Raw genomic sequence first — 49828 nt, 5'->3', positions numbered from 1 at the left:
CATTTTCTGATCAAGCTGATTGGAGTCGTTCTTTTCCTTCCGTTTCTCTATCCGTTCGAATCGCTCATGATTCTCTCTTCCCCGTACACTGGAAGGCGGATCGCCAATGCCCATACTTTTTTTAATGTCGCCGTGGCGATCTTTTTTTTCCCGTTTGCCAGCACCCTCTCGGAGTGGATTACGCGTCTGCTACCTGAAAAACCGGAGGTGGAAACTTTCCCCAGGACGAAATACCTTGATCTGGAGCTGTTGCAAACCCCTTCGGTCGCTCTCGGTCAAGCCACGAAGGAGGCTCTGAGAATGGGGGAATTCGTCCGGGATATGTATCATAATACGCTGTTTGTTTTTAGGGAGGACAACCTCGAGCTGGCAGAAATTATTGAAAAGAAAGATGACTGGGTCGATACGCTCGACAGGGAAATCAAACTTTACATTACCCGACTCAGCCAAAAACATCTTTCGAGGGAAGAGTCCATCCGTGAAGTAGCCCTCCTTTCAATGATTAATGATCTCGAAAATATCGGGGATATTATCGATAAAAATCTCCTTGAACTGGCCAGAAAAAAAATCATGAAAGGGCTTCAATTTTCTCCGGAAGGGTTGTCCGAAATTATTGAACTCCATCAAATGATTGCCGGAAATTATGATCAAATGATCCATGCTATTGAACATCAGGATCTCGATTCAGCCCAAAAAGTTCTAAAGGAAAAAACGGTGATTAACCAAAAAGAGCGGGCGCTTTATCAGGCCCATATACAGCGACTCCATGCTGGCTACAAAGAATCCATTGAAACCAGCGCGATCCATCTGGACGTCCTGACCAATTTAAAGAGAATTAATTCCCATATTACGGGAATAATCTATCCGTTACTCGAACTAAAAAATCATCCGGGTTCATGAATCCCAATGAATTAAGAAAAATATTGTCCGGCGTACAATCCCGAAGACTCTCTCTTGCCGAAGCTTTAAAACGCCTCAAACATTTTAGTCATGAGGAGCTGGGATTTGCAATGCTCGACCATCATCGACATCTCCGCCTCGGTTTCCCGGAAGTGATTTTTTGCAAAGGAAAGACGGATCGTCAAATCCTCACTTTATTCAAACATTCCGCAGAAGTTCATCCGAGAGTCCTGGCGACCCGGGCCGAGCCGGAGACTTTCGAGAAAATTGAAAAGTCTTTTTCCCAAGCTCAATACAATGAATTGGGTAGAACGATAACTCTTATCAACAAAAAAGCGCGGAAAGTGTCCCCAAAAGGAAAAATCCTGATCGTCACCGCAGGGACATCGGATATCCCGGTCGCTGAAGAGGCAAAGGAGACGGCCATCATCCTGGGGAGCCGGGTTGAAACCATTTATGACGCCGGCGTCGCGGGAATCCACCGCTTTCTCGATAAACAAAATCTTCTTGAAAGGGCAAGGGTTTTGGTCGTCATTGCAGGCATGGACGGAGTCCTGCCAAGTCTGATCGGAGGATTGACGGATAAACCCCTGATTGCCGTACCCACCAGCCAGGGATATGGAACTGCATTTAATGGGATTGCTCCCCTGCTGACCATGCTGAACGCCTGTTCTTCGGGGATCGGCGTAATGAATATTGATAATGGCTTTGGTGCAGCGGTATTAGCCCACCGGATAAATATCTTGAAATGAAGACCGGATGAAGAAGATAGCCTATTTCGACACTTTTTCCGGAATCAGCGGAGATATGATCCTTGGAGCCATGGTGGATGCTTGGCTTCCCCTTTCCCATTTGAAGCATACCGTGAGGAAGCTGTTGCCAAAGGGAATTCATCTCCGTTCCCGGAAAGTAAAAAGAGGGCACCTGGCCGCAACCAAAGTGGATGTCCTCCTTTCCCCGCCGATTTCCCGGAAACCGAACAATATAAATTCAATTCTGACATTAATTGCAAAAAGCGCACTTTCTCCCTCCATAAAACAAAAAAGCAGCCTCATATTCAATCGGCTTGCGGAAGCAGAAGGAAGGGCTCATGGTTCCTCTCCGGAAGAGGTCTCATTTGATGAACTGGGTGGATTCGATACGATCGTTGATATTGTCGGGGCCGTTGCCGGCCTTGAATATCTCGAAATTGACGAAGTCCGCGCTTCCGCACTCAATCTGGGAGAAGGGTTCATCCGGATGAATCATGGTCAATTTCCGATTCCGGGACCGGTTACCCTCCACCTTTTGAAAAATATTCCGATTTATTCTAACGGGATTCGGAGGGAATTGACCACACCGACAGGCGCGGCGATTATTTCCACCCTTTCGGTCTCCTTTGGCTCGCTCCCGCTTTTTAAACCGGAAATCATCGGTATGGGGGCAGGCGAGGCGATCATCGACGAATCTCCCAATGTTTTGAGACTCATCATCGGTTTGGAGGATAAACCGTTTCTGCAAGATGAGGTTTATCAAATAGAAACCCATATCGACGATCTCAACCCGCAGGTCTATGAATTACTCGTAGAAAACCTTCTTCACGATGGGGCGCTCGATGTGTCTCTGACCCCAATCATCATGAAGAAAGGGAGGCCAGCGATACTTCTGACCCTCCTATCACCCTTAGAGGAACTTTCATCTCTTTCTGAGCGGGTGTTTAGAGAAACAACAACGCTCGGTCTCCGGATTCAAAAAGTCGCCCGGAGCCTGCTGAGCAGGAAGGAAGGACGATTTCAATCTTCATTTGGTTCAATCCGGATCAAAAGCACTATTAGGGGAGGCAGGCCAAAAGTCAGCCCAGAATATGAAGACTGTAAAAGGATCGCACAGACCCATAAAAAACCGATACGAGATATTTTAAATCAGATCGAAACTGAATTGTCATTAACCTTTAAAGTGGAGAAAAGCCGCTGATCCTGTCACTTCTTATCGTGTTTCTTTCGCTTGCGCTAATTCTGTTCGGCAGCACGCTCTTTACAAATGGAATTGAATGGGTCGGAAAGCATTTTAAACTGTCCGACGCCGCGACCGGATCCGTTCTCGCCGGAGTCGGCACTGCTCTCCCGGAAACGGTCATTCCCCTGATAGCCATTCTCCTCGGATCGGGTTCTGCTGAAAGCGAAATCGGCATCGGCGCCATCCTGGGCGCTCCCTTTATGCTATCGACTTTGACCCTTCCTCTGGTCGGATTTGGAGTCTACTTCTTTTCAAAAAGAAAAAAAAGGTCCAGGCAGATCCATCTCAATTTTCAGGAGATCGGAGTCGACTTAAAATATTTTCTGATTTCCTTTACTTTTGCAATTGCCGCCTCCCTGATTGAAAACAGACTGACTCATATAGTCATCGCGCTATTTTTGATCGGCCTCTATCTCTATTATTTAAAGATTGTTTTTCAACGCCCCTCAGCGGACCACCTCGACCTGGAACCCCTCTATTTTCGAAGAAAGGCAAAACATCCTGGCATCCTCATTGTCGGATTTCAAACCGTCACCGGGCTCGGTCTGATCATAGCCGGTGCTTACTCTTTTATCGACGGGATAAAAGCCATTGCCCTCATATTCCATCTGTCACCGATGATTCTTTCTCTTCTGGTCACCCCGATAGCGACAGAACTTCCCGAAAAGTTGAACAGTTTGATTTGGATCTCGAAAAAGAAAGACCACCTGGCATTTTCCAATGTCACGGGTGCCATGGTTTTTCAAAGCACTTTTCCGGTTTCAATCGGGCTTTTCGGAACTCCTTGGCGGTTTGACCAGAGCGGGACAGTGAATATTATTCTGACACTGGTCACCTCTCTTTTCTATTTCATGATTCTCCTATTCAAAAATGAGTGGAAGAGTTTTCAGCTCGTTGCAGGTTCTCTCGCCTATTTCGGTTACCTTCTCTACCTCCTCGTTCAATAATAATCGTGAAATTGTCTTCTTCAATCATTCTTGCTTTCTCCTTCCCGGACTAGTGAGATTTAAAGAAATCTTGGATCTCCGATCGCTTGTTTGTGACCCGGCAGGAAGGGAGCGACGCGAGGAATCGTTTGCCATACGATTTTGTCCGGATCCGGGGGTCCAAAATTGAAAAAAGACCCCGGTCTTCCGCGCTTCGAATAAGTCTCCCCAGTCCCTGCTTTAGGAGAATAATTGCTGAAGGTATCTGGTATTCCTGAAATGCATTAATATTCTTTTTTTGGAAATCGTGAATCCGCGCTTCGACAATCGGGTCTGAAGGAGAAGCAAACGGCAGTTTGTCAATAATGACGCAAGAGAGTGCTTCTCCCTGAACATCGACTCCCTGCCAAAAACTCTGCGTCGCAAACAAAACGGATGAAATTTCGTTCCGAAAAGTATCAAGAAGTTCTCTCTTTTGCCCATCTCCCTGTTTCAACAGAGGGAAATCCAGTTTATCCCGGCAATAGTCGTAGTAGAACTCCTTATTTTTATGACTGGTACAGAGAATAAATGCTCGGCCCGAAGTCAGTTGAAGAATCTGCAGAATTTCCTCGGCTGCCGATCTCGCAAAGGCGTCCGATGAGGGATCAGGCATTCCCGGCGGGAGATAGATCAGACCACGGGAGGAATAATCAAAAGGGGACTGAAACTGAATTTCCCGGTCCGGTATGATTCCGATCTTTTTTTTCATATGATCAAAGGTGTTCTCCACCGTCAATGTCGCAGAAGTCAAGATCATTCCCGCTTTGCGATTAAACAGATTTTCTTGAAGCCTTGATGCGATTTCAATCGGCGTTGCGTGCAAAATCATCCGGGGGGTTGCACTCCAATCGCCCGAATCCGGATTCCGAAGCTCTCCCCAATAAATCTCCTCCGGGCTCTGCTGCCTCAGAAAGATTCTCCCATACTCTTGGAGCTGTATCGCCCGGTCGGAGATTTTATAACATCCCTCGCTTTTTTTTGGAAAATTTTGGAAAGCGGCGCCGACCCATTGCAGGGAATTCAGGAAGGACACCGCCTCCTGCACCTTGGGACTCGTTTCCGGCAAACGAGAAAGTCTGATCCGTTTTTCTCCGGAAACCGGGACAAAGAGATTAAAAAAAAGATCCGCGCTTTTGATCAGATGATCAAGATTTTCCCAGAGCTGCTTATTATTAATCTGCAGGGTCTTGAGTTCTCTTCTCGCGTCCGCTACCAGTTCAAACAAATCGTAGAGAGAAAATTGAATTCCAAAATAGCTGGATGCAATCTCTTCGATCAGATGGGCCTCGTCAAAGATCACCTGATCATAGTCCGATAGAATTTGGCCGAATGAGTTTTCCCTGAGCGCCAGGTCCGCAAAAAAAAGATGATGGTTCACAACGATCAACTGGGAATCCTCCATTTCCTTCTTCATCCGGGTAATATAACAGTCGTCATAATAAGTACAGCTCTTCCCGTGGCACTGATTCCCGGTCACCGACATCTCCTTCCAGGCGGGAAACTTTTCGGGGAGGCCTGAAAGTTCGCTCCTTTCCCCATACACGGTCCCCTTTGCCCAGGCCTTAATTTGATCGATAAAAGGGGCCTCGTCACGGCTAAAAAGGAGGGGATTAAGAGAAAATCCGGCAAAACGATACAGACAGAGGTAATTCTCCTTTCCTTTCATCAGAACGGCTTTTATCGGTTGATGAAAAATTTTCCGTAGAACCGGAAGATCCTTGAAAAAAATCTGATCTTGCAACGTTTTTGTCCCGGTCGAAAGCACGACTTTTTTTCCGCTTAACAATGCCGGCACCAGGTAAGCAAAAGTTTTCCCCGTGCCGGTTCCTGCCTCGATCATCAGCTTCTCGTTCCGCATCATTGCCATCATCACCAATTTTGCCATATCAATCTGGGATGTCCGTTCTTCATATTGGGCAAACTGACTGGAAAGCAGTCCGGTTCTTCCAAAAAATTGTTCAATCTGTCTCTCGCAGGAGAGCGCAGTTAATTCGACGGGAGTTTTCTTTGACATTTTTTATGGATTTGCTATCTTTCAGATATGGAAATTTATGGTAAAAGCCTCGACGCCATTACCAAGGATATCGAAGAGGCCTATTTTATCCTGAATCCCCTTACGATTAAGAAACTGGAACCCGAACATTATAAGCCATTTCACCAGGCCCTGCTTAAAGAAATGATTTCAGTCCGGGCCGAAGGATTCCCGGCCCACGATTTGGACGGAATCCGGCGTAGAAACATCCGAATGCAGCGACTCCGCCAGGCGTTGGCAATTCTTGAGAACATCGCAAAAGAAAAACGAATTAAACTGGTTTAAAACAGTTGAGCCACGTTCAATTGACTTTCGTCATTACATTTTCTTTCGCAATCATCCCTTCCTTCTCCCCCTTGCTCTTCAATTGCGTCAATACTTCTTCCGCCGCTTTCTTTGTCATATAGTGCCCGATACGGACTCGGTAATATGTTCCCTTATCAGGAATTTCAGCGGAGATAATATACGAAGGGAATCCCTTTCGCTTTAACCGTTCTTGAAGATACACGGCCTTCTGATGGTCTTTCATTGAGGCGACCTGAAGCGTAAATCGTGGGGAAAGGCGGGGCGCTTCTTCCTGGGAAGTCGTTTTTGGATGAGGTGCCGTCGTCGGAGGAATCAGCGGAACAATCGACTCTTTCTTGCCTGCGTTTTCGCTCTTGTTCTTGAGATTCTTATAAAAAGTCAGGTCAGGTTCAGGATTTAATTTGGCGACCGGAATCTGGAGCATCTCTTTTCTGAGCTCTTTTTTGGCCGACGTTATTTTTTTCCAAACGAAAAGAGCCGTTCCTGCCAATCCGAAACAGAGAACCAGAATCAGGATCCACCTTCCCAGCCTGATGCCGGACGACTTTTTTTCTACAGAATCGGTAATATTGTCCAGATCCTTCATATATGCCTCTCGTTATTACAGGATAAACATTGCATCTCCATAGCTGTAAAACCGATACTTTTCCAGAATGGCTGTCTGATAAGCTTTCAGGATCTGTTCCCTTCCCGCAAAAGCGGAAACTAAAACTAAAAGCGTCGACCTGGGAAGATGAAAATTGGTAATGAGTGCTTCCACTATATTAAAAGAATAACCCGGAAAAATAAAGAGCTCTGTTGAACCTTCTCCGGAGGAAAATGCCCGTTCAGGCGTCGCTATGGATTCAAGAACCCGGGCAGAGGTCGTCCCCACAGCTATAATCTTTCGTTTTTCAGAATGCGCCATTCTAATCGCTTTGGCACTTTCTTCGGAGACACAGTAATTTTCGGAATCCATTCGGTGTTCTTCGACATTTTCGCTGGAGATTCCTTTAAATGTCCCCCATCCGACATGGAGCGTCACAGCGGCAATTTCGACACCTCGTCTTTGAAGTCGATTCAACAATTGCGGTGTAAAGTGAAGACCTGCTGTCGGCGCGGCCACAGATCCGTAACTTCTTGCATAGACTGTCTGGTAATTGGCAAAATCCTCTGCCTCTGATTTTCCGCCATCTCTTCGAACATAAGGCGGGAGCGGAACCTCGCCGAATCGGAGAAGATGATTTCGGACAAAGGAACCTTCTTCTTTAAACTCGATGAGAACTTTTCCTTCCCCGAGTGCCGAAACGAGTTTTCCCGCTAAACCTCCCTCGAAATAAAGCGTCTGATCCTCCCTGAATCTTCCCCTGAGCAACGCTTCCCACTGACAAGTGTTCTTTTCCCTGAGAAGCAGTATCTCGGTTTTGCCTCCGCTCTTTTTCACCCCTTTAAGCCGGGCCGGGAATACTTTCGAATCATTGACAATCAAAAGCGATTCCGGCTCAATCAGATCAGGTAGGTTCTCAAATCGAAAATGTTGAATTTTTCCCGTTTTTCGATGGAGAACCATCAAACGAGATTGGTCTCGAACTCCAGATGGGGATTGAGCAATAATTTGATTTTCGGCGGGATAGTCGAATTCGGATAATTTCATGGAAGAAGGTTATGCGGCAATCTGAAGCATTTTTTCCACTGCACTCCTCGCTTTCTTTTGAATTTCAACCGGAACTTTTACCTGGTTTTCCATATCTTCCAGGACCCAAAGTATTTTTTCCAGCGTATTGAGTTTCATATTTGCGCAATTACACCATTTACATGCGGGAACAAACGTTTTCTCAGGGTTCTCTTTTTCCAATCGATAAAGTATACCCGGTTCCGTCGCGACGATAATGGTCGAAGATTCGGATTCTTTTGCGACCCGGCAGATTCCGCTCGTGCTCAAAATCTGGTCTGCCTCCTGGATGATATCGGCAGGAGCCTCCGGATGAACCAATACCGGCGCATCGCGATATCGCTCTTGCGCCTGATGTAATTCCTCGGCCATCATCCGGACATGACTGGGACAGTATCCATCAAATATAATCATTTTTCTTCCCGTCTCTCCTTCTACAAATCTTGCGAGATGTTTATCCGGAATAAAAATGATCTTTTTCTCTCTGGGAATTGATTGCACGACCTTCACTGCATTAGAAGAGGTACAGCAAATATCGCTCTCGGCTTTTATTTCAGCCGAAGTATTGACGTAACAGACAACGACCGCTCCAGGATGTTCCGCCTTCAGCTCTTTGAGCTGTTCTACTGTAATCATGTCGGCCATGGGACAGCCGGAATGAATGTCCGGCATCAGAACAACCTTTTCAGGAGAGAGAATGGCCGCAGTTTCGGCCATGAAATGAACTCCGCAAAATACAATCACCTTCGCGTCTGTTTTTGAAGCTTTGATGGAAAGCTCAAGCGAATCTCCGAGATAGTCGGCCACATCCTGCACTTCAGGTATCTGGTAGTTATGGGACAATATAATGGCCTTTTTTTCTCTTTTTAGTTCGGTAATTCTGGCAACAAGATCCTGTTCACTCTTCAGATGTCTCATTTAATCAATTGCTCCGCTATCTGGACCGCATTCAATGCCGCCCCTTTTCGAAGATTATCTGAAACAATCCACAAATTCAACCCGGATGGAACAGAGTGATCTTCTCTGATTCTTCCAACAAACACTTCATCTTTGCCGGCATGTTCCACCGGCTGGGGGTAAATTTTTCTTTTGGGATCATCATAAACCACCACGCCGGGAGCTTCCGAAAGCAAGGCCCTTGCTTCGTTGGCCGTTAGTTTTCTTTCTGTCTCGATATTAACCGATTCGGAATGGCAGCGGAACACCGGCACACGGACGGTGGTCGCGGTAATTTGAATGGTATTGTCTCCCATTATTTTTCGGGTCTCATTAACCATTTTCATTTCTTCCTTGGTATAAGCATTATCCGTAAAATCATCAATATGCGGAAGACAGTTAAACGCAATCTGATGTGGGAACTCCATGAATTTAACCTCCTGAAACGCCAGGAGTGCTTTTGTTTGGTCGAGTAATTCATCCATCGCTTTTTTTCCTTTCCCCGAAACCGACTGAAATGTAGTCACGACGATTCTCCTGATTTTGGCGGCCTGATGAATCGGATAGAGGGCCACAACCATCTGAATCGTTGAACAATTCGGATTGGCTATAATCCCCTGATGAGAATAGCCCGCAGCCATATTCACTTCGGGAACCACAAGCGGGACGCTTTTTTCCATCCGGAAGGCGCTGCTGTTATCGATAACCACGCTTCCCGCTTTCGCCGCAAGAGGAGCATATTTCAGGCTGACCCCTGAACCGGCCGAGAACAGACAAATATCGATACCATCAAAACAATGCTCTTCAAGCGCTTTCACCTTGAACGGTTTGCCCCGAAAGGTGAGACTCTTCCCAACGGAGAGCGGTGAGGCAAAAGGGTGGAATGATTTTACCGGAAAATTCCTCTCTTCAAGGATCTCCTTCATCTCATTTCCGACGACTCCGGTCGCTCCAACCACCGCCACGTCATACGAGACCTTCTTTTTCAACATTTTGAAACTTTCTCATGGAAAGCCCTCGAAATGAGGTCGCCCATTTTAGATGTTCCCACGATCTTTTCTCTTCCGGAGTTTAAAGCAATATCGGCAGTCCTGAAACCGAGTGCGAGCACATCGTTGACCGATTGCTCAACCGCGGCGAAAGCCTCTTCCATCTCAAAGGAGTATTTCAGCATCATGCCTAACGAAAGAATCTGGGCAATCGGATTGGCGATCCCTTTTCCGGCGATATCAGGTGCGGAACCGCCCGAAGGTTCAAAAAGTCCGAAGCGCGACCCGGTCAGGGATGCAGAAGGAAGCATTCCCAATGATCCCGTCAACATGGCCGCTTCATCGCTCAAAATGTCTCCAAACATATTATCAGCCAATATCACATCAAACTGGCGCGGATTTTTGACTAGCTGCATCGCGGCGTTATCAACATAGAGATGATTCAGGGTGACATCCGGATACTCCTTCCCGATACGGGTCACCACCTCCCGCCAGAGTACCATCGTGGTGAGGACGTTCGCCTTGTCAATGGAGGTCACCTTCTTGTTTCTTTTTCGTGCGGCCTGAAACGCAACATGGGCAATCCGTTCAATTTCCGGTGTCGTATAGACGAGGGTGTCGAACGCTTTCTCACCCGATTCGGTTTTTTCACGTCCTTTCGGTTGACCGAAATAGATTCCTCCGGTCAATTCTCTGACAATCAGAATGTCAAACCCTTCACCGACAATGTCTGGACGCAGAACCGAAGAGCTGGCCAAAGGGGGAAAAACGATTGCCGGTCGCAAATTGGCAAAGAGTCCAAAAATCTTCCTTAAGGGAAGCAGTGCTCCTCTCTCGGGCTGTTGATCCGGCGGAAGCTTCTCCCATTTTGGACCTCCGACCGATCCGAACAAAATGGCATCGGACTCTTTGCAGATTTCGACTGTCTTTTCCGGAAGCGCTTTTCCTTCATGGTCAATGCCTGCCCCACCTACCAAAGCCTCGGTCCTCTTAAACCTGACCTGGAATCCTTTCTCGACTTGATCAAGGACTTTCAGGGCTTCTCTCATCACCTCGGGTCCAATACCATCCCCGGGCAAAACCGCAATCTTAAATTCCTTTTTCAAACTGGATTTCCTCTCAAAATCAAATCAGAATACAAATGCCAACGGACCTTTAACCTACTGAAAATAATAAGGTTGTTTAGAATAACTGACCTCCTGAGGTCGATCAAACGTGATGAATCGACACGCGATGGTTCGACTCGAATTGCTTGATCTTTTCCGAAACTTTCAGCGTCATGCCAATGTCGTCCAGTCCATTCAACAGTGCGTCACGACGATAGTCATCCACCGGAATTGAAAAACTCGAGCCCTTCTCAGTGGTAATTTTCTTTTCCTTCAGATCGACCGTTAGCTGGAATCCAGCTGTCCGACGAACCTCCTGAAAAAGGTGTTCCACGCTGTCTTCGTCAAGCCGAACGGGGAGAATCCCGTTTTTGAAACAATTGTTATAAAAAATATCGGCAAACGAAGGGGCAATCAAACAGCGGAAACCGTAGTCGAGCAAAGCCCACGGGGCATGCTCTCTTGACGATCCACAACCAAAATTTGCCCGCGTCAGAAGGATCGAGGCGCCGCGATACCTGCTTGCGTTTAATTCAAAATCAGGATTCAGTGCCTTATGACTGTCATAGCGCCAGTCAAAAAAGAGAAATTGACCAAATCCGGTTCTTTCAATTCTCTTGAGAAATTGTTTTGGAATAATCTGGTCGGTATCCACATTATTGAGGTCAAGCGGAGCAACAATTCCGCTGAATTTCCTAAAAGGTTCCATTCAATCTACCCTTTCCCAACGACATATTTACGGATATCGGCAAAGTGCCCCTCTATTGCAGCCGCAGCAGCCATAAGCGGACTCACGAGATGCGTTCGTCCATCTTTTCCCTGGCGTCCTTCAAAATTCCGGTTGGAAGTTGAAGCACATCGCTCTCCCGGTTTTAAGGTGTCCGGGTTCATTCCCAGACACATCGAACATCCGGACTCCCTCCAGTCAAAACCGGATTCTCTGAAAATCTTGTCCAATCCTTCCTCTTCTGCTTTTTTCTTAATCGGTTGAGATCCCGGCACAATCATCGCGTAGACTGATGACGCTACCTTTTTTCCTTTCACAAATCCGGCAACGCGTCGAAGATCTTCGATTCTGGAATTGGTACATGAACCGATAAACACACGATCAATCGATATATTCTGCAGAGGGGTTCCGGGCTCAAGTCCCATGTATTCCAAGGCTCTTTCAGCCGATTTTCGTGCGTTGGAATCGATCATGGCGGCCGGATCAGGAATCGCCCCGTCGACGGGAATGACCTGGCCGGGATTTGTTCCCCAGGTCACCTGGGGAACAAATGTCTTTGCATCGATCTTTAATACACGGTCGTATTGAGCGTCAGAATCAGAAGGCAATCTCTTCCAATTTTCAACCTCTTTGTCAAACTCTTTCGGAACGTACGCTCTCCCTTTTAAATAGGCATAGGTCTTTTCATCCGGGGCAATCATTCCGGCTTTTGCTCCTGCCTCAATGGACATATTGCAGACCGTCATCCTCTCTTCCATGGATAGCGCGCGAACCGCTTCTCCGCCGAATTCAATCACATAGCCTGTCCCTCCTTCGGTCCCGATCTTTCCGATGATTGACAGAATCATATCTTTCGCTTCTACGCCATAGGGGCGAACGCCATTGACTTCGATCAAAAATGTTTTAGGCCGCTCTTGCCAAAGACACTGCGTCGCAAGGACATGTTCCACTTCACTCGTCCCGATACCGAATGCTAGCGCCCCGAAAGCCCCATGAGTCGAAGTATGGCTGTCTCCGCAGACAATTGTCGATCCGGGAAGGGTGATTCCGAGTTCCGGCCCGATGACATGAACAATCCCCTGATCGGAATTTTTTAAATCAAATAGCGTGATCTTGAACTCGCGACAATTTTTTGAGAGCGTCTCCATCTGGAGAGCCGAGATCAAGTCTTCAATGGGAAGAGAACGATCTGAAGTCGGGACATTATGATCCATGGTTGCAAAGGTCAGATCAGGGCGTCTGACCTCACGTCCGGCAAGCCGGAGGCCGTCAAATGCTTGCGGCGACGTGACCTCATGGACCAAATGTCTATCGATATAGAGGAGACTTGGCTTTTCTGGTTCCTCATGCACAATATGATTTTCCCAGATTTTCTCAAACATCGTTTTAGGCTTCATGGCCCCCTGATCTCCCCTCTTTCAATTTCAAATGGCTTAAACCACCATTTTCCCACAAAATATCTCTGAATTAAATCGGTTTTTTTGAGTCAAAGCAGATCAAAAGGCAAAACGCCGCACTTTCCGATACGGCCGAAATGCGACCCAATCGAAAAAAAAGGAAAAGAATGTATGGTCTTATTTGAAATCGATAGAAAGCACGGAAGATTTTTTGGGCAAAATTTCAATTTCTCTAATTTTAGATTGAAACCCTTCATGCCAAAACCTGACTTTGTATTTACCTGGAGGAATATCGGCAATCCTAAATCGACCTTCCCTATCGGACACGGCACTATACGGATTGTCGACTACCACAAGCCATCCCTGCATGAACTTATGCGCATCACACCTCACATTGATCACTCCGGTATTGGCAATTGTTTTTTTAATATTCTTTCCCCCTGACGGCATGGCGATATTCAAAAGGGTGGCTTCTTCCATATGGAGATGGGTGTTATGAAGTACCGGATCAGAATTCCTGACTTCATAGACGTCTCCCACCATTCCGACCTGAACATGGGGAACAAAATGACATTTTTTATTTTCGATTACTAAAATCGAGTTCGAAGGCTTCTTGCCAGTCATGACCCCTTCTATCGAAATGACCACATTCTGCAGCACCCTGCCGGAACCGACAATAAATTTTTCTTCTTCGACGGACGCTCCGCAGTAATCGGCATTGTTGACAACCTGGTGCGAAACGTTTACCTGCGGATCCCCGGTAAACTTAACAGTTCCGGAAAGCTCTCCCCCTTTTTCAACCGGAATTACTTCGTAGGCCATCGAAAAGGGACTGAATCCTAATAGGATAGCCGCGAGAAAAAATTTGGAAACAGACCCTCTACGCCAACTCGAAACAAAATGTCCCACCATAGGATTCTCCGCAAACCCAGACTATTTTCTCGCTTTTCTAAAACTTTCCGGACGGTTACCCAGCCGCGGCGTTTCAGGGGGCCAAATTCTGACAAAACTACTACCTATCCTCACGTTTGTCAATTCAAATCACCTGTTATTTAACGTCAGTTCACCGCGCAGAACGGTTATCGCCTGGCCACCGAGAATAACGCGGTTTCCGTTCGACTGAACCCTTAAGTAACCCCCTCGTGACGAAGCCTGATAGGCGATCATCCTCTGTTTTCCCAGTTTGGAATTCCAATAGGGGTATAACGCACAATGGGCCGAGCCGGTCACCGGGTCTTCCGGTATCCCCACTTTTGGACCAAAAAACCTTGAGACAAAGTCATAATCCGGTGAATTTGACCGGCTCGTCACCACAATGCCTCTTCCCGGTAGCTTCTTGAGCAGTTCCATATCCGGATCGAGTCTCCTGATTTTATCTTCCGAATCGACTTCAACCATGATATCAAACTGATTTCTTGCCATAAATACCGGCTTGACTTTCAATGCACTCTCAACCAATGCCATGTCATCGTCGGGAAGAGGTTTCTGAATCCTGACTACAGGAAAATTCAGTTCTATCCAACTCCCGCGAAGTTCTGCAATGAGTAGCCCGCTCTTCGTGTAGAAACGACCTTGCTGATTCGAATCTAGTAGTCCCTCTTCCCATAAAACATGCGCGCTGGCCAGAGTGGCATGTCCACAGAGATCGACCTCCCCTCCCGGCGCGAACCATCGTAGACGATATCCTTCCCTCTCCTGATAAAGAAAGGCCGTTTCTGATAAATTCATCTCCCGGGCAAGATCTTGCATCCAGGATTCATTCAAGCCCGGTCCCGGCAAGATACAGACAGCCGCTGGATTACCCGTAAATGGCTTATGCGCAAACGCGTCGACTTGATAAATTTTATTACCCATGATTCTGCATCAGGGATTGTGAATCGATATTTTATTTTCCCGGGGCGTCCGGGGCATTCCTGCGAGCCGGTTCAGAGCGTTTAAATAGGCTTTGGCGCTGGCGATCAGGATATCCGTATCGGATCCATGTCCTGTCACAACCTTTCCGTTTTCCTCGACCTTCACGGTCACCTCTCCCTGGGCGTCTGTACCGCCCGTAATCGCCGACACTTGATATGAAAGGAGTGTTCCCTTATTTTGGGTGAGTCGATCGAGTGTTTTATAAACCGCGTCGACGGGCCCATCTCCTTTTCCTATTTCTTTAATCAGATTTCCCTCTCTTTCCAGCTCTATGGTTGCAGTCGGGCTCACCTGAGTCCCGCTCTCTACGTAGAGTGTTTTTAGTCTAAATTTCTCGTTCTGATTCGATATCTCATCGCTCACAATGGCATTGAGGTCGTCTTCGAAAACCTCCTTTTTCTGATCGGCCAGTTTCTTAAACCGGTCAAAAGCCCTGTCAATCTCTCCATCCGTCAAATCATATCCCATTTCACTTAACCGGTTTCGGAAGGCGTGCCTGCCCGAATGTTTCCCCATAACAAGCTGGCTCTGACCCAAACCCACCGCCTCGGGCGCAATGATTTCATATGTCGACTTTTCTTTAAGAAGCCCGTCCTGGTGAATGCCGGATTCATGGGCAAATGCATTCGCTCCGACAATCGCCTTGTTGGCCTGCACCTGCATTCCGGTCACCCGGGTCAAGAGCCGGCTCGATTTGATGATCTCTTCCGTCTTGATACGGGTATCCGCCTGGTAATTGTTTTTCTTTGTTCGGAGAGCCATAACGACCTCTTCCAGAGATGCGTTTCCCGCCCTCTCCCCGATTCCATTAATCGTGCACTCGACCTGCCCAGCACCCTGCCTGATGGCCGCCAGCGAGTTGGCGACGGCCAGACCCAGATCATTATGGCAGTGCACTGAAATCACGGCATGCTGGATATTCCTGACATTTTCTGTGATTCCCCTGATCAATGCCCCAAATTCCTCCGGAGTCGCATACCCCACCGTATCGGGGATATTCACAGTCGTCGCACCCGCATCAATGACCGCTTCCAAAACCGAATAGAGATAAAACGGATCAGATCGGGTCGCGTCCATCGGGGAGAATTCCACATCTTCGACATACGATTTCGCCCTTCGGACCATCTCCGAAGCGCGATCTCGGGCATCTTCTCTTGACATCTTGAATTGATGTTCAAGATGAATATCGGAAGTGGATAAAAAAGTATGAATTCTCTTTTTCGGAGCATCTGCTATCGCTGCAGCGGCACGATCAATATCTTCTCCCCTCGCTCTGGCCAGACTACAGATAACCGGCCCTTCCACCTCTCTTGAAATTCTCTGGATCGCCTCAAAATCTCCCTGAGAGCTGATGGCAAATCCGGCTTCGATAATATCAACCCCCAGTTGAGCCAGCTGTTTTGCGATAATAACCTTTTCCTCCACATTCATGCTGCATCCGGGAGATTGCTCACCATCTCTCAAAGTCGTATCGAATATTCTGACATTTCTCATTTCTTTCCTCCTAAGTCAATTTGCGCCAATAGGCAGACAAATAAAAAAACCTTCATTCCTGTAGGGTCGCCAGTACGGCCCTACAGGGACGAAGGTTTCTTCGTGGTACCACCCTGTTTCAACGCTGAACTTCGAGCGTTCTTCATTGCTCTGATTACGGCAAGCATCCGGCCTTCATTACAAAGGGGTTTCCCTCTTCACGAAAGCAGCTCCAAGGCGAGTTCGTTCGTTTACATATCAGTTTTCACCACCCACTGATTCTCTCGTTAATGCAAAACGACCTACTACTCCTTTTCACAGCTTTTAATTTTTAACGGCGAGGAGGAGGTGAGAATCCCTCTTCATCACCGAGTTCATCAAAATCCTCGTCCGAATCATCCTCCACTTTTGCCTTTTTTGAAAAAAGAGCACGAAACGGTCTGGAAACCGGACCTGACAGTGCATAGAGAACGATGAGTAAGAATAGCATAATAACCGGTTCCAATGCAATCAGTCCAAAAATAAGTACCGCCCAGACCAGATATTGAAAGGAGCGTCTTGACTTCAGGTTAATATCTTTAAAGCTCCGGTATTTGATCGTGCTCACCATCAGAAAGGCAAGGGAATAGGTCATAATCAGAATTAATACCGGCTTCACTTCGGATCCAAGCCTTAAAATATGATTGTCCACAATGACCATCATCGCGACAGTAATGGCCGCAGCAGGAATCGGGAGTCCATTAAAATAACGCGGATCCTGAGAGCTGGTCTGGACATTAAATCGCGCCAGACGCAACGCACCGCATACCACAAACAAGAATGCGGCGATCCATCCTAACCGGTTGTAGGAGTGAAGTGCCCAGGAATAAATCAGAAGCCCGGGAGCAAGACCAAATGAGATTAAATCAGCAAGGGAATCATATTCGGTTCCAAACCGGCTTGTGGCATTCGCCAATCGTGCCACTTTACCATCGAGCGAATCAAATACAGTCGCCGCCAGAATAGCGTAGGCTGCCAGAAGGTAATCGGCATTAAAAACCGAAATCACGGCATAGAACCCGCTGAAGAGGTTTCCTGTCGTAAATAAATTAGGAATCAGATAGACGCCTTTCTGGCGGACCTTATTCATCTTGATCATGGAAGCATTCCCAATACTGTTTCTCCGGCTCTCACTTTATCTTTCAGCTTTACCAAAATGCGAGACGCGTCGGGAAGATAAATATCCACCCGGGAGCCGAATTTAATTATACCACATCGCTCTCCCTTTACCAATCGGTCCCCTTCCCGGACATAACAAAGAATACGTCTCGCGATGAGCCCGGCAATCTGAATAAAGAGGATTGTTTTTCCTGAATCTGTTTCCAGCAATATCGCATTCTGCTCATTTTCAAGCGAGGCCTTTTCCGCATTTGCGGCAAAGAACTTTCCCTTTTCATAGGCAATTTTTCGGACCGTTCCGGCATAGGGAGATCGGTTGACATGAACGTTAAATACATTCATGAAAATGGAGATCTTGATTGCTTTTGCGTTTAAGAAGCGGTCTTCGTGGACAGGTTCCATGACAATGATTTCGCCATCGGCAGGGGACAGAACCGCCCCCGCCTCCTGGGAGCCGGAACGGTCCGGGTTTCGAAAGAACTGGAGAATAAAGAGAGAAAAAATTCCGAATAGAATCGCTAAAGGGATGACATCCAAAAAAAGTGAGAGAAGGGTCAATCCTATAAAAAGACCTAAATAGGGAAGCCCTTCAATGGCAATTGGGAACCCTCTAGTTTTTGGTTTTGTCAACGAGACGTTCCTTTTTTAACCAGGGCATCATCTCACGGAGACGGGATCCGATTTCTTCAATCGGATGATTCTCTCCTTTCTTGCTAAGGGCGTTAAAAACCGGCCTGTTGGCTTTATTTTCCAGAATCCACTCTTTGGCAAAATGACCACTCTGAATTTCACCGAGGATTTTCTTCATTTCTGACTTCGTCTGTTCGGTCACGAGCCGGGGGCCGCGGGTTAAATCTCCGTACTTCGCAGTATTGCTGATCGAATAGCGCATGTTGGATATTCCCCCCTCGTAAATCAAATCCACAATCAGCTTGACTTCATGGAGACATTCAAAATACGCCATCTCCGGGGAATAACCTGCTTCGGTCAAAGTTTCGTACCCCGCCATGATGAGTGCTGTCAACCCACCGCACAAGACCGACTGCTCTCCGAACAGGTCTGTCTCGGTTTCTTCTCTAAAATTGGTTTCTATAATTCCGGCTCTACCCGCGCCGACTCCCTTGGCATAAGCCAGAGCAATGTTCTTGGTGTCGCCTGACGGATCTTGATGGATTGCAATCAAAGCGGGAACCCCGCTCCCTTTCAAATATTCCGAGCGGACCAGATGCCCTGGACCTTTCGGGGCAACCATAAAAACATTTAAGTCTTTTCGAGGAACAATTTGACCAAAGTGAATATTGAAGCCATGCGCAAAGGAGAGGAAAGCTCCCTCCTTTAAAAACGGAGCGATCTCCTGGGCATATAGATCCCCCTGCAATTCGTCGGGAGCAAGAATCATAACAATATCAGAAGTTTTGGCGGCATCGCTCACTTTCATCACTTTCAAACCGGAACGTTCGGCCTTATCCCAGGATTTTCCCGGCCTTAATCCAACCACTACGCTCACACCGCTCTCCTTTAAATTATGCGCATGAGCATGTCCCTGACTGCCGTACCCGATCACGGCAACCGTTTTGTTTTTAAAATTCTTTATTTCGGCATCTTGATCATAATAGATTTTCATGGCTTTTCCCTTTTTGATTTTTGGATATCATTCCCAGTCTGTTAATCTTATCCCTCGGCGACCTTTCTCTCGACTATTCGCAGGGGCTTGCGTCGCCCCCTCAACTGGCAAAGCCAGATTGAGACTCCCCCTCTCGCTCGCCTTGCTCGCTGGGACCGGCGTCTAACTCATCCCTCGGCGACCTTTCTCTCTCTTTGGACCAGCATTTTGGCTTCCTCGCGGGCAATGGCGATTCGGCCGGTACGAACAATTTCCTTAATGCCGAGAGGCCGCAAAAGATTGATCATCGCTTCAATCTTGCGAACCTCCCCCGAAATTTCAATGGTATAGGAGGTCGGACTGGAATCAATGATTCTACCTCTAAATATATCGGTGATGCGGAGTGCTTCCGCTCTATCCTCACTTCGGGCATGAACCTTGATCAAAGCCATCTCCCGTTCTACAAACTCATTTTCTGTCAAGTCAACCACTTTGATGACATCGATCAGTTTGTTTAGCTGTTTAACAATCTGTTCAATAATCCTCTCATCCCCTTCCGTCACAATCGTCATCTGGGAAATTGAAGGATCCGTCGTCGTTCCGACTGAAAGACTTTCAATATTAAATCCTCTTCCGCTGAAGAGACCGGAAACACGAGATAACACACCAAATTTGTTCTCAACCTGAACAGATATTATTCTCTGCATAAGCTCTTTCTTTATGAGGATGGATTAAGCTGTCAAGATAGAATCGGGGTCCGCCATTCGAGCGGGTTTATCATCATGAACAGGTTTGGGATCTTCAAAGACCATGGCATAATTGGATCCGCCAGCGGGGACCATCGGGTAAACATTCTCATTCGGATCAACGACAAAATCCATGACAACAGGCTTCTTCACACGTAGCGCTTCCTGGATCACATCTTCCACTTCATCCGGTTTGGTCGCCCGCAACCCCACCGCACCGTAGGCCTCTGCCAGCTTTACAAAATCAGGTGTTCGATCCAGGTAGCTTGAAGAATAGCGATTTTCATAAAAAAGCTGCTGCCACTGCCTGACCATCCCGAGATAGCGGTTATTTAAAATGGCGACCTTAACGGGGAAGTTTTCGACCACCGCCGTAGCCAGCTCCTGAATGTTCATCTGAATGCTGCCGTCTCCGCTGATATTGATCACAAGCTTCTCCGGGAAAGCGGCCTGAGCTCCCAGAGCGGCCGGAAAACCATATCCCATAGTCCCTAATCCACCTGAATTCAGGAAAGTCCGGGAATTCTTGAATTTATAAAACTGCGCCGCCCACATTTGGTGCTGACCGACATCCGTTGTGACGATCGCCTCTCCATGAGTCAACTCATATAGCTTTTCAATCACGAACTGGGGTTTAATGACGCTGGATTCTTGATGGTAAAGAAGCGGTCTCTCCTTCTTCCACTTCTCAATCTGTGCAAACCAGGGCTTTCTTAATTCCTTCAAATCCCCATTTTGGGAAAATGAGTCCCTCAGAGCCTCATTTAAATCTTTCAAGACGAATTTGACATCGCCGACGATTGGAATGTCAACTTTGAAATTCTTGCGAATGGAAGTGGGATCTATGTCGATATGAATCACTTCGCACTGGGGAGCAAAATCGGCGACTTTTCCCGTTACCCTGTCATCGAATCTGGCACCAATGGCCACCAGGAGATCACAATCATGTACTGCCCAGTTCGCGCAGGCCAGCCCATGCATTCCCAACATTCCCATCGAAAGATCATGCATTCCCGGAAAGGCGCCCAGGCCCATAAGGGTCATCGTAACAGGAATCTGTGTCAACTCAGCCAATTCCCTGATTTCTTTGTGGGCATTCGCAAGAACGACGCCACCACCCACATATAGAACCGGTTTCTTCGCTTTAGTAATCGCCAGCGCCGCCTGCTTAATTTGCCATTTATTTCCCTGAACCGTCGGATTATAACTTCGGATTGACACTTTGTCCGGGTATTTAAATTCGGTTTTAGCGAAAGTAACATCTTTCGGGAGATCGATTAACACGGGTCCGGGACGACCCGTCGTGGCGATATAAAAGGCCTCTTTGATAATCTGGGCCAGATCCTTGACATCTTTAACCAGAAAATTGTATTTGGTGCAGGGTCGGCTGATACCCACAATATCAGCCTCCTGAAAAGCATCATTGCCGATCATCTGAGAGGGAACCTGGCCCGTGATGACCACGATCGGTGTCGAATCCATGTAGGCGTTCGTCAATCCTGTCACGGTATTCGTCGCTCCGGGGCCCGATGTCACCAGAGCAACACCAGGCCTTCCCGTCGCCTTCGCATACCCCTCGGCCATATGAATTGCCCCTTGTTCATGCCGGGTGAGTATGACCTTGATTGACTTTTCATGATAGAGGGTATCAAATATTCCAAGAACCACGCCGCCAGGAAGACCAAAAATAGTGTCTACCCCCTCTTTCTTTAACGATTCCAATAAGATCTGGGAACCTGATAATTTCATAATGAGATCCTTCTTAAATGAAGTCCGATTCGCAGCCGCAATTCCAGAAAAGAGATTATTTTTCAACAAATTAGCATACGAAGCCCGCTTTCGTCAATATCAAAAAGAGCCCCTTTACCCCAAGTGCACCTCTCACCACAGATCCTGATCAAGAATGTCTCGGTCAGGGCAATTGGATGTTGACACCTTTTTTTATTTCGGGTAGAGTAGCCGAAAAATATTTGACAGACTCTTTTCTCATGATTCAATGATTAATCTTATTTATTCTACCGGGTGAGCATATGAATAAGAAAAATATCTTTAGCTTCTCTCTTTTTTTGATCGTTGCTGCTTCATTTATCTCTATTGCCGGATTGCTGACGACGAGCAGGCCGACTCATGCCGAGTACGGAGACCTTACGCTGAATCATTACGCTGAAAAAGCAGGAATGCCCCCGGTTGTTTTTCCACACTGGTTTCATCGAATCCGATTCAAGTGCAAAGTTTGCCATCCCAATATCTTTGAAATGAAGCAAGGTTCCAATGATATTACGATGGTCAAGATTGTCAAAGGAGACTACTGCGGGAAATGCCATAACGGAAAAATCGCATGGCCTCCAATTTATTGTGACCGTTGTCACTCGGGAAAAAGCGATATTACGATTCCCAAAGCCCGAGGATTTTTGAAATAGTCAACACCCATCATTTCTACTGCTAATGATCCGGTCTTATTTTATTAGGATGATGCCTTATGATGATCAAAAATAATCTTTCAAACGCTCTGTTGCTTGTGACGACCATTTTTGTTTTGACTTCCTGTTCCTGGTTCCACTCGGCTCAACAGCCTGAATCCAAAAAAGACGCACCTGCCGTTCAGGAGGCCGCACCGTCAGTCGTGCCCGCTCCCGGAGCTTCAGCAGTAACGACGCCCGTGACGACAACTCCGGAACCGCCGGCAGCGGTTTCACCGACACCCGCGGCATCTTCCGAGTCGAAGAGTGAACCACCGGCCCAGCCGGTTGAATCTTCTGGCTCGTTGAAGGAAGTCGATTATTCCCATATCACTCTTGCCCCTGGACCCGATGAAAAACCGTTAACCCGCGAAGAAATTGCGAAGATACCTCCCTCCGAGGCGATTTACCTAAGTGGACGAGGCGTGATGGCTGGGAAAGGTGATCCCAATCATCCTCCGGGTGACGCCAATCAGTTTGGCAAGGCAAAACATCCTGTCGCATTGGAGGTCTCTGACCTCCCGAAGGATCAGTATGGTCTGGTGAACTGGGCCGATGCACTGAGGCAGGGAAAAGTGACGCCAAAAGGTTCCCTCAATCCTGATGAGCCTGACATGCCTCCATTCGATCTTTCGTTTGATATTCCGACAAAAAGCAATTTTATGCCCAATGTCATTTTCCCTCACAAGATCCATACCATGTGGTTGACCTGTACCAACTGTCATCCTGCAATATTTCTCATGAACCACACCGAAAACAATAAGAATATGACCATGCCGAAAATAGCCTCGGGGGAATACTGCGGCCGCTGTCATAATCGAGTCGCTTTCCCGCTTAGCGATTGTCTTCGTTGCCATGTTGTTCCAAAAGAAGGCGATAAGTATGAAGGGACTGTTTTTCCTGGCGCCGGGGACGTGAGTATGGAAAATTGTGGAAACAAGGGAATCGGCTGTCCCGCTGCGCTCGCTAACTCAACCTCTCAGACCCCTTCCAAATAATCAGGAGGGTATGACTCGCGGGTTTAAAGCCGATTGTTCATCTCATGATCATTTTAATTCTCCTATTTGGCCTCTTTTTCGCACCGATACCTGCCACTGCAGCGGAAACCCAGATTTACGAAGTCGTTATTCTCCCCAATATCCTTAAATTCGACCCAGATAAGATAACGATTAAAGTCGGAGATACGATCCGCTGGCACAATAAAGATGAACGGAAACATGTGCTTGCTTCGGTCCCCGGTTCGGGGCCTACAGATGATCTTGAAATCTTTTCGGATGAATTTCGTCCTGGAACCGTTTACAGTCACACCTTCAAAGACCCCGGCGAATACCCTTATTTCTGTTTTATACACAATAAAATGACCGGGATGATTACGGTCGAAGGAAGAGAGAAATAAATTTGTTCCATTTCAAGAAATCCGCTCTATTTCTCTCTCTTTTTTTGACGTTTACTTCCTGCGTACAGTCAGAAACTTCCCAAAAACTCATTCAGAAAAATGACCCTTCTCCCGTTGAGAAGTCGGGACAGGAAACAACCTCTCTTTCTGAAGACGCGCATCCACTTGCTTTTGACTATCTTCCAAAGGCAAAGCAGGGGTACGTTGACTGGGTTCAGGCACTCCGGCAGGGAATTATACATCCCAAAGAAACGCTAACCGGCGATCCGGATACACCTACCATGCCCCCGCTCGATTTCAATATTATCTTCAAAGCCAAAGGTGACATTCCCGACGTCGTTTATCCTCATCTGGCACATACCGAATGGCTCGATTGCAGAAATTGCCATCCCGGTATCTTTAAAATGCAGGCCGGCTCAAATCCGGTGACCATGGAAAAAATAATTCAGGGAGAGTATTGCGGAAGATGTCATGGCAAGGTCTCCTTTCCTTTAAGCGATTGCAGTCGATGCCATACAAAACCTAAATCCTGATTCTCATTGAACCCTCACCGAAACTAAGCGGGGAATAATCGATCACGTGCTGATCCTGTCGAAATCAGTTTTTTTTCTGTTCATTCTCCTCACCTTGTTCCGCTCTCCGTCTCATAGCGCCAATTGGATTTCTCTTTCGGATTCGTTTCACCCTAATCGGACCCCGCTTCCTGAAACTTTGACCAGCAGACATGTACTCACGCCAAGCATGACCTTTTGGAAGAACGAACTGTATGTCGCCTGGACCGAATCCGATTTACATGGCATTCAACAAGTTTATATCAGGAGATTGAAAGACGGCTTCGCCTGGGAACAGATTGGAAGGAGCCTAAACAGGGATCGCTTTTACTCCTCCTCGGCCCCATTTATTGCCACAAACGGGAAAAATCTATTTTTGACGTGGACCGAAAAGAATGACTCCAATATCTCCCAGCTTTACGTCAAGCAGTGGAATGGATCGGAATGGGAAAATTTAGGGGGAGCATTAAATAACAAGCCCGAAAAAGACGCTAGAAGTCCGATGCTTGCCTTTTTAAATGGATTGCCATACCTGACCTGGAATGAAACAGGTGAAAAAGAATGGTCCAAACTTTATATTAAACATTGGAACGGCGAAACCTGGATTCCCGTCGGTGCCGGTTTCGGACTGGAAGCGCAGCACATTACCCAGGCTCCTTTTTTGCTGTTTTCCGGCAATAAAGGACATTTGATCTGGGCAGAATCCGATGAAACGAGAGTCTTCCAAATATATCATGCTGTGCTGGAAGATGGAAAATGGTTAAGATCGCCGTCAGCATTAAATCAAAATCAGAAAATGCAGGCATTCAATCCTTCTCTCGCAATCTTTAAAAATAATCTCTTTGCAATCTTTCAGGAAAGGAGCGCTGACGAGCAATTTACGATCCAGCTCCGCCATTTAACTCCGGAAGGATGGAAATCTGAAAATTCCAGACTGATCCGACTTGGCGGAAAGTCATTCAATCCGGTCCTAGTCCCCGATCATGAAACGCTCCTGATCGCCTGGGAAAATTGGGACCTTCTTGGAATACCCAAAATAGCCGCCCAAACACTGACTCTCGAAGGAGAAAGCAAAATAATCGAACTTCCTCCTGAAAGTTCTCCCGGCGATTTCAGGTTAAATCCCATTCTCATTTCGGATTTCCAGTCCGTATACCTCGGGTGGCGAGAACCTGCAGAAAGCGACCTCTATCGATTTCAGATCAGAAAGCGCCTCCCCTGACCGATGAAGATGAAATTCGGGATAATTCTTATGATTTCTTGGGTCTGCTCCTCTTGCGCTGTCGCTCCATTTAATCCGGTCTTTCCCAATGACCAGCCCGCCCAGTCCGTTGCCCTTGAATACCTTCCCGTGACCCCCGCAGGTTATATTGATTGGGTTATAGCGATTCAAAAAGGTCCCATTCGTCCGAGTGACAGTCTCGATCCGTTGGCGCCACCTATCCCTCCTCTTGATTTGAATATTGTATTTAAAATCGATAAACGATTTCCCCTCAAGGACGTCGTATTTCCTCATTTTCCACACACGCAATGGCTCGACTGTATTAATTGTCATCCTTCCATTTTTATTCCAAGAGCGGGAGCCAATCCGGTTTCGATGCAAAGAATCTTCAAAGGAGAATTTTGCGGCAGGTGCCATGGAAAGGTCGCTTTTCCGCTGTTTGATTGTGGCCGGTGCCACTCCCGAGAGAAAAAGAGTTAAGGATTTAAATTACCCCGGTCATCGTGTATACTCCTTAAGCGCATGACTCAGGGGAATCTTTATATCATTCCAACACCAATCGGAAATCTCGAAGATATGACGCTTCGGGCAATTCGAATTTTAAAGGAAGCGGACGTCGTCGCATGCGAGGACACGCGTCATACGCAAAATCTTCTCTCCCATTTTGAAATCTCAAAAACTTTGACAAGCTATCATGACTTTAATAAGGAAGAAAAGGCCCCTGTACTTGTTAAACTCCTCCTGGAAGGCCGCCAGGTTGCTTTGGTTTCAGACGCCGGAACGCCTACCGTGTCCGACCCGGGATATCTGCTTATTAATCAGGCTATTGCATGCGGGATCAAAGTGATTCCCCTTCCCGGACCTTCTGCGGTCTTGACGGCCCTTTCCGCTTCCGGACTTCCCACAGACGGATTCATTTTCAACGGCTTTTTGCCTCGAAAGAAAGCTGCCAGGCTGAAAATGATGGAAGAACTCAAGGATACGAAAAAGACATTGATTTTTTTTGAATCTCCTCATCGAATTCTTGCTGTTCTGGATGAGTTTCAGATTGCGTTCGGGGACCGAAGAGCTGTTATCGCCCGGGAACTCACCAAAAAATTCGAGGAGTTTATTTACGGAACTCTTTCAGAAATTACTCAGCGGAAATGGCAGGTCAAAGGAGAATTGACGCTTTTGATAGAAGGGAGACAAAAGAAGAAACGTCAAAAAAAAGATAGCCAGGGCACTCTGCGGGAGAACCTTTATGAGGAATAGATTTCGGTTCCTGGTGAGCTCTGCCTTCTTTATTCTCATGTTCTGCCAACCAACAGGGGGAGAAGAAAATAAAATAAATATCGTAACCACGCTCCCTTTTTTAAAAGATTTTGTCGAACAGGTCGGCCAGAACCGGGTTTCTGTTACCACGCTCTTGACCGGAATGGAAAGCGAACATACTTATACACCTAAACCTGGTGATATTCTTGCAATTAAGAATGCCCGCATGATGGTCCAAGTGGGTCTCGGCCTGGAAGTTTGGGTAAAAGGACTCATTGCCAATGCGGAAAATCCGTCACTTGTCCTGATTACCACATCCAACGGAATCCCTTTGATGCGGGATGAAGAAAGAAACCCAGCGAGAGAAGACGCAGATTCCCATGACGGCGGGAACCCCCACATCTGGCTTGATCCGGAAAATGCGAAAATTATGGTCAGAGAAATTACGGAGGATCTGATTAAAATTGATACTGCCCATAAAGATTTTTATTTGAAAAACCAGGGCCTCTATCTCATGAAACTCGATCAGACTGAAATGATCCTTATTTCAGAACTGAAAGGACTCAAGAATAAGACCATCATTACGCAGCACCCGGCCTGGCCCTATTTCGCCAGGCGATTCGGGTTGAAAGTGGCCGGAAACCTTATGACACAAATTGGCGCAGAACCTTCTGCAAAGCAGATTCGAGCACTCATTCAGCTCATTAGAAAGGAAAAGATTCGTGTGATCATTTCTGAGCCCCAACTCAGCAATAAAATTCCCCAGATGATTGCGGTGGAATCAGGTGCCCGTTTGGTGATTCTGTCGCCGTTGACCGGAGCCATTCCGGGAACCGAAACCTATATCTCTCTGATCGAATATAACGTCCACCAGATTATCGCCGCAATCAAAGATTAAAATGCAAACATCTGAAAAATTAGTTAACTCTTCCCTGATACATTTCAAAAATGCTTCGTTTGGATATCATAAAGAATCTGCTCTGATCAATATTTCTCTTGAAATAAAGCCAGGTGAATTCATCGGAATCATTGGTCCAAACGGTTCAGGGAAAACCACTTTCCTGAGGGCCATTCTTGGTTTAATTACCCCTCAGGAGGGAACGCTCCAAATTTTTGATTGTGATTGCGAAAAACTTCAGTGTCACCATCGGGCCAGAATCGGATATGTCCCTCAAAAAGACTCCGTCGACCCCCATTTTCCAATTACGGTATTTGAAACTGTGTTGATGGGGCGCTACAGTTCTATCGGACTATGGAAAAGGCCCGGGGCAAAAGACAGGCAAATTGTCCAGGCGGCACTCGAAAATGTGGCGATGGGAATCTTTCAGGATACGCCGTTGGGTAATCTATCGGGCGGACAGCAAAGACGCGTTTTTATCGCTCGTGCTCTCGCTCAGAATCCTGAAATACTTCTCTTAGACGAACCCACGACAGGCATTGATTCTCCTACTTCTCATTCCATTATCGAATTAATCCGGAAGCTTCACAAAGAACTTCGTCTGACAATTATCTTCGTTACCCATGAAATTAATATGATTTCTCCTTTTATCGACAGGCTAGTTTTATTGAATAAAAATATCATTGCCTGCGGAAAACCGAAAGAAATTCTGGTGAAGGATATTCTGAGCAAAGTCTATGGGAAAGAGGTGATGATTCTCGAAAGAGAACGGGGAGCTTATGTCATCATGGAAGACCACCATGGCTGATTTTCTCCAGTATGAATTCATGCAGAGAGCACTCCTCTCATCGCTGATTATCGGGACGCTCTGCTCCGTTATCGGGGTCTTTGTCATATTAAAGGGGCTCTCTTTCATCGGTGCAGGAACTTCTCACGCCGCTTTCGGGGGTGTTACGCTCGGCTATTTGATGGGGTGGAATCCGTTCCTCCTGGCGATCGTCTTTGGATTGGGGACCGTTTGGACGATCGGAACGCTCTATGACAAAGGGAAATCGGGCCTGGACGTCTCTACGGGTATTTTTTATACCTTGATGATGGCTCTGGCCATTCTCTTTATCGGTCTCATGAAAGAATATAATGCGGAAGTTTACGGGTACCTCTTTGGAAGCATTCTTTCGGTTACCCGCGCAGACCTGGTTATCATCCTATCTCTCGGCAGTGCGGTTTTGCTCCTCGTCTTCTTTTTCTACAAAGAGTTTCATTTTATAACCTTTGATCAGGATATGGCAGAAGCTTCCGGAATTCCCGCTCGAAGATTTTTCTTTCTCCTTCTCACTCTGATTGCCTTAACCATCGTTATTTCATTTAAAGCGGTCGGAGCGCTCCTGGTATTCGCCATGATTATTATACCGGCAGCTTCGGCCTATCAGTTTGCGCACCGGATGAAAACGATGATGATCCTCTCGGTTGCCTTCGGAGTCTCTTCTTCTGTCGGCGGGGTATTGATCTCGTATGGATATGATCTCCCTTCAGGGGCCACCATCGTTCTTTTGGCCGCGTCTCTCTTTTTTATCTCTGTTCTTTTTTCACAAAAAAACAGACGATTTGGTCTATTTAAGTAATACCCGCCCGTTCCTGCTGACCCGTCAGACTTGACAGGGGAATTGCCTGATCTATCATTTAGAAAGAGTACCCCGGGTAAAAAATGATAAATCTGGATCAAAAAAACAGAAATTTCTTTATCAGCCGCCAGCCAATTCTTAATTTAAAGGGCGAAACGGTCGCTTTTGAAATTATCTTTCGTTCCAGCACGCTATCCTCGAAGTCTGAGCTGATGGGAAACGCGCCGTATGCCATGGCACATGGCATAATCAATCTCCTCTCCCAATTCGGACTCGATCAAATTGTAGGAAAACATAAAGGCCTGATCAAGATCGACCACGACCTGTTGATGGGGGATGCGATCGAACTTTTGCCCAAAGAACGGATCGTCCTGGAACTGCCGGAAATTCACTCGGTCACTCCGGAATACATCAACAGGTGTTCTGACCTGAGAGAAGCCGGATTTGAGATGGTTATGGACAGGCATCATTTTAATCCCGGTCTGGAACCGCTGTATCAAATCGTTCACATGACTAAAATACATCCATTCAGGCTGCCCGAAGATCAATTAGTCAGAATGATTCAGAATTTTCGAAAATTTCCGTTAAAGATTTTAGCCGAAAAGGTGGAGTCGAGAGAGGAATATCAAAAGTGTACGGATTGGGGCTTTGACCTTTTTCAGGGCTATTTCTTCGCGAGACCTTCTGTATTGGAAAAGAAACCGATCGATGAAGATGCCGCGGGACTTCTCAAATTAATGCGACTACTTTCAGATGACGCCGAATTGGATCTTATCGAAAAAATATTTCGAGGGAGCTCCAGCCTGACTTACAAGCTCCTTCTCTTGGTCAATTCAGTGGGAATGGGAGTGCGGGAAAAAATACAGACGGTACGGCACGCGATTGCGATCGTCGGAAGACAGCGGCTGAAGCGGTGGGTTCAATTGGCCATGTTTGCCTCTGACGACAGCATGGGGACGGACAATCCGTTAATGGATATGGCCGCAGTTCGTGCTACCTTTATGGAACATCTCGCCAGTCGCCACCCTCAGCTCAGAAACAACCGCGAACATGCCGACCAGGCCTTCATGGTGGGGATGCTCTCCCTTTTTGAGTCTCTCTACAACATCACGCTCGAGGAAATAGTCACCAGCCTGAATCTTTCCGATTCCATACGGGAAGCGCTTTCTCCGGAACGCCAGGGACCAATTGGAAAACTCCTTAAACTGGCAGAGCTCATGGAACAACCTGGCTCCGTACTCATTACGCCTGCTCTTCTTGAAGATTTTGGCTCATCAACGGAAGACATTCTGGCGGCGCAGATGAAGGCCTATAACTGGACCGGTGAGATGTCTCCCGCCCCTGCAGGGAAAATTTAACCAGGGGGATTACGTGAAGCCGCTTCCAATCGTGTCATCTTTGTTAACCCCATTCCAATTTACTTCATTTTCTTAGAAGAAGACCGGATCAGTTTCGCAACTCCTATTTTTGCTCCAATTCGAAATTCAGGGTTAGGTTCCTTCCAGAAGGAACCTCAATGTCCTTTTCTATCGATCCAAATGATTTATGCCAGATGGACAATCTATATTTGCCGGGGTCGAGAGTTTGGAAACGAAACGAGCCATCGAGATCGCTGAGCAGATAATTGGGTGTATCCAGCACCGCGATATACGACTTCATAAAGGAATGAATAACGCACGTCGTTTGAATGAGGCCGAGTTGATTGATTTTTTTGACCAGTTTCCCATGCGGAGGTAATGGTAAAGTATACAGAACCTGGTCTTTATGAGAAAACTTCAATACATGCAAAATGGGATCTGAATTCTCGATGCTTAGACTGTTCTCAACCTGAATCGCAGTCACATAGGGTTCAATATGACATTTTTTGCTTATAAGGTAGATTCTTTTTTCTGTCTCTCCTGATTCCAAGGGGTTCAATTTTTTTTTCAGGCTGATAATGGCATTCTTAACTCCCTTATTTTCAAAATTAACTAATGTTTCCTCTAAATAATTCGATCCGCACACCTCTGAATCAGATTTGATGGCTTCAGATTCAGGCAGAGGAGCCGATCCAAAATACCGGACCTTGCCTGTCAAAGATCCGTTTATATTCGCGCCCCATGAGGCAGTTTCACGTAAACATAAGACAAAAGAAAATGTCCCAAGAAAGAGAAAGACCGTCTTTAAAAACAATGTTTTCATATGGTTTATTTCCGATTATGAAACTTCTGGACAAACAAGTCAAATTCGAATGAAGAATCAAGGAGAAAGCTTGGGTAGAATCGGGGAGACCTTTTTTATTACGTCAGTTCAAACAGACCGGAAACCGGCGCAGGGCGCTGTACTCCCGAATGATATGAATGATGGTCCTATTTCAAATGAGACTGGGACCACCTTTCCAATGCGGCTTTCAGGGCAATCTTGCCCCTGATTTTGGCTGATTTCTTTTCGGCAAAGGCCCGACTCTCTTTCATTTCCCACAATCTTCCGGGCGTCAGGTTGCCAAGTCTTTTTTCTTTCATTTGGCTTAATGCCGATTCATTCTGAGTGATCGCATTGACAATGAAAGCCGCTAATTTATTTATATCTTTTGATTTTTTTGTGGTTCTTCGTTTAAGCATACCAAGACAATGCCACGTTTAGATCTTATTGTCACTCCTTTTCTGACTTCAACTTTCTCCTCCAGTCCATTCAGAATTTTGCATTTCAAAGAAAACTCATCTAAGATGGCCTCAAATGAGGGCCCGTTTATTTAACTGACACGGGTCCAGTCAAAAAATGGAGGTATCTTTCATGACGGTAATAAGTTTATATGACCGAAGAGGACAATTTTTTAAAAAAGTGAAAGTTTATTCCGATCGACCGGATATTATTTTACACGAAGATAAATTCTTTATTTTTGACACGAATCACGTTCAGTATCGTGAGGGATAGTTGGTCATCGCGGACCATTTAGATGAAGGTGTGGGATTCTGTCGTATTCCTGAAGTGGGGAGAAATGACAAGTGTTTGCGATGCGCCGCGGACATTGATCCCGCGTCTGGAATAAGATATTGTAGCGCGCATCAAATCGGGATTTGTGCTGATCATCAACAGGTTGACTGTACCACCTGCGGGTAGAATAAAAAAGTTTGACCGGGCACACCTGATGCGTAATCCTCTGGAATCTAAATGAAAAGTTCTCCACGTGTTTCTGCGTCAACTTGACAAATAAATCCAGTCAGTTATGATTTATAGTGTAATCAAATTCAAATCCGCGGTCCACTATTCATAGACCGAAGTTTCAAATTGAACCTGATTCTTAGTCACAGGAAACCAAACAATGGGACCTGAAAAACGAAAAGAGAACTATCTTATTGGGAGGCAGCCCATTCTCAATATGAAAGATGAGACCGTGGCTTACGAGCTCTATTTTCGTTCTACGGCGGGACCCGCCCAGGTTGAACCCGGAAAAGACATTTCCTACACCGTCGCTAATGGTATTATGAATATCGTCTCCCGATTCGGACTCGATCAGATTTTGGGCGCTTACAAAGGTCTCATTAAGGCGGATATTGAGCTTCTCATGGGAGACGTCGTTGAACTTCTTCCGAAGGAAAGAATTATTCTGGAACTCCCGGGAACGATTTCGGTGACACCGGAATTGCTCCTGCGCTGCAGCACCTTGAAGGAAACAGGATTTGAACTTTCACTGGATGATCATGATTTCAATCCTGCATTCGATCTCCTTTATAAAATTATCCACACCATCAAAGTTCATCCTTTTAGAATGTCGACCGAACAGCTTACACAAGCTGTAAAGCAGTTCCGAACTTATCCGGTAAAACTTCTTGCTGAAAAAGTGGAAACTCGGGAGGAATTTCTCCAGTGCCGGGGCCTCGGCTTCGACCTTTTCCAGGGATACTTCTTTGCCAAACCCTCTGTCATTGAAAAAAAACCAATTGACGAAGCTTCTTCATCGCTATTCAAATTGATGCGTCTCTTATCGGAAGATGCAGAAATGGACGCAATTGAAAAAGTTTTCCGGGGAAGTTCCGTACTGACCTATAAACTCCTTCTATTAGTCAATTCAGTTTCACTGGGTCTTCGCCAGAAAGTAGAAACCGTTCGGCATGCCCTGGCCATTGTCGGCCGACAAAAACTTCAGAGATGGGTTCAACTCGCCCTATTCGCTTCTGACGACAGCAAGGGAATGGAAAACCCTCTCGTCGATATGGCGGCAGTTCGGGCCACTTTCATGGAACAACTTGCCGCTTCGCACCCGCTCCTTCGTGCAAACCGGGACACCATCGACCAGGCGTATATGATCGGCATGCTTTCCCTATTTGAAAGCCAGTATAAGATCACCCTGGATGAAATGGTCACAAGCCTCAATCTTTCTGAAACGATAAAAGAAGCGCTGTCGCCAAAAAGAGGGGGAACTCTCGGTCAGCTTCTAGAGCTCGCCGAGCTCATGGAAAACCCCGGCTCCTGGGTCACAGAAGACCAGCTGACAGAACTACAGCTAAAACAGGAAGATGTTCTTTCCGCGCAGATGAAAGCCTTTAGCTGGTTGGGCGAGATGTCTCCAGCAGGTGCCGCCAAAAGCTGAATTCCCCGTTTCAAAGAGTCGACCCGCTTATTAAGCTCGCTCATCTCTACGGTGCGAAGTCTAATGATATCTGATTGACAAGCGCGTACCATTTATTATAATGAACAAGACTGCAAGTCTGGAGAGAAGCGTCCATTTATGACCAGTGGAAATTACACTTTCAACGATCTGCCCGATATCCTGGAAGGGATTCGCTCCAAAAAGATTACTGGCATTCTCACCATCTATCAGGACAAGGCGATCAAATCTCTTTTTTTTAAGGAGGGAAATTTGATCTACGCCTCATCTTCTGAAAATGACGACCGGTTGGGTGATGTCCTTTTGAAATCCGGCAAGATCACTCAAGAACATTATAAGATTTCTTCAGACCTGATTAAAAAAACCGGAAAAAGGCAAGGATCAATACTTGTTGAAATGGGCGTCATCACGCCGAAAGACCTTTTTGCCGGACTCAAAATCCAGATTAAAGAAATCATTTTAAGTATTTTTCTCTGGGAACCCGGGGGGAAATACGAATTTTTGGAAGGAGAACTTCCCCAAAACATCATCCCCATGCCGATTGACCTTGGCGACATTGTTTCGGGAGTCATCTTGAAACTCGGAGAAGAGGTCTAGGCCGGGGTTTTCGTATTCCTTAATTTCCTGAAATCAATCCAAATATCAAATAACCCAAATAAAGCCACGATAATCCCCAAAAGAGGCCAAATCAAAAGCAGAAAATATGAGAAAAACTGCCAGATCGGTTTAACGCCTCTCCTATTAAAAAAATAAGCGACGAGAGCAAGGCCCTGAAAAAAATAGAGCAACATGAACACGATCAGGAGATTCCCACCCAGGATTTTCGTCTCCCCGAGAGGTAAAAGGAGAAGAACTCCGGAGAAAATAAATCCCCATATCAGATGATCCGTTGCCCGCCAGGAAGAGAGCGGTTTGAATGAAAATCCCTTTTTTTCCATCTTGACGAGAATAAAACGAACTAGAAGATAATTCAGAAAGATCATGAAAATCAATCCCGCAATATAAATGCCGGGGAATAGGTACAAAAACCAGGACGCCAAGTCGTTGAGTGACGCGTTTAATATGTCGATCTTTTCCTTGTCCATCCCGATTCTTTCATAATAATGAACCGTTTCTTTCAAATTTTGAAGGGTGATTTCCTTGAAATAGACAATGGGATTTTCATGAATTCGAAAAGACTGGACTATCCAAAGGCCAATTCCTGAAATAAGCGAAGGGAAAATTCCGGAAAAGACAATCTCCTCAGGAGCACGGTTTCTCCGGAGCATTTCAGCGATGAGTATAGAGGAGACAAGATAGATCAAAACTAGAAACAGGGCTTCGATCCAGCCGGTCAAAGAGAGGAAACCGAGCATCAAAATGACGCTGGCGGCCAGGAAGAGTTTTTTTGAATAGTGAAGGTAGAACAGGACGATCGGGGCAAAAGAGATGAGTCCGACTGCAAATCCGGTCCAGTTCCGGTAATACATTGACGTGCCCAGGAAGAAGACAACTGCGATGATGACGGCGATCTCTATCCAGGGATATTTTTTGCCGTCAGCCACGGTCTTGCTCCCTCCGGTCTGCGAATTTTTAACGTTCTTCCGCGAACGCCAGTAATGCGATATTTCGAGCTCTTTTAATAGAAATCATGAGCTGGCGCTGATGACCAGCGCAGTTTCCAGAAATTCTTCTCGGTATGATTTTTCCTCGTTCTGTGAGAAAGTTTTTTAAGGTGACGAGATCTTTGTAATCAATATATTCAATTTTGTCGCCGCAAAATCGACACATTTTCTTTCTCTGGAAACTCTTCTTCTCGCCTTTGTCCTTCTTGTCCTTGGATTCCTTCATATTTAAACTTTCCTTTCAATTGTCCCCATTTCGCTTAAAACGGAACGTCATTATTATCCATCATGTCATCCGCCATTCCTTCGCCGCCGGAACCGGGTCCTTCCTTCTTGGGAAGGAACTGAACACTTTGAGCCACGACTTCATACTTGCTTCTTTTTTGTCCGTCTTCCGTCTCCCATCGCCTTTCCTGAAGGCGTCCGTCCACAATCACGCCGTTGCCTTTGTGAAGATATTGACCACAGCTCTCTCCCTGTTTACCGAAGACCACAATATCGATAAAGCAAGCATCTTCCTTGGTCTCATCACCCTGCTTATATCGGCGATTTACGGCCATTCGGAAATTTGCAACAGCAGTTCCATTCGGCGTATAGCGGATTTCAGGATCCTTAGTTAAGTTTCCCATTAAAATGATTTTATTAAAACTCGCCATATTAACGATCTCCTTTGAGGATTTTTTACTCGCTGATCGGTTCCAGCGCCTTTTCTCTCTGAGACTCTACCAGTCTTCCCGCTCTTTCCGCCTTGGCAGCTTCAACTTTCAAATTGAGTTTTACGGTAAGAAATTTAATGACGCTATCCTGAATTTTCAAATGATTCTCCAGTTCAGTCACCAGATTACCCGGTCCTTTGATATGTGTCAGCAGATATATTCCCTTCTTCTCCTTTTTCACTTCGTAGGAGAGCTTTTTCTTTCCCCAGTTTTCAATCTTGGTAATTGAACCTCCATTTTTTTCGACCAAACTCCTCACCTTTTCATTGACTCCCGTCACTTCGTCCTCCGTCAATGAGGGCCTGGTAATATAGAGACACTCGTAATCATTTAACATGGTAATCCTCCTTATGGATTTTAAGCCACTTCTCAGTGTGGAAGCAGCAAGGATTGATGACACTGAACTGCCAGATTGCAGTTCAGTTTGGTACGCTATTGTTACACATTAAACCTGAAATAAATGACATCTCCATCCTGAACAATATACTCTTTTCCTTCCAGACGGAGCAGCCCCTTCTCCTTAATCGCCGCTTCGGTCTTATTCAGAATGAGATCCTCGTATCTAAATACTTCGGCACGAATAAATCCTTTTTCAATATCCGAGTGGATCTGGCCTGCCGCCTGTGGAGCACGTGTCCCGTTCAAAATCGTCCAGGCACGACATTCATCTTTTCCCGCCGTAAAAAAGGTGATCAGACTTAAAATATGATACGCCTTCCGGATCAGACGGGCTAATCCCGATTCCTCAAGTCCAAGCTCCGCAAGATACTCTTTCTTCTCCTCAAGGGTGAGGGTCGCAATTTCGGCTTCAATCGCGCCACTGACCACCACAAAATCAGTCTTTTTCTTTGCCGCGATCTCCTTGACCTGCTCCAGCCATCTGTTTCCTGTGCGAATATCCTTTTCCGAAACATTGGCCAGGTAAAGTACAGGTTTCGCCGTTAACAGGTTATATTCCCTTAGCCAGACTTTTTCTTCAGCGGAAAGGTCCGGCATTCGCTCACCGGCTTCCAGGATGCCCTTCAGGCGCTGGAGAAACTCCATCTCCCGAACTGCAGATTTATCCCCTGTTTTCTTCTTTTTTTCGGCTCTATCGATTCTCTTGAGAAGTGCCTCGAGATCCGCAAGCGCAAGCTCCGTTTCGATTATTTCAATGTCATGAATCGGATTGACTTCACCATGAACATGGACGACGTCAGGGTCCTCAAAACACCGAACGACATGAACCAACGCATTGACTTCACGAACATGGGAAAGAAATTTATTTCCCAATCCTTCTCCCTGGCTCGCTCCTTTAACCAATCCGGCAATATCGACAAATTCAACGGTAGCTGGCGTCTCCTTTTTAGGCCGGTAAAGCTCAGAAAGTTTTTGAAGCCTCGTGTCAGGCACGGCCACAATCCCCACATTGGGATCAATGGTACAAAATGGATAGTTTGCAACTTGTGCTTTTGCAGCCGTAAGCGCATTGAATAAGGTCGATTTTCCCACGTTTGGAAGACCGAGAATCCCGCAATTAATTCCCATAATTGAACAAGTGTCTCACTAAGCTCTCGGGATTCCGAGTTATTTCATCAATGGGACGAGAAGCAACGCAACGATATTGATGATTTTGATCATCGGATTAATAGCCGGACCCGCCGTATCTTTATATGGATCACCAACGGTATCGCCAGTCACGGCCGCTTTGTGGGCTTCGCTCCCCTTACCTCCGAAATGGCCCTCTTCAATATATTTTTTTGCGTTATCCCATGCGCCGCCTCCGCTGGTCATCGAAATCGCCACAAAAAGCCCTGTCACAATACTTCCAACCAGAACTCCCCCCAGTGCCTTGGGCCCAAGCCCCAGCCCGACGACAATGGGAATAACCACCGGTATAATGCCAGGGAGGATCATCTCCCGGATTGCCGACTTCGTGACAATGTCCACCGCTTTTCCATAATCCGGCTTGCTTGTGCCCTCCATAATTCCCGGGATCTCTCTAAATTGTCTCCGAACCTCTTCAACAATCTCCCCAGCTGCTCTACCCACCGCTTCCATACTCAAGGCACTGAAAAGATATGGAAGAAGACCTCCGATAAAGAGTCCCACCAGAACAAACGGATCGCTCAGCGTAAAGACGACCACCTTTAAGAGTTTTACGTTCAGATCCTGGGTATAGGAAGAAAACAGGACAACCGCAGCAAGGGCTGCTGAGCCGATGGCGTATCCCTTTGTCACTGCTTTGGTCGTATTGCCTACGGCATCGAGAGGATCGGTCACCGCCGCTCGAACGGATTTATCCATACCGGACATTTCGGCAATACCCCCTGCGTTATCGGTAATAGGCCCATACGCATCCAGGGCCACGATAATACCCGCCATGGAAAGCATCGAGACCGCCGCAATGGCAACACCGTAAATGTCTGCGAAATAATAGGATATCAGGATCCCTGCTCCGATCACCAGAACTGGAAGCGCCGTCGACTTCATACCGACTGCAAGCCCCGCAATAATGTTTGTGCCGTGCCCCGTTTTAGAAGCTTCCGCGATATGCCGAACCGGTGCAAAACTGGTCGAAGTGTAGTATTCCGTAATAACGACCAGAGCCGCGGTCACAATCAGGCCGATCAAAGCTGTGTAATAAAGATTGATCACCGGCGTCGCGCCTACTCCTTCCATCAGAATCTTGGTAACCGGATAAAACGCAGCCGCCGACAGGAGGCCCGCTACAAAAAGTCCTTTATAAAGAGCCCCCATAATATTCTTGCTAGGACCCAGCTTGATGAAAAAAGACCCGATGATCGAGGCCAGGATCGAGACGGCTCCAAGCACGATCGGGTAGAGGAGCGCTTTCGGAGAATTTCCGAAAGTGAGCTGTCCGAGCAGCATGGCCGAAATAATTGTCACGGCGTATGTTTCAAACAGATCGGCTGCCATGCCCGCGCAGTCGCCGACATTATCGCCCACGTTATCGGCGATAACTGCCGGATTTCTAGGATCATCTTCCGGAATTCCCGCTTCCACTTTTCCTACCAGGTCTGCTCCCACATCTGCCGCTTTCGTGTAGATTCCTCCTCCGAGTCTGGCAAATAGACTGATCAAACTGCCTCCAAATCCAAGCCCGATAAGGGGGGTAATTGAAATCGTTGATCCGGACGGAGCCATATAGTAAAGAACCGCGTAATAACCCGCGACGCCTAAAAGTCCGAGTCCGACTACCAGGAGGCCTGTTACCGATCCCCCTTTGACCGCCACTTCGAGTCCACTGGCCAATCCCGACTTGGAGGCTTCGGCTGTCCGGACATTGGCACGAACAGAAATGTTCATCCCGACATAGCCCGCGGTCGCCGATAAAACGGCACCAATAAAGAACCCGACCGCCGTCGTCGCACCAAGAAATATCCATAAAACGGCAAAAAGGACCAGACCGACCATTCCAATCGTCGTATATTGCCGGTTAAGAAAGGCCTGGGCTCCCTCCTGGATCGCATGAGCAATGGCCTGCATCTTTTCTGAGCCTGGACTTTGTTTCATGATCCATTTCGATAGAAAGAATCCATATACAATTGCGGCTATGGCACATAAAAAAGAAAACGCTAAAAATTCCTCTGTTAAATTCATGCCTTAATCTCCACTCCCTATTAACTGATTTAAGATGATTGCGATTTTCTCTGATTAAATAAATTCATCGCTTGTACCGGACCAAAACTTAAAATTTCCTGAACAGCTTTAGTTGAATTGCTGATAACTTCCCCCAATATCTTTTCCTCCTCGTTTGAAAAGGGCTCCAGAACGTAATTGGCAGCATCTTCTTTATCCTGAGGACGCCCTATGCCCACGCGAATTCGCAAGAACTGGTCTGTCTGAAGCGAATCCATAATGGAGGCAAGACCATTATGTCCTCCCGCTCCACCGTTTAATTTAATCCGGATTTGACCAAAGGGGATATCAAGATCATCATGAATGACAATCAATTGAGATGCATCTTCGTGGAAGTAATCTATTAATTGACGGACCACCAAACCGCTCCGATTCATAAAAGTGAGCGGTTTGACCAGAAGCACATTAAAGTTGCAGAGCGCCCCGGAACCTGCTTCGTATAACTTATTCTTGCTATGAATGGGTATCCGGTATTCTTCGGACAAACGACCGACCACTCTGAAACCCACGTTGTGGCGGGTCATCTCGTATTTTCGACCGGGATTGCCCAATCCCACGATAAAATACATGGCTATTTGGCTTTAGGCTCTTTCTTCTCCTCCTCTTTTTTCGGTTTTGCTTCTCCCTTCCCCTCCACAGCAGGCGTCCCTTCTTCTTCCTTCTTCTTTCCAACCAGTTCAGGTTCTTTCACCTCTTTCGGTGTTGCCTCAAGAAGGGCAGAAAGTTTTTCTTCAGACATTGGAGCCGAAATGGAGACGACCACCTGTCTTCCTTCGGACAACATTTTTATTCCTTCTACCAGCGGGATTTCATCAACATGGACCGCCTGACCGATAGCCAGAGAAGAAACATCAAATTTAAGGTGGTCTGGAATGGCCAGAGGAAGACCTTCGATTTCCACCTCCCGGATCAGATGTTGAAGGACACCCCCCTCTTTGACACCCAAAGGCGAACCGGTCATTTCCAGCGGAACATTCACGCGAATCGGCTTATCGATCGAAATCTCAAACAGGTCGACATGGAGAACGGCCCCCGTCAAAGGATCTTTTTGAAAATCCCTGAAGATAGCCAATCGATCGCTTTGGCCTGACTCTCCTTCAAATTTCATATTCAGCATCGTATTTTCGCCGCTTTTGGAATGAACGATTTTATGAACATCGAGAGGATTCAGCGTGATTCCGGTTGCTTTTCCGCCTCCGTACAGGACAGCCGGAATCAATCCTTTTGCCCTCAGCTGACGAGCCGGACCTTTTCCGCTAGCATCTCTTTTTTTAACCAATAAATCTACCTTTTGCATGATTCTCCCTTTCTATAAATACAACATTTTCCTAAAAAACCTGATCCTTGAGGCTCTCCTTGGCCTAAACAAATAGTGAACTGACTGATTCTTCAATATGAATTCTTTTTATTGCTTCGCCAAGCAACGGGGCTACCGAAAGGACCTTTATTTTCTTACATTCCTCGTTTTTGTGGTTGAGTCGAATGGTGTTCGTGACGACAATCTGGTCGATGGGAGACTCGATCAATCTTTTGATGGCCGGACCTGATAATACGCCGTGGGTACATCCCGCAATAATTCTCTTGGCCCCGGCCTCCCGAACTGCTTTTGCTCCTTCCGCAATGGTTCCAGCGGTATCAATCATATCGTCTACCATCAAAACGTCCTTATTTCTCACATCTCCGATCAAGTTCATTACGGTCGCATGGTTTGGGCCTTCCCGCCTTTTGTCGATGATCCCCAGCCCAGCCTGCAATCTTTTTGCATAGGCTCTGGCCCTTTCAACTCCGCCAGCGTCAGGAGAAACAACCACGATGTCTTTCATCCCTTCCGTTTTGAAATAGTCCAGTAACACCGGCGTCGCATAAAGGTTATCCACCGGGATATTAAAAAAACCCTGGATCTGTCCCGCATGAAGATCCATAGTCAATACCCGGTTTGCACCCGCCGTAGCGATCAGGTCCGAAATCAACTTTGCCGTAATCGGCACTCGCGGCTGATCCTTACGGTCCTGGCGCGCATAACCAAAATAGGGAATCACCGCGGTGATTCGTCCTGCCGACGCCCTCTTCAACGCGTCGATCATAATTAACATTTCCATCAGATGGCGGTCCGCGGGATCCGAAGTGGACTGAATGACGAAAATATCCATTCCCCTGACATTTTCGTCAAGTCGAACCTGAACCTCGCCATCGCTAAACTGGGATACTTTCGCCTTTCCAAGAGAGATCGAAAGATATTCACAAATTTCCTTCACCAGCGGAATATTTGCGTTACCGGTAAAAACTTTCATTTCCATAGGGCGACTTAATATCCTTTAAATCCGGTTGAAAGGCTATTTAAACAGACTCAAACAATGTAGCTGGGGCGCCAGGATTCGAACCTGGGCATGCGAGATCCAAAATCTCGTGACTTACCGCTTGTCGACGCCCCAATTTAATTTTTTTTATTCGCCTCGTCCTGAATGCGGTTCTGCAATGCGCTAAATCGTACGGACGAGCTGAACAAAATGATCGGGAAACGCTTTTTTCAGGGATTCCTCGGCCGCTTTGGCTTTTTTTTCGCTTTGATAAACGCCGTAAAGCGTGGACCCGCTGCCGCTCATCAAGACTTTATCGGCACCCTGTTCAAATAAACATTCTTTGATCACTTTAAAAACGGGGAATCGGTCGAACAAAACCGATTCAAAATCGTTTTCAAGGTGGTTCCAGTAAGATCGGTCATTCAAGGTTTGAAAACTTGAGATTGTATTATTATTGCCATTTATTGTCAATTTATTTTTCTGCTCTGAATGGGCCTGATCCCATAGGGAATAAGCCTCGCGCGTCCCAATTGCAAAACCAGGAAAGATCAGCAGAATCCAGAGATTCGGACTGAAAGAAGCGGGTTGAACCTTTTCACCCCGTCCACGGACCCAGGCCGTTGAAACCTGATGACAGAAGAAAGGAATATCGCTGCCGAGGGACTCTCCCATTTTCGCAAGATCTTCGGTCGTGTACCCCAATTTCCACTCCTTATTCATTTCAAGGAGGGTCGTCGCTGCATTGCTGCTTCCCCCTCCCAGCCCGGCTCCCATAGGGATGTTCTTCTGAATCTTTACCCTCAAGCCTCTGTTTTTATTTGATTTATTACACAGGAGTTCAACTGCTTGGAAAATGAGATTAGTTCGATCCAGAGGAAGAAGGGCACAAGCTGATTCAAGCACGATTCGATCACCTTCTGGCTCAAACGATAACTCGTCCCATAAATCGATTCGTTGAAAAAGTGAAAAAAGAGTGTGGTAGCCATCTTTTCTTCGATCAAGGATTTTTAATATTAAATTGATTTTGGCATAAGATCTTTTTGTCATGCTAGCCGGTATATTACCGTTTTCGGAATTTAAAGGGAATGGAAAAAGGAATTGGTAGCCATGCTCAGCCGAGTTTGGCCTAGACATTACAGGATGACTTCTATAAAATATTTCATCTCAATCAAGGGAACGATGCCGATCAAAGTCTCCGCGCTAAGCGATATAGGAAAAGTCAGAAAAGGGAACGAAGATTCCTGGGGGGCATTTCCCGATACCTCCCTGTATATTGTGGCCGATGGAATGGGTGGCCATAAAGCAGGGGATATTGCCAGCAAACTGGCTGTAGAAACCATTTATCAGGTTCTTCGTGAAAGAAAACAACTCCAGGAAGTACAATTTGAACAGATTTCCCACTATTTAAACGAATCCATTCAAAAGGCAAATTTTAAAATTTTTTCGGAAGGAAAGAAGAACCCTGGACAGTCCGGAATGGGAACTACGGTCGTCGCCACCTGGATCCATGCGGATCATGCATCAATCGCCTACGTGGGTGACAGCAGAGCCTATCTCTTCAGAAAAAACAATTTAAGGCAGGTGACATCAGATCACACGTTAGTCAACGACTACCTGGCCAAGGGATTATTGCAAGAGAGCGAAATTGAACATCATCCCCTCCGTCACGTTCTCAGCAGAGCGGTCGGCCCACAGGAGCAGGTCGAAGTGGATTTCCTCAATCTCCCGCTTCTTCAAGGTGATGTTTTGCTTCTTTGTACCGACGGCCTTTCCAATATGCTTACCAAAGATAAAATAGAAGAAATCTTGAACGGCCCGGAAGATCTTGAATCAAAAAATAAACGACTGATTCAACAGGCCAACGATTCAGGCGGTTCCGATAATGTAACCGCCATGCTGATTGAGGTCATCTAACAGTTCAGGGGTGTGAATGAAAAATATCATGGCTGTCGGTCTGCTGATTCTCCTCCTTTTCTTCTCCGGAGATCTGATTTCCCTCTACGTCGATTCTCTCTGGTATTCGGAAATCCATTTTGAACAGGTCTTTTCAACAACCATTCTGACCGAATTAAAGCTGGGCACAGGACTTGCGGTTCTTTTTTTTCTAATGACCTACGTTAATCTCCTGTGGGTCTACCGATTCAAAACCAACCGGACCTTGGGCATGTGGCAACAACAACTCAATGTTCCTTTGTATCATGTTTTGAAAAACTTTTTTCACCGCGTCATCTTGCTGGTTTCTGGCATTGGAGCATTTTTAGCCGGGATGCAGGGGTCTGGAGAATGGAAGGGATTTCTTCTCTTTACTCATCCCACGGCATTTGGCAAAACAGATCCGCTTCTGGGAATGGATTATGGCTTTTATGTTTTTAAGCTTCCATTTCTAATCTTCCTGCAGCACTGGCTTTTCGGGACTCTGGTCATTACCCTCATTTTTGTCCTCCTCTTTTATATTTTTAAAGAAGGGATACGAATTAACCCGCAAGGTTTCTCAATTGACCAGCAACCGGTTCAACATCTTTCTCTTCTGGGAGCTCTGTTTTTCCTGGTCATGGCCTGGGGCTATCAAATTGATATCTATAACCTCCTCTATTCAAAAAGAGGCATGATATTTGGGGCAGTCTATTCAGACGTACACGCCTTGCTGCCCGTTTTAAAGTTCTTGATCTCTCTTGCCGTCCTGGCCAGCCTCCTGATGATTGTGAGCAGTTTCAGGAAAGGATACACGCTCCCGGTATTCATAATCGGCATCATGGTCCTCGTTCACTTTGTCGGGGAAAATCTTTATCCGGAGTTCGTTCAGCGATTCAAAGTCGCACCCAATGAGTTTATGCTCGAAAAACCCTATATTGAAAATAATATCGAGAGCACCCGTTTTGCCTATAACCTGAACAAGATCGAGGTCAGAGACTTTCCTGTTGAGGAGAATTTATCGGCCCCTGTTTTGAATCGTAATGAGTCCACTCTAAAAAATGTACGGCTCTGGGATCACGCTCCCCTTGCAGTAACCTACCGCCAGTTACAGCAGATCCGGCCTTACTATGATTTTCTTGATGTCGATAACGACCGATACTGGATCAACGGAGAATATCGCCAGGTCACCCTTTCCCCGCGTGAACTCACCTACAAGAATCTCCCCATTCGAAACTGGATTAATGAACATTTGACTTTTACCCATGGTTACGGAGTCTCACTGGGTCCGGTCAACCGGATCTCTAAAGAAGGTTTACCCGAATTTTTTATCAAGGATATCCCTCCTTCTTCCAGCCTTTCTTTGAAAATTACCCGGCCCGAAATTTATTACGGCGAGATTCCCAATGAATATATCTTCGTACGAACCAAAGCCAAGGAGTTTGATTATCCTTCCGGAGATTCAAACATTTACACGACTTATCAAGGAACGGGCGGAGTCCCGCTGGAAACATTCGGAAAGAAATTAATTTTCTCGGCCTATTTCGGAAGCTTAAAGATTATTCTGTCCAATGACCTGACCTCCGACTCCCGAATTATCTTTTTCCGGAATATCCAGGAGAGAGTTTCCAAACTGATCCCCTTTATATTGCTGGACCAGGATGCTTATATGGTTATTTCTGATCAAGGCCGGCTGATCTGGATGTTGGACGGGTACACCACCTCTTCCATGGTCCCCTACTCCCAGCCCGTTTCAGGTTTTGGCAACTATATTCGCAATTCTTTAAAAGTCGCTGTCGATGCCTATGATGGAACGATTCGCCTTTTCATTTCCGATCCGGACGATCCGATCATTCAATCTTACGCAAAGATCTACCCCGGGCTATTTCTGCCGCTGTCTGATATGCCTTCCGATTTACGGAGTCATATCCGGTATCCGGTGGACATGTTTAATCTTCAGACGTACCTCTATTCCACCTACCATATGAAAGATTCTCAGACTTTTTATAACAAAGAAGACCTCTTCAATATTCCCCGGAAGGGTGATAAATCCATGGAACCCTATTACACAATCATGAAACTCCCGAATGAAAATAAAGAGGAGTTTGTGCTCCTGAATTCATTCACTCCGTCCAAGAGGGATAATATGATTGCCTGGATCGCCGCAAGATCCGACGAGCCTCATTATGGAAAACTCGTGATGTATACCTTTCCAAAGCAGAAGCTGGTTTATGGCCCGAGACAGGTTGAAGCCCGAATCGATCAGGATGCATTTATTTCACAGCAATTGTCACTCTGGAATCAGCGGGGATCCCAGGTTATCCGGGGAAGCCTCCTGGTCATACCTATCGAAGACTCGCTCTTGTATATCGAACCGCTTTATCTGGCAGCGGAAGCAGGCTCTCTTCCAGAACTAAGAAGGGTCATCGTTGCATACGGAAACAAGCTGGTCATGGAGGAGAATCTGGAAACCGCCTTACAGAGTCTTTTTGGTGGAAAGAAGCTCACTGATCTTCCCTCTGCGACTCTGGAAACCAGTCCTAAAGGAGCGACACTCTCCCTGGCCAAAACAGCTCTTGAGCAATATCAAAGAGCCCAAACTTATCTCAAAGAAGGCAACTGGACTAAATACGGAGAATCTATCCATCAACTGGAAGAAACCTTACATCAGCTGGCACGATAGACAAGAATGAATTGATTTCAGAACGAAGGAGAATTTAAATATTGCGAACGCTACTCATTATCGATGACGAAGCCACCATCAGGGAATCGCTCAGAGTTACTTTGAAGGATCGATTCGGGCTTCAGATGGCCCCGGGTGGAGAAGAAGGATTAAAACTACTCACTCAAGAAGAGATCGATCTGGTTCTTCTCGATCTCTCCATGCCCCAGATGAACGGCATTGAAGTGTTAAAGAGCATCCGGCTGTTGAAACCCCTCCTCCCCGTCATTATGCTGACCGGAACCGCTATGGTCAAATCTGCCGTCGAAGCGATGAAGGCGGGAGCCACCGATTATCTGACCAAACCCTTCGATCCGGAGGAACTCGTATTGGTCATTGGAAATGTCCTCTCTAAAACCTCATTGGAAAAAGAGGTCCTGCGGCTTCACCAGGAAATTGACACCCTGTATAACTTCGAGCATCTGGTCGGAATCAGCCAGGTCATGAATGAAATTTATGAAAAGATTGAATTATTGGCAGATACCAAAACAACTGTGCTGATCACAGGAGAGAGCGGTACCGGAAAAGAGCTTGTAGCCCGGGCGCTTCACTATAACAGCAACCGGAAGAACAGACCCTTTGTCGCAATCAACTGCGCGGCAATACCTGAAACTTTGATCGAGAGCGAACTCTTCGGTCATGAACGGGGCGCATTTACCGACGCCCAGGGGAAAAGAATCGGTCAGTTTGAGGCGGCTCATGAGGGCACACTGTTTCTCGATGAAATCGGCGACCTGAGTCTGACCACACAGGCCAAAATTCTCCGCGTAATCCAGGAGAGAGAATTTATGAGAGTGGGAGGAAGTCAAACTATCAAATCAGATGTCCGACTGATTACCGCAACGAATAAGAACCTGGAAGAGGCGGTCAAAAAAGGGACGTTCCGAAGCGACCTCTATTATCGGATCAATGTCGTTCCGCTCTACCTCCCTTCATTGAGAGAGCGCAAAGAAGATATTGGCCTCCTGGTTAAACATTTTCTGAGAAAAAAAGCGACCGAAGAAAATAAGCCCGTGAAGGAACTCACCCCGGAAGCGCTCAGCCTTCTTATTCAATATGATTGGCCGGGAAATGTCCGGGAATTGGAAAATGTCATCTCCAGAATATTTACTCTCTCTTCGGGAATCACCATATCCGTCGAAGATATTCCGGCGAGCTACCGCTCCGCCTCCAGGAACTCTTCCAGTCCGGATGATTCTGCTGGCAGAGAGGTTGATTTTGAATCCACCGTAAAGGAATTCGAAAAAAATCTGATTCTGAAAGCCCTGAAAAAAAACCACTACGTCCAAACTCGCGCCGCCCAATCACTCGGGATCAGCCGACGAATGCTTGCCTATAAACTCCAGATTCTGGGGATCTCCATTGATGAAATTGCGTCAACAGAGAAATAAGCCTATTGATTCCGGGATTGATTTGTCCCACCCTTTCGAAAATCATTAATCTTTAATTAACAACCCAATTTCTCACGCAGGGAACTTTGTGGATCAATCAATTGTCTAAACCTCTAAATGCTGATCCGGAATGGCCATTGGTTCAAAGTATTCAGGACGGCCAGGTCGAATGTTTTGAAGAATTGATCAAAAATCATGAAAAAGCGGTTTTTAACTTCTTGTTGAGGTATCTGGGAAATTATCACGACGCCGAAGACGTCGCACAGGAAGTCTTTCTGGCCGCCTACCGTTCGATTTTCCATTTCAGAGGTGAATCAAGATTCTCGACCTGGCTCTTTCGAATCGCTGTCAACCGGGCAAAAAATAAGAAGAAAAGCCTTATTTTATCAATTCAAAGAAATCGTCCGATTGATCCGGTAGAAAATGATTCGAGTCATCCACCCGTGCTGCAGTTTCAAAATCCAGGTCCCGACCCAGAGATGCAACAAAATCAAAAAGAGATTCAGAGGATTGTTCAGAAAGAGATTCACCTGTTGAAACCGGAAGAGAGAGCCATCATATTGTTAAACGATTTCGAAGAGCGATCCTATGAGGAGATCTCGATGATTCTCGACATTCCCATCGGCACTGTAAAATCGCGTCTGCACCGCGCACGGATGGGGTTAAAGAAACGTTTAACCCCCTATATTAATAAACATTGCGGAGAGGGGAGATGAACTGCCAGGAAGTCAAAGATAAATTGTCATATTATCTGGATTCGGTTTTTCCCGATGACGAGAAAACCGCGATTCGACAACACCTTGCCAGTTGTACCGTATGCCGGGAGGAGCTGGAGACCCTTTTAAAAGTGATTGGTGCGGTTAAAAATCTTCGGAAAGTCGATGTTCCGGCCGGTTTCTCTGGACGAGTGATGGCTCGTGTCAAAGAGGAAGAGAAAAAGAAAATCCGGTTCGAAAAGAGTTTGTCCTTTTTCGGATTCAGGGAAATGGCCTATGGTCTTGTCGTCCTTCTGTTTGGAGGGATACTTTACGCTATTTTCCATCTGGAAAAAAACAGACCCGTTCAACTCTCTCAATTGGCACCGGCTGTTGTACAGGAAGCCACAAAGGCTCCCGTGAGGTTAAGTAAAGATAAGATGAATCAATCTGCACCGGAAACCGATCTCGTTGCTCCGGTCCCGTCACCCCAGGTTTCTGTTAAAACCCCAAAAGCAGCTATGCCGTTATCCGAGAAATCCGCTCCGGCGGTCGAGTTGGACAAATCCGAACCGATGCAATCATTAAATCGGCCCTCTTTAAGGGCAAAAAGCAAAGAGGCTCTCCTGTCCAAACTTGATGAAAATAGTGTGAAGAGTGAAAAAGAGTCAGATACAGCGAAAGAAGAAACCCTTCAAGTAAAATCTTTAGCCGACGCTCCCACTCTTCCCGCTCTCCCGTCTCCCAGTTCTTCCGCCGGTGGAGCTCCCTTAACCACAGGACTCGCCGCTTCGAACAAAATAACGGGATTAGAAATCATGAAAAAGAAGTCTGAAGCCTACATGGCGAACGACCAGATGTCCACCGTGACGCTCCATCTTTTTACCAAAGAAGGGGACGAGAAGCAGATTAAGACAAAACGGTATTGGAAGAATTTCGCCGGAAAAGACGGGATG

51 protein-coding genes, 1 tRNA gene and 1 other annotated feature are annotated in these 49828 nt (G+C 46.5%); of the genes, 23 read left to right on the top strand and 29 right to left on the bottom strand.

Annotated features, from left to right (window positions below):
- From HY200_05955 to HY200_05940, 4 genes are all read left to right on the top strand, one after another.
- The coding region (locus HY200_05955; protein MBI3594486.1) for a Na/Pi cotransporter family protein at window positions 1-900 on the top strand (900 nt) is incomplete at its 5' end.
- Window positions 897-1652 (top strand): nickel pincer cofactor biosynthesis protein LarB, encoded by a 756-nt coding sequence (gene larB, locus HY200_05950; protein ID MBI3594485.1) that lies wholly within the window; start codon window positions 897-899, stop codon window positions 1650-1652. The genes HY200_05955 and larB, both read left to right, overlap by 4 nt.
- A gap of 7 nt (window positions 1653-1659) precedes the next feature.
- On the top strand, window positions 1660-2853 hold the full coding sequence (larC, locus tag HY200_05945; protein MBI3594484.1) for a nickel pincer cofactor biosynthesis protein LarC: 1194 nt from the start codon (window positions 1660-1662) through the stop codon (window positions 2851-2853).
- Window positions 2854-2870: 17 nt separating this feature from the next.
- Entirely contained in the window at window positions 2871-3842 is a 972-nt protein-coding gene (locus HY200_05940; GenBank protein MBI3594483.1) for a sodium:calcium antiporter, read from the top strand.
- Between the two features lie 49 nt (window positions 3843-3891).
- Here the strand turns inward: HY200_05940 and HY200_05935 are convergent, their stop codons facing one another.
- Entirely contained in the window at window positions 3892-5877 is a 1986-nt protein-coding gene (locus tag HY200_05935) for an ATP-dependent DNA helicase (protein ID MBI3594482.1), read from the bottom strand.
- 27 nt (window positions 5878-5904) lie between these two features.
- Between HY200_05935 and HY200_05930 the strand changes: the two genes are divergently transcribed.
- Entirely contained in the window at window positions 5905-6180 is a 276-nt protein-coding gene (locus tag HY200_05930; GenBank protein ID MBI3594481.1) for a hypothetical protein, read from the top strand.
- Window positions 6181-6196: 16 nt separating this feature from the next.
- Here HY200_05930 and HY200_05925 read toward each other — a convergent pair whose 3' ends face one another.
- The 15 genes from HY200_05925 to ilvB form a co-directional block, all read right to left on the bottom strand.
- The gene (locus HY200_05925) at window positions 6197-6787 is read right to left on the bottom strand and encodes an SPOR domain-containing protein (protein ID MBI3594480.1); all 591 of its coding nucleotides are present in this window, start codon (window positions 6785-6787) and stop codon (window positions 6197-6199) included.
- A 15-nt stretch (window positions 6788-6802) separates the two neighbouring features.
- Window positions 6803-7834 (bottom strand): tRNA preQ1(34) S-adenosylmethionine ribosyltransferase-isomerase QueA, encoded by a 1032-nt coding sequence (gene queA, locus HY200_05920; GenBank protein MBI3594479.1) that lies wholly within the window; start codon window positions 7832-7834, stop codon window positions 6803-6805.
- Between the two features lie 9 nt (window positions 7835-7843).
- Window positions 7844-8770: a quinolinate synthase NadA gene (nadA, locus tag HY200_05915; protein MBI3594478.1), complete on the bottom strand. Its 927-nt coding sequence runs from the start codon at window positions 8768-8770 to the stop codon at window positions 7844-7846.
- The gene (locus tag HY200_05910) at window positions 8767-9780 is read right to left on the bottom strand and encodes an aspartate-semialdehyde dehydrogenase (protein ID MBI3594477.1); all 1014 of its coding nucleotides are present in this window, start codon (window positions 9778-9780) and stop codon (window positions 8767-8769) included. Before HY200_05910 ends, nadA begins: the two co-directional genes overlap by 4 nt.
- Window positions 9774-10883, bottom strand: a complete 1110-nt coding sequence (leuB, locus tag HY200_05905) for a 3-isopropylmalate dehydrogenase (GenBank protein MBI3594476.1) — start codon at window positions 10881-10883, stop codon at window positions 9774-9776. Before leuB ends, HY200_05910 begins: the two co-directional genes overlap by 7 nt.
- Window positions 10884-10986: 103 nt before the next feature.
- Window positions 10987-11592 carry a 3-isopropylmalate dehydratase small subunit gene (gene leuD, locus HY200_05900; protein ID MBI3594475.1) on the bottom strand — a complete coding sequence of 202 codons (606 nt, stop codon included), beginning with the start codon at window positions 11590-11592 and terminating at the stop codon, window positions 10987-10989.
- Between the two features lie 5 nt (window positions 11593-11597).
- Complete coding sequence (leuC, locus tag HY200_05895) at window positions 11598-13007, bottom strand: 3-isopropylmalate dehydratase large subunit (GenBank protein MBI3594474.1); 1410 nt, start codon at window positions 13005-13007, stop codon at window positions 11598-11600.
- A gap of 177 nt (window positions 13008-13184) precedes the next feature.
- Entirely contained in the window at window positions 13185-13829 is a 645-nt protein-coding gene (locus HY200_05890; GenBank protein ID MBI3594473.1) for a carboxypeptidase regulatory-like domain-containing protein, read from the bottom strand.
- 219 nt (window positions 13830-14048) lie between these two features.
- Entirely contained in the window at window positions 14049-14861 is an 813-nt protein-coding gene (locus HY200_05885; GenBank protein MBI3594472.1) for a PhzF family phenazine biosynthesis protein, read from the bottom strand.
- Between the two features lie 9 nt (window positions 14862-14870).
- Entirely contained in the window at window positions 14871-16415 is a 1545-nt protein-coding gene (locus HY200_05880) for a 2-isopropylmalate synthase (protein MBI3594471.1), read from the bottom strand.
- A gap of 81 nt (window positions 16416-16496) precedes the next feature.
- Window positions 16497-16722 (bottom strand) — a binding site (T-box leader).
- A 3-nt stretch (window positions 16723-16725) separates the two neighbouring features.
- Window positions 16726-17532, bottom strand: coding sequence for a CDP-diacylglycerol--serine O-phosphatidyltransferase (gene pssA / locus HY200_05875; GenBank protein MBI3594470.1), 807 nt, complete (start codon window positions 17530-17532; stop codon window positions 16726-16728).
- The gene (locus HY200_05870) at window positions 17529-18182 is read right to left on the bottom strand and encodes a phosphatidylserine decarboxylase family protein (GenBank protein MBI3594469.1); all 654 of its coding nucleotides are present in this window, start codon (window positions 18180-18182) and stop codon (window positions 17529-17531) included. Before HY200_05870 ends, pssA begins: the two co-directional genes overlap by 4 nt.
- Window positions 18163-19176, bottom strand: a complete 1014-nt coding sequence (ilvC, locus tag HY200_05865; protein MBI3594468.1) for a ketol-acid reductoisomerase — start codon at window positions 19174-19176, stop codon at window positions 18163-18165. Before ilvC ends, HY200_05870 begins: the two co-directional genes overlap by 20 nt.
- Window positions 19177-19343: 167 nt before the next feature.
- A complete protein-coding gene (gene ilvN / locus HY200_05860) occupies window positions 19344-19862 on the bottom strand; it encodes an acetolactate synthase small subunit (protein MBI3594467.1) in 519 nt (172 codons plus the stop codon).
- Between the two features lie 24 nt (window positions 19863-19886).
- Window positions 19887-21650, bottom strand: a complete 1764-nt coding sequence (ilvB, locus tag HY200_05855; protein ID MBI3594466.1) for a biosynthetic-type acetolactate synthase large subunit — start codon at window positions 21648-21650, stop codon at window positions 19887-19889.
- Window positions 21651-21931: 281 nt separating this feature from the next.
- On the opposite strand from ilvB, the gene HY200_05850 reads away from it, so the two are divergent.
- The 11 genes from HY200_05850 to HY200_05800 all read left to right on the top strand — a co-directional run bounded on the left by HY200_05850 (window position 21932) and on the right by HY200_05800 (window position 30661).
- Window positions 21932-22321, top strand: coding sequence for a hypothetical protein (locus HY200_05850; GenBank protein MBI3594465.1), 390 nt, complete (start codon window positions 21932-21934; stop codon window positions 22319-22321).
- Window positions 22322-22380: 59 nt separating this feature from the next.
- Window positions 22381-23358: a hypothetical protein gene (locus HY200_05845; protein ID MBI3594464.1), complete on the top strand. Its 978-nt coding sequence runs from the start codon at window positions 22381-22383 to the stop codon at window positions 23356-23358.
- Window positions 23359-23402: 44 nt separating this feature from the next.
- Window positions 23403-23756: a cupredoxin domain-containing protein gene (locus HY200_05840; GenBank protein MBI3594463.1), complete on the top strand. Its 354-nt coding sequence runs from the start codon at window positions 23403-23405 to the stop codon at window positions 23754-23756.
- Between the two features lie 2 nt (window positions 23757-23758).
- Window positions 23759-24289, top strand: coding sequence for a hypothetical protein (locus HY200_05835; GenBank protein ID MBI3594462.1), 531 nt, complete (start codon window positions 23759-23761; stop codon window positions 24287-24289).
- Between the two features lie 178 nt (window positions 24290-24467).
- Window positions 24468-25529 carry a hypothetical protein gene (locus HY200_05830; protein MBI3594461.1) on the top strand — a complete coding sequence of 354 codons (1062 nt, stop codon included), beginning with the start codon at window positions 24468-24470 and terminating at the stop codon, window positions 25527-25529.
- Window positions 25530-25559: 30 nt separating this feature from the next.
- Entirely contained in the window at window positions 25560-26009 is a 450-nt protein-coding gene (locus HY200_05825; protein MBI3594460.1) for a hypothetical protein, read from the top strand.
- Between the two features lie 42 nt (window positions 26010-26051).
- Window positions 26052-26783 carry a 16S rRNA (cytidine(1402)-2'-O)-methyltransferase gene (gene rsmI, locus HY200_05820; protein MBI3594459.1) on the top strand — a complete coding sequence of 244 codons (732 nt, stop codon included), beginning with the start codon at window positions 26052-26054 and terminating at the stop codon, window positions 26781-26783.
- Window positions 26773-27681, top strand: a complete 909-nt coding sequence (locus HY200_05815) for a zinc ABC transporter substrate-binding protein (protein ID MBI3594458.1) — start codon at window positions 26773-26775, stop codon at window positions 27679-27681. Before rsmI ends, HY200_05815 begins: the two co-directional genes overlap by 11 nt.
- Window position 27682: 1 nt before the next feature.
- Complete coding sequence (locus HY200_05810; protein MBI3594457.1) at window positions 27683-28489, top strand: metal ABC transporter ATP-binding protein; 807 nt, start codon at window positions 27683-27685, stop codon at window positions 28487-28489.
- Complete coding sequence (locus tag HY200_05805; protein MBI3594456.1) at window positions 28482-29303, top strand: metal ABC transporter permease; 822 nt, start codon at window positions 28482-28484, stop codon at window positions 29301-29303. Before HY200_05810 ends, HY200_05805 begins: the two co-directional genes overlap by 8 nt.
- Before the next feature lie 83 nt (window positions 29304-29386).
- Entirely contained in the window at window positions 29387-30661 is a 1275-nt protein-coding gene (locus HY200_05800) for an EAL domain-containing protein (GenBank protein MBI3594455.1), read from the top strand.
- 103 nt (window positions 30662-30764) lie between these two features.
- On the opposite strand, the gene HY200_05795 is transcribed toward HY200_05800, so the two are convergent.
- Together HY200_05795 and HY200_05790 are read right to left on the bottom strand one after the other, a co-directional pair.
- Window positions 30765-31484: a carboxypeptidase regulatory-like domain-containing protein gene (locus HY200_05795; protein ID MBI3594454.1), complete on the bottom strand. Its 720-nt coding sequence runs from the start codon at window positions 31482-31484 to the stop codon at window positions 30765-30767.
- A gap of 167 nt (window positions 31485-31651) precedes the next feature.
- Window positions 31652-31903: a hypothetical protein gene (locus HY200_05790; GenBank protein ID MBI3594453.1), complete on the bottom strand. Its 252-nt coding sequence runs from the start codon at window positions 31901-31903 to the stop codon at window positions 31652-31654.
- A gap of 701 nt (window positions 31904-32604) precedes the next feature.
- On the opposite strand from HY200_05790, the gene HY200_05785 reads away from it, so the two are divergent.
- Both HY200_05785 and HY200_05780 read left to right on the top strand, forming a co-directional pair.
- Window positions 32605-33873, top strand: coding sequence for an HDOD domain-containing protein (locus HY200_05785; GenBank protein ID MBI3594452.1), 1269 nt, complete (start codon window positions 32605-32607; stop codon window positions 33871-33873).
- Between the two features lie 138 nt (window positions 33874-34011).
- Window positions 34012-34488, top strand: a complete 477-nt coding sequence (locus HY200_05780; protein MBI3594451.1) for a DUF4388 domain-containing protein — start codon at window positions 34012-34014, stop codon at window positions 34486-34488.
- On the opposite strand, the gene HY200_05775 is transcribed toward HY200_05780, so the two are convergent.
- The 11 genes from HY200_05775 to ispE form a co-directional block, all read right to left on the bottom strand.
- The gene (locus HY200_05775; GenBank protein ID MBI3594450.1) at window positions 34485-35435 is read right to left on the bottom strand and encodes a DUF2232 domain-containing protein; all 951 of its coding nucleotides are present in this window, start codon (window positions 35433-35435) and stop codon (window positions 34485-34487) included. The two genes, HY200_05780 and HY200_05775, sit on opposite strands and share 4 nt — an antisense overlap.
- A gap of 28 nt (window positions 35436-35463) precedes the next feature.
- Window positions 35464-35721, bottom strand: a complete 258-nt coding sequence (locus HY200_05770; protein MBI3594449.1) for a 30S ribosomal protein S18 — start codon at window positions 35719-35721, stop codon at window positions 35464-35466.
- A gap of 34 nt (window positions 35722-35755) precedes the next feature.
- Window positions 35756-36151 carry a single-stranded DNA-binding protein gene (locus HY200_05765; GenBank protein ID MBI3594448.1) on the bottom strand — a complete coding sequence of 132 codons (396 nt, stop codon included), beginning with the start codon at window positions 36149-36151 and terminating at the stop codon, window positions 35756-35758.
- 25 nt (window positions 36152-36176) lie between these two features.
- Entirely contained in the window at window positions 36177-36548 is a 372-nt protein-coding gene (gene rpsF / locus HY200_05760; GenBank protein MBI3594447.1) for a 30S ribosomal protein S6, read from the bottom strand.
- 101 nt (window positions 36549-36649) lie between these two features.
- Window positions 36650-37738, bottom strand: coding sequence for a redox-regulated ATPase YchF (ychF, locus tag HY200_05755; GenBank protein ID MBI3594446.1), 1089 nt, complete (start codon window positions 37736-37738; stop codon window positions 36650-36652).
- Between the two features lie 39 nt (window positions 37739-37777).
- Entirely contained in the window at window positions 37778-39814 is a 2037-nt protein-coding gene (locus HY200_05750; protein MBI3594445.1) for a sodium-translocating pyrophosphatase, read from the bottom strand.
- A gap of 29 nt (window positions 39815-39843) precedes the next feature.
- Window positions 39844-40422 (bottom strand): aminoacyl-tRNA hydrolase, encoded by a 579-nt coding sequence (locus tag HY200_05745; GenBank protein MBI3594444.1) that lies wholly within the window; start codon window positions 40420-40422, stop codon window positions 39844-39846.
- Between the two features lie 2 nt (window positions 40423-40424).
- The gene (locus HY200_05740; GenBank protein MBI3594443.1) at window positions 40425-41150 is read right to left on the bottom strand and encodes a 50S ribosomal protein L25; all 726 of its coding nucleotides are present in this window, start codon (window positions 41148-41150) and stop codon (window positions 40425-40427) included.
- A 64-nt stretch (window positions 41151-41214) separates the two neighbouring features.
- Window positions 41215-42150 (bottom strand): ribose-phosphate pyrophosphokinase, encoded by a 936-nt coding sequence (locus HY200_05735; protein ID MBI3594442.1) that lies wholly within the window; start codon window positions 42148-42150, stop codon window positions 41215-41217.
- 63 nt (window positions 42151-42213) lie between these two features.
- Window positions 42214-42285: transfer RNA gene (locus tag HY200_05730), tRNA-Gln, on the bottom strand.
- A gap of 48 nt (window positions 42286-42333) precedes the next feature.
- Complete coding sequence (gene ispE / locus HY200_05725; protein ID MBI3594441.1) at window positions 42334-43200, bottom strand: 4-(cytidine 5'-diphospho)-2-C-methyl-D-erythritol kinase; 867 nt, start codon at window positions 43198-43200, stop codon at window positions 42334-42336.
- Between the two features lie 132 nt (window positions 43201-43332).
- Between ispE and HY200_05720 the strand changes: the two genes are divergently transcribed.
- From HY200_05720 to HY200_05700, 5 genes are all read left to right on the top strand, one after another.
- Window positions 43333-44067, top strand: a complete 735-nt coding sequence (locus HY200_05720) for a Stp1/IreP family PP2C-type Ser/Thr phosphatase (GenBank protein MBI3594440.1) — start codon at window positions 43333-43335, stop codon at window positions 44065-44067.
- A 16-nt stretch (window positions 44068-44083) separates the two neighbouring features.
- The gene (locus HY200_05715) at window positions 44084-46747 is read left to right on the top strand and encodes a UPF0182 family protein (protein MBI3594439.1); all 2664 of its coding nucleotides are present in this window, start codon (window positions 44084-44086) and stop codon (window positions 46745-46747) included.
- Between the two features lie 38 nt (window positions 46748-46785).
- Window positions 46786-48177 carry a sigma-54-dependent Fis family transcriptional regulator gene (locus HY200_05710; GenBank protein ID MBI3594438.1) on the top strand — a complete coding sequence of 464 codons (1392 nt, stop codon included), beginning with the start codon at window positions 46786-46788 and terminating at the stop codon, window positions 48175-48177.
- Window positions 48178-48278: 101 nt separating this feature from the next.
- Window positions 48279-48893 (top strand): sigma-70 family RNA polymerase sigma factor, encoded by a 615-nt coding sequence (locus tag HY200_05705; GenBank protein MBI3594437.1) that lies wholly within the window; start codon window positions 48279-48281, stop codon window positions 48891-48893.
- Window positions 48890-49828 (top strand): zf-HC2 domain-containing protein (locus tag HY200_05700; protein ID MBI3594436.1); only part of this gene is annotated, 939 nt, incomplete at its 3' end. The genes HY200_05705 and HY200_05700, both read left to right, overlap by 4 nt.

This window comes from Nitrospirota bacterium, from assembly GCA_016194305.1.
Taxonomy (GTDB): domain Bacteria; phylum Nitrospirota; class Nitrospiria; order JACQBW01; family JACQBW01; genus JACQBW01.
This window is presented reverse-complemented; position numbering and strand designations above follow the sequence as displayed.

Bases quoted from the DNA above. Each gene is read 5' to 3' on its own strand.
- larB (MBI3594485.1), top strand. From the start codon at position 897: ATGAATCCCAATGAATTAAGAAAAATATTGTCCGGCGTACAATCCCGA.
- larC (MBI3594484.1), top strand. From the start codon at position 1,660: ATGAAGAAGATAGCCTATTTCGACACTTTTTCCGGAATCAGCGGAGAT.
- HY200_05935 (MBI3594482.1), bottom strand. From the start codon at position 5,877: ATGTCAAAGAAAACTCCCGTCGAATTAACTGCGCTCTCCTGCGAGAGA.
- HY200_05930 (MBI3594481.1), top strand. From the start codon at position 5,905: ATGGAAATTTATGGTAAAAGCCTCGACGCCATTACCAAGGATATCGAA.
- HY200_05925 (MBI3594480.1), bottom strand. From the start codon at position 6,787: ATGAAGGATCTGGACAATATTACCGATTCTGTAGAAAAAAAGTCGTCC.
- queA (MBI3594479.1), bottom strand. From the start codon at position 7,834: ATGAAATTATCCGAATTCGACTATCCCGCCGAAAATCAAATTATTGCT.
- nadA (MBI3594478.1), bottom strand. From the start codon at position 8,770: ATGAGACATCTGAAGAGTGAACAGGATCTTGTTGCCAGAATTACCGAA.
- HY200_05910 (MBI3594477.1), bottom strand. From the start codon at position 9,780: ATGTTGAAAAAGAAGGTCTCGTATGACGTGGCGGTGGTTGGAGCGACC.
- leuD (MBI3594475.1), bottom strand. From the start codon at position 11,592: ATGGAACCTTTTAGGAAATTCAGCGGAATTGTTGCTCCGCTTGACCTC.
- leuC (MBI3594474.1), bottom strand. From the start codon at position 13,007: ATGAAGCCTAAAACGATGTTTGAGAAAATCTGGGAAAATCATATTGTG.
- HY200_05890 (MBI3594473.1), bottom strand. From the start codon at position 13,829: ATGGCCTACGAAGTAATTCCGGTTGAAAAAGGGGGAGAGCTTTCCGGA.
- HY200_05885 (MBI3594472.1), bottom strand. From the start codon at position 14,861: ATGGGTAATAAAATTTATCAAGTCGACGCGTTTGCGCATAAGCCATTT.
- HY200_05880 (MBI3594471.1), bottom strand. From the start codon at position 16,415: ATGAGAAATGTCAGAATATTCGATACGACTTTGAGAGATGGTGAGCAA.
- pssA (MBI3594470.1), bottom strand. From the start codon at position 17,532: ATGATCAAGATGAATAAGGTCCGCCAGAAAGGCGTCTATCTGATTCCT.
- ilvC (MBI3594468.1), bottom strand. From the start codon at position 19,176: ATGAAAATCTATTATGATCAAGATGCCGAAATAAAGAATTTTAAAAAC.
- ilvN (MBI3594467.1), bottom strand. From the start codon at position 19,862: ATGCAGAGAATAATATCTGTTCAGGTTGAGAACAAATTTGGTGTGTTA.
- ilvB (MBI3594466.1), bottom strand. From the start codon at position 21,650: ATGAAATTATCAGGTTCCCAGATCTTATTGGAATCGTTAAAGAAAGAG.
- HY200_05850 (MBI3594465.1), top strand. From the start codon at position 21,932: ATGAATAAGAAAAATATCTTTAGCTTCTCTCTTTTTTTGATCGTTGCT.
- HY200_05845 (MBI3594464.1), top strand. From the start codon at position 22,381: ATGATGATCAAAAATAATCTTTCAAACGCTCTGTTGCTTGTGACGACC.
- HY200_05840 (MBI3594463.1), top strand. From the start codon at position 23,403: ATGATCATTTTAATTCTCCTATTTGGCCTCTTTTTCGCACCGATACCT.
- HY200_05825 (MBI3594460.1), top strand. From the start codon at position 25,560: ATGATTTCTTGGGTCTGCTCCTCTTGCGCTGTCGCTCCATTTAATCCG.
- rsmI (MBI3594459.1), top strand. From the start codon at position 26,052: ATGACTCAGGGGAATCTTTATATCATTCCAACACCAATCGGAAATCTC.
- HY200_05815 (MBI3594458.1), top strand. From the start codon at position 26,773: ATGAGGAATAGATTTCGGTTCCTGGTGAGCTCTGCCTTCTTTATTCTC.
- HY200_05810 (MBI3594457.1), top strand. From the start codon at position 27,683: ATGCAAACATCTGAAAAATTAGTTAACTCTTCCCTGATACATTTCAAA.
- HY200_05805 (MBI3594456.1), top strand. From the start codon at position 28,482: ATGGCTGATTTTCTCCAGTATGAATTCATGCAGAGAGCACTCCTCTCA.
- HY200_05800 (MBI3594455.1), top strand. From the start codon at position 29,387: ATGATAAATCTGGATCAAAAAAACAGAAATTTCTTTATCAGCCGCCAG.
- HY200_05795 (MBI3594454.1), bottom strand. From the start codon at position 31,484: ATGAAAACATTGTTTTTAAAGACGGTCTTTCTCTTTCTTGGGACATTT.
- HY200_05790 (MBI3594453.1), bottom strand. From the start codon at position 31,903: ATGCTTAAACGAAGAACCACAAAAAAATCAAAAGATATAAATAAATTA.
- HY200_05785 (MBI3594452.1), top strand. From the start codon at position 32,605: ATGGGACCTGAAAAACGAAAAGAGAACTATCTTATTGGGAGGCAGCCC.
- HY200_05780 (MBI3594451.1), top strand. From the start codon at position 34,012: ATGACCAGTGGAAATTACACTTTCAACGATCTGCCCGATATCCTGGAA.
- HY200_05770 (MBI3594449.1), bottom strand. From the start codon at position 35,721: ATGAAGGAATCCAAGGACAAGAAGGACAAAGGCGAGAAGAAGAGTTTC.
- HY200_05765 (MBI3594448.1), bottom strand. From the start codon at position 36,151: ATGGCGAGTTTTAATAAAATCATTTTAATGGGAAACTTAACTAAGGAT.
- rpsF (MBI3594447.1), bottom strand. From the start codon at position 36,548: ATGTTAAATGATTACGAGTGTCTCTATATTACCAGGCCCTCATTGACG.
- ychF (MBI3594446.1), bottom strand. From the start codon at position 37,738: ATGGGAATTAATTGCGGGATTCTCGGTCTTCCAAACGTGGGAAAATCG.
- HY200_05750 (MBI3594445.1), bottom strand. From the start codon at position 39,814: ATGAATTTAACAGAGGAATTTTTAGCGTTTTCTTTTTTATGTGCCATA.
- HY200_05745 (MBI3594444.1), bottom strand. From the start codon at position 40,422: ATGTATTTTATCGTGGGATTGGGCAATCCCGGTCGAAAATACGAGATG.
- HY200_05740 (MBI3594443.1), bottom strand. From the start codon at position 41,150: ATGCAAAAGGTAGATTTATTGGTTAAAAAAAGAGATGCTAGCGGAAAA.
- HY200_05735 (MBI3594442.1), bottom strand. From the start codon at position 42,150: ATGGAAATGAAAGTTTTTACCGGTAACGCAAATATTCCGCTGGTGAAG.
- ispE (MBI3594441.1), bottom strand. From the start codon at position 43,200: ATGACAAAAAGATCTTATGCCAAAATCAATTTAATATTAAAAATCCTT.
- HY200_05720 (MBI3594440.1), top strand. From the start codon at position 43,333: ATGCCGATCAAAGTCTCCGCGCTAAGCGATATAGGAAAAGTCAGAAAA.
- HY200_05715 (MBI3594439.1), top strand. From the start codon at position 44,084: ATGAAAAATATCATGGCTGTCGGTCTGCTGATTCTCCTCCTTTTCTTC.